The organism is Chryseobacterium turcicum (assembly GCF_021010565.1).
Taxonomy (GTDB): Bacteria; Bacteroidota; Bacteroidia; order Flavobacteriales; family Weeksellaceae; genus Chryseobacterium; species Chryseobacterium turcicum.
Genome location: NZ_JAJNAY010000003.1, coordinates 1 through 57,671, shown reverse-complemented (window position 1 = coordinate 57,671; position 57,671 = coordinate 1). Strand labels below are relative to the sequence as shown.

Here is a 57,671-nt window from a genome sequence, read left to right as displayed (position 1 = left end):
GAAAGGCTCTGCCAATTCCAGTTTCTGTCTTTTAGCTCCAGTAATTCATAGGATATTTCGGCCTGCTCATTCGCAGATAATATTTGCCAATCCCAGTTTTTATCTTTGTTTGAAAGTATTAAAGCACTATCTAGTTTTATATCTTTCCGATTTGAAAGAATTTCAAACTTGATTTTTGGAAATTGTTTTATTACATCATCTAAATATTTTGGAATTCCTCTATCTTTTTTCTGCGCAGTAAGAAAACCGCCAAACTCGGTTAAGTACTGCCAGTCCCAATTTGCACCCTTATACTTTTTTAACAGAGATCGATTGTGGTTTATATTTTTATTTTGAGATAATGCCTGCCAATCCCAATATTCAATAAACCGTTGTAAATAGCGGTCAACATTCTTATACCATTCTGTGTTGTTTTCCCAACTGTCGGGATTAAATTTTTTCTGAATAGCATTGCTTTGAGTAAAAATAGACCAATCAATTTTATTACTGAATTTGTTAATTGTCTTTATGTCCGTGGGAAAATGGCTATGGTTAGAAATGAATTCCCAATCCCACTCAAAAACATCATAGTGAACCGTATCTAAAACAGTAGGTAATACTATATCAAATGGAAATTTTGATGTTAAGTCTCTCCAAACCTCACCGCGATTATCATCTTCTAAAACAGTTAGGCAAGTTGCAATTCTAGGAAGTTGCTTATCCATTGAAAGTTCCTGTTCAATCGTAAATACATCATTAATCAAATATTTCCAATCTATGTATAACGCCAGATCTTCTAAATTGTCTAAAATTATGTCTTTGCTGAGTTTCCGGGTTGCAATTGACCAATCCCATTTTTCAATAAGCTCTTCATCTTCAACGCTTTCAAGAATTATTTCTTCAGAAGTGTTTTGTGTAGTGTAACTCCAATCCCAAGGGAAATGCGCGTTAGAAAAAATGTAATCCTGATTTTGCTTTTTTGTTAGCAAATTCCAAAATAAATTGTGTCTTTCTCCGTCAGTACCGTTATGAAAAGCATCTAGATTTTTGTTCCAAAAAGAAACATCCAAATTAGAGTGCGATAAGATTTCATGCCACTCCAGATTATTGGAAAAAGGAAATTTCCCAGTAAAAGCATTCTGAACAAATATGGAATTACTAAAAAGATTTTTGTTTTGCGATATGCCATGCCAATTCCAGGGGAAAGCAGGAAAATCAGTTAACAGATTATGATCCGTAATTTGTCTACTGACATTTAAAAAACCACTTTCAGTGTTGATACGACTGTGGAAGTTTTGGAAGGTGGTTCTGTCCCATTCTACATGTTCATTTGTGTCAAATCCGTCAATATAGGTGTGACTTTCCCATTGGATTAAATTATGTTCATCAAAAAAAGCAATGAGGGCTGGTGACCAGTAGTATTTTTGATGCGCAACAATAAAGTTTTCAGGTATATACTTTATTAAGATTGATCTGAAGGACTCGCTTTTTAGACATTTGACGGAAATTTCATCATCGTTTAAGAACCTATTTAGTGCAATTTCCCAATCAACTCTTTCCGCTAAGGATGATATTTGATTGTATAGAAATTGTACATTAAATTCTTCAGAAATAAAATTCCAATTCCATGATTTGCTTAGTAGAACATTCGCATATTCAGAATTATTCTTACCTCCTTTTGAAAGCAGATTTCGTAAAATATTACTTTTAACCTCCGTGATTAAATAAAAGTCCCAATGAAAATCATCAATATGTTTTTCAATAAATCTGTCGGGCAGATTTTTAGACAAATAATTCCAGTCCCAATCGCCATTTTTCAAATTTGGATTTTGTAGTAAGGCGGTAAGAAGTTCATTATTCCTGTATGAAAGCTCTTCAAAATCCCAATTGAAATTTTCAATATGTTCTTTTAAAAAATCATCATCCACTCTCCGCGTTAGGATCGTCCAATCCCAATATTCCGCATATACCTGAAGAACAGGCTTTATACTTTCAACAGGGGCTTTTGCAGAAATAGAAGACCAAACACCTCCGTTGCCATTTTCTTTAAATAATTTAAAAATGCTTTTGTCACTCCAGTCGAGTTTTGGATTTTCCGCAAGTTCTTTCCAATTCCATAAATCAATGTACATTTTAATATCCTGAACATTAATGAACTCATTGTGTGAAAGAATATGATGATACATACCCAGTCTAAGCAATTGCGTCTTCAGTATTTCGTTTTCGGGTAAATTTATTAATTCTTGAATATCGGTTTGAATTACATCTGAATTATAAATGGAAAGTTGAGTTGAATTGTCAAGTTCAAAAGTTTCGCACTGTAAAGAAATCATTCTGTAGCTGATGTTTGGATTACTTTCGTGCAGATCAATAATTTCCCCTTTGTAGATATCGTTTCCGAAAAGCTGAAATTGAAGTTTTTGTTTTAGTTCAGGGTTTTCAAATGTTTCTGCTGTATGCTCTCTTGAGTGAATTCTTCTATTTTCTAAATTAAAGATTTTTTCAAATGAAAAATCAAGACTTTCACCTAAGGCTGTCTGATTTTCGAACACTTCTGTTGAGGCATTGAAATATTTGTATTTGAGTTTCGATTGTAACGCTTCCGTTCCAAATTCGGTTATTTGAATTCTTTCACCATTTATTTTAATTAAGTTGTATTCACCAATGCCTTTCAGATACGTGTGTAAAATATCTTTTTCGGCCAAATCCACCAAGTTGAACCCTAAAAGATGACCCAGTTCAGCCAATTGAATTTCGTTTCCTTTTGCTTTAATGATAGAACAAAATATCTCATCGATTTCATTAATATCAAAAGCCTGTCTATATCGAATGTCGCAAGATGTAGATTTAACCGTCCATTCAAACGGAAATGATGAGTATATGATCTTAGTGCTGTTCATTCTGTTCTACTGCTTTTTGTAATTTTTGTGCACTGATTATTTTTCCGTTTTGTTGAATAGTATTAAATACATTCTTGTAAATGTCTTTTCTGCAAAAATGCTGACTGTCTCCAACAATGATAAGCAATCGTCTCGCTCTTGACAAGGCCACATTTAATCGGTTAGGTGATTCTGCAAATCCTAGACTTTCCTGGGATGGATAACCCAGAACCGGGTGCAACTCAAAATCTGGCTGTTGTCCTGGAAAAGATGCTATCTTATTACTACGCACCATTGAAACAATCATAATGTTCCTTTCCATGCCTTGAAATCTATCAACAGTGCTCAGCCGAATTGGGAGTTCCTCATGTTTTTCCTTAAGCATTTTATTGATGGAGTGAATTTGTTTTCCGTAAAAACTAATAAGGCCGATTTGTTTCTCCTCCAGAGTTTGGTTTGAAAGCCATTCATCCAACTCCTTTTTTCCGTCAGAATTTTTAAGTGCTGTCAATATGTTATCAATTGCCTCAATTTCACCGAAATTAACTCGTGATGTTCCTTCTTTAATTTCCGGCGATGAGACGTCCACCCAAATGGTATGCGTATCGGGTGCTATTATATCTTTAAATTTTAAACCGTGATACCTTGAATCCCAATTATCAAAAGAACTGTGGTTTACTTCCTGTAATGGTAAGCCACAGTTTAAACCGCCGTCTTCTTTGTAAAATTGTGCGATAGCATCATTAATTGCCGGGTGCATTCGGTATTGTTCATTAAAGGTTCCTTTAATGCTTTCATCAATATTGGTAAACAACCTTTCAAATTGAGATGTTTCAAATTCTTTTTGGGAAAGCGTTTGGGCCAGTTCTTTTTCGCCTAATGAAACGAGTAAATCCTTGATCTCTTCACCGTCGATCATTGGTGACAACTGTCTGTGGTCACCTACGATAATAGATTTTTTACCGTACAACACAGGCAAAGCAAGTTCGGGAGGGGTTGCTTTACTGGCTTCGTCTATAATAATGGTATCAAAATCTATTTCTGTACTATTACAGTCTCTAAAATCGTTTCTTTCGTACTTTTCTTTATTAAATACATTGAGATATGACCGAAAGAATGACGTCCATTTGTTTTCTGAGTTTAGTTTTCCGATAGAACTACCTGTTGCACCAATGAGATTTACATATTCCAAGTATTTATCTGCAAATAATTTTTTAGTTTCACTGTCTAGATTCTGTAAATGTGTTTTCCATTTATTCAATGCGGAATTAATTTCTTCATCCTCGTGATTTTTAACTCTGTTCTCAATGTTGTTTACCCAATGAGAGACCGTATTGTTTTGCGCCCCATCAGTTTTCTCCCAATTTTTAATTGCTTCAAGCGAATAAAAATACCCCTCCGATTCTAAATTTTCAGTATTTCCGAAGCGAATTGGTTTCACCATATTGTTTTGGGTGTTTTTTAATCTGTCAATGGCATTATCAACTGCAAGGTTGGTTTCCGAGGTCAATAGGATTTTTGTTTTCTTTTTCTCGTTTTGAGCTATTCTGATGTGCTGCCAAATTATTTCAGCAATCGCAGTTGATTTTCCTGTTCCCGGAGGTCCCTGAATTAAGGCCAATTCTTCTGCATAAAGTGATTTGTAAATGGCCTGTCTTTGTGATTCATTTAATGATTTAGAAAAAAGATTGGTTTCGAAATCCTGCCATTCCGCACTTGTTTTATTTAGTAAATATTCAATGTTGTCAATGCTTTTTGCCTTGGATGAATCATACAGAAAAATTTTTGCGTTGTCGTTGGGTAATTTTGATTTTTCATCGTCAAGTTTTGAAACGGTATCTTCCAATCGCTTAATTTTATCCTTCTCACCTTTTAGGTCGGGAAAAATTGCCTTAATAGGCTCTTCCCGGATGTTTTCCACTACCTCTTGAAGCCTGTCTTCATCTATTATAAAATGCAAGTCTGGATAATCTACTTTTTGTAGTTTACCTAAATAGAATTTCTCTTTTGGTGTTCCGAAATAGAAATCCTGCCTTAAAAGTTTTGAAAGTTTATCTTCTTCCTGTTCAACTTTTAATTCAAAATTTTCTTCGCAAAGATATTTTTCCTGAAACGTACTATTTATTGTGTAACTGAAGTATTCCGAATCAACACAATCGTCCAGTTGATTCTGTAAACGGGCAAGAATCTCCGTTTTGTTTCCAGTAGTATAAAATTGGTGGAATATGAGTTTCTCTCCATTAGCAATAAGTTTTGTGTTCAGACGGGGAAATTGATTTTTCAAATCTGATTGTAATTTATGCAAGCCCGTTTCGAATCTGATGTTGAATTTGAATCTGTGATTTTCGCCTCTGTCGTAAATCTCAAAGAAAGAAAAGGACTTTATAAATGTCAACTTTTCGCGCAATTCATCTTCTGTAACAAAGTCAAATGAAATAGTACCATGTGCGAGACTGATCTGAAAATCATTTCCATGGATTTCAGTAAATAATCTGTTCCAAAAAACGTCTTCATTTCGGTCGAGTTCACCGATTCCGCGATCCAGTTGCCGCAGATCAAATGAATAATCCGTTACATATGAAAATTCGCAAGGATTATCGGGAAAATAGTTTCTGAAGAAACGTTTTAGACGGGCGACTTCAAAATTTAAGTCCGATTTCTCGGATTCAAAAAAGTGATTTTTATTAATAAAAAGGCTGTTATCCTTCGGTTGAGGAAGTGTTATTCCTTTTTTTTCTAATTCTGCTATTCTCCGTTTTAGTTTTTCGGCATTTTCAAATTTAAATTCCAAGGTCTTTCCCCGTTTCTGTAACCCAAAGTGCTTTTCAAATATGCCGAAAATGTCTTCATGCAGTTCGCCTTTTACCGTAAGCTTATTTCTTTCTTCGGATATTTCTAAATTTCCGTAATACGATGAAATGAGGAAAGAAATAGATGGTTTTATAGGATAAACAGCCCCAATTTTTTGAGCAAACTGAAGTCCGTTAATTCCTTTTGTTTTCTTCCATTCGTCTAAGGTTAACTTTATGAGACCGGAATTTTTAAACTCATAAGTTGTAGGTAAGTTTCCAACAATTTTTTTCAATTCCTCTTTGGCTACGCTATCTTTTGATAAAACATCTCCTTCTACAACAGGATTTTCGTTAAAGTCAATATAACATATTTCAGCAAGTTCTTTAAGCTTTACGAGGCTTTCTGTGGTGATATTTGAAGTGTTTTCAATGCTGGTTTTGATATATCCACTTTCAAAATCAAAGTCTTTAATTTTAAATATTTCTTCTACATTTTTTTTGAATACCTGCTTGAATATTTCCTGGTCGATAGACATGCGCAACTTCAACCCTTCCAGTTTAACAGATGTCGTAGTATCGATTCCAATTGGTTTAGATTTGTGCTCTAAAATTTTAGATTGTGCGGTGATGTATTTTTTCCAGACGTCCTTTTGGCTCATAAATATTAATTTTTCCGGGGTGCTGTAAATGACTGAAACTGTTTAAGTTTTCTTTGGAATGAAGCAGCATTGCAATTGTGTTCATTAGTGTTTTTATAATAGTTCTATGTCCAAAATCTAAATTTCAAGTCTTAACAGTTCCCAAAAAAGAAACATCAACCTAAAAAATTGAGGTTATAAATGGTTTTACAGAATTCACTAATATACAAACTGCAATCGGAAGAAAAAAAACGTAAAGGAGAAAGATGAAAATTAAGGTTTGGGATAATAAGACTTTGAATACTATTTCAGCTTGGGAGTGAGGCTCAGGACGTCAGGCAGTGGTTTTATAAAGTGGCTGATTGACTATAATTGCAAGTATGTTATTTGCTGTGACAGAACGGTGGTTACAGTAGATGCGGATATCACATAGAGGAAAATTTCTATTCGGGATTGCAGTTAAATACGCTATATTTAGAGTTGCAAATTAATGATGAATCGAAATCAATTACACCATACATGAGAAAAGAAAAAGGGGAAATCATATTTTCTGCATCTGATCTGGCCAATCATATCCACTGCAAGCATTTAACAAATCTTAATCATCACGCTGTAACAGGTGTACTGGAAAAATCATTTACCAGCAACAGGTCCTTAATTCTATTAAGGGAACGTGGTGAGGAATTTGAACAGGCGATTCTTTCAGAATATGAAAATGGTGGAAAAACTGTCTTCAAAGTAGATAAAGATCTTGCCGTTGCCTATAAACAAACGGTAGCCGCGATGAAATCTGGCTATGATTTTATTTACCAAGCGAGGCTGAGTACACAAAAATGGCAGGGATGGGCAGATTTTCTAAGAAAAGTTGAGGCTCCGAGTAATCTAGGTGATTGGTCTTACGAAGTTATTGACACTAAACTTTCAAGTAATACCAGAGCAGGAACTATTTTGCAGATTGCATTGTATTCAGAAATTATTGGGGAGATTCAGGGCAGACTGCCTGAGTATATGTATGTTAAGAATCCCGATGAAGAACTTGAATACAGAGTTAATGATTATATCTCCTATTTGAGATTAATAAAAAAGAGATTAAATGCCGCGACTCAGGTCCCACTTGAAACGTACCCTGAACCTTGCTCTCATTGTGATATTTGCGACTGGTGGGAACATTGCAACAAAATAAGAAGAAATGATGACCATCTGAGCTTCATTGCGGGGATGGGCAGTTCACAAATAAAAGAGGTGAAATCACAAGGTATTCATACCCTGGATGAAATGGCAGAAATGACACTTCCGATCCCTTTTAAACCAAAAAAGGGATTCAAGGAGACTTTCACCAAGCTTCGAGAACAGGCAAGGATTCAGAAGGAAAGCAGAATCATTCAACAACCTGTATATGAAATTTTAGAAAAAAAGCCTAATACTGGATTTTTTACTCTTCCAAAACCGAGCAAAGGAGATATTTATTTAGATTTTGAAGGAGATCCACTTGTGGAACCAACAGGATTAGAATATTTGTTCGGTTGGGTATTTCAAGATCAATATTTCCACATTTGGGTACATAATATGGAAGAAGAAAAGGATGCGTTGATACAATTTATTGATTTCGTTTTTGATAAAAAAGAACAATATCCTGATCTCCATATCTACCATTTCGCACCTTACGAAAGTGCTGCATTAAAAAGAATGATGGGGAAATATGCCGTTAAGGAAAATGAAATTGATATTCTCCTACGAACTCAAAAATTTGTCGATTTACACCGTATTTTAAAACAGAGCATTAGAGCAGGAATAGAAAGATATTCTTTGAAAGATCTTGAAGCATATCATGGTTTTGTGAGAGAAATAGATTTAAGAGTTGTTTCAGGAATTAAAGCTGATTTGGAGTTTCTACTTGAATCAAACAAAATAGAAGAAATTACTGCGGATATGACCAATACTGTCCGACAATACAACGAAGATGATTGCTTTTCTACAAAAAATTTGCATAATTGGTTGGAAGAAGAAAGACAAAAATTAGTCGAGATCGGTGAAGAAATTGAAAGACCAATTCCAAGTGAAGTAGAGGAACCTGAACATATTACTGCACACTTAGAAAGAATTAAACCTATTTATGATGCTCTTCTAGAAAATGTCCCAGTAGATTACACTGAACGAACAAAGGAACAGCAGGCAAGATATATTTTAGCTCATTTTCTTGATTGGTACCGTCGTGAAAAAAACTCCTTTTGGTGGGAATATTACCGACTGAAAGATTTAGAACTTGATGAACTACTTGATGAAAAGGCTGCTATTGGGGGTTTAACCTATACTGGAGAAAGAGTTCCGATCGACAGAAGTATTGGAGATACCTATATTTTTCCCCCACAAGAAATGGATTTAAAAGAAGGCGAGAAACTAAAAGATCCAGTAGCTGATAAATTGATTGAGGTTTATGAACTTGATGTAAAAAATAGCAGACTAAAACTCAAAAAAGGTAAGACACTTCAGGAAATACATCCTGAAAGATTAATCAAATATGAAAATTTTATTACAAAAGACAAAGAAGACAATATTATCACTTTTGCAGAATGGATTTTTGAAAATGGGTTCGACAGTCCATTAGATGACTATAGAGTTTCGAGAGACATCTTGTTAAATACTGATTCGAGGCTTATTGAAGATGTTATTGATACGGATGATTTAGTGGAAAAAAGCAAAAACTGGGCGTCTCAATTAAATCGTAGTTACTTACCTATACAAGGTCCACCCGGTGCCGGAAAAAGTTTTACAGCCAGTCACATGATTGTAAATCTCTTAAAAGAAGGGAAAAAGATAGGCATTACTGCATTGAGCCATAAGGTAATTATTAACCTTATGAATAAAGTAAAGGAAGTGGCTGATGAAGAACGTTTCCCAATTAAAGTTCTTTATAAAGGTTCTTCCAAAGATGAAACTATTTCTTTTTGGGACACACCAAAAAGTACAGGTGATGTTGTTGGAGCCCTCCCAAATTATCAAATCATTGCTGGAACTAGTTTTATGTGGTGCAAAGATGATTTTAAAGACACCCTTGATTACCTATTTATTGATGAAGCTGGGCAATATTCTCTTCTCGAAACTATTGTTGTTTCACATGCTGCTAAAAATGTAATTTTCCTTGGCGATCATCAGCAGCTGAAACAACCCATAAAAGGTGTTCATCCAGATGGAACCGATGTATCTGCATTAGAACATCTGCTTGAAGGGAAAAAGACCATCGCAGCAACCCGTGGTATCTTTTTGGAGACGACCTGGAGAATGCATCCTTCCATTTGTGCGTTTGATTCGGAAATGTTTTATGAGTCCAGATTAACGGCAAAAGATGGGTTGGAATATCAACAAATAGCTGGTAACACTATTTATAGTGGATCAGGTCTCATATACACATCAGTGGAGCACGAAGGCAACAGTAATAGTTCAGAGGAAGAAATAGACTGCATTGAGAAAATTGTTGAAGATTTAACTAAAGGCGATGTTTTCTATATCGATGCAAAAAAACAAAAACACCAAGTAGTGGCAAAAGATATAAAGATTATCACCCCATATAATAACAATGTTTTTGAGCTCCAGAATAGGTTGCCCAATTATGAAATAGGAACCGTAGACAAATTCCAAGGTCAGGAGTCGCCCATCATCATTTACAGTATGGCCAGTTCTACGCCAGAGGACGCGCCAAGGGGCATGGATTTTTTATATAGCCCAAACCGATTTAATGTCGCTGTTTCAAGAGCACGAGCACTGTTTGTTTTAGTAGGCAGCCCACGGCTTTTTGAACCCGAATGTCATTCGCCCAACCAGATGAAACTTGCAAATCCCTTTTGCAGATACCTGGAAGTAGCGACACAAATAAATTAAAAAAAAGGATTTATAATTTACAATATTACAGAACGGATTAAGAAGTTACGTTGAGCCATTTTGGTAATTATACATGTTATTATAACTTGGCACTCAAATTATTACTGCTACTAGTAAGCCTAAAGCAATTAAAACAGCCGCAATGATGATTTGTTCAATACTTATTTCGTTGTTTTCTTCAACAGGTATAAGTGGAAGAGGTACTTGCTTGGGCTTTACAGGCCTTGGCCTTCTTTTCGCAATAGTTTTGTTGGTTTGCCTTTTACTTATAACTGTGTCGAAACCCTGAAAAGATTCCCTGTTCTGTAACCAGGAAATCTTGCTTGGGATAATATTTTTGACGCCTGGTGTGCTATTTATAATTTTCAGACTAGCGGACTTAGGGTTTGCGATATTTTTCATTGGTATGATCCACATTCCTGAGCATTCAAAACATCTGTCGAGGGTAACCACTATTAGATAATCGGCAGTTTTGCCGACTAAATTATTTAATCTTCTGACTTCTGAAATCCGGCGATCACTTTCGTATACCCATCTTGTCTTGACCTCGAACGTCAATCCATTTGGATGTCGTGCATCTATGCCTTTTTCCGTTTGATTCTCACTAATTATTAAGTCTAATTTTTTACATGCATAAAATTCCCCTATATCACCAACGATTCTACGGCTTCGTATAATACCATTTTCCTGAAGGGCAGTGAACGACTTTGCAAAATCTGTAAGTGCTTTTTGGAATTTCAAAGGCATCTTAACTCTATCAATAGACTCAAATTTTGAAATATTTGATTTTGTAATTCTAAAAACAGATTCTGGGATTTCTGAAACAGGTATAACCAACATTTTCAGAAGATTATAGTGAATATCAAAATATACCAAAACAAGTTTGTCAAATAAATCAGGCTGTAAGTTTGAGATTGTATGACTAAAGCTGCTTGTGGAAACAACCTTTGATTTAATCTGATACCGTTCACCATTAGGTGCAATGCCATCTACTGCCTTATTTGATCGACCGGACTTGTGAAGTTTGAAATGTTGACAGGCTATGAATTCCCCGATTTCCCCGGTAAAACTATCCGTGGTAGTGATTCCCAGATCAAACAATGCATCATTCTTATCTGCAAAGTCTTTTAAGAGCTGAAATTGATTTTTAGTGTACAATTATTTTACCTTAAAATTTTATCACTTAAAATCTTCATCGGAGAGTCTGATCAAATCTAATTTGTTAGACGATTTATCGAATTTGTAAAGATACCACTCAAATGATTTCCTTTGCGTTTTTGTCATCCCATTGATGGCCAATGTGGTTTCATAATTTTGGATACCAGTTACTAATACTGTTCTAATTTTGGACTTTGAATTTTCAAGTTTAAGCAAGCCTGTATATCTTAAAACCTGTTCTACAGCAGATTTTCCCCCGCCAAAATTTTTTAATTCCAAAACTACCACTTCGCCTTCTTCTGTTATACCCCGAAAATCCAACCGGTCTTTTGAGCCATTCGGACTATATTGTCTCTCGACAGATTTAATATCGAGTTTTTTATAAAGTTTTTTAGTGTCAAAAAAATCTTCCAGTTGTTTTTCGGATGAGAATAAATCACCTAACTGCTTTACCGGATATGAAGAAATTCTCAGTATAGATTCAAATTTAAGATCCATTGAATACTCAGGTTGAGCAAATAAGCCACGTGATTTTAATTCGTCGTTTATCTTCATGATATTTTGGATACTTCTTTTACTATAACCAAAATTTTTGACAAGGGTTTTTACCTTGATCGACTTCGATCCGTTTTTGACAATCTCCTTATTTAGACTGTCGAAAAAGGATTCCAGTTTTTCCTGCTGTGTTTTTTTGATTGGCATGTTAAAATTTGTATCGACCGTCAGTTAAAAACTTATACTTAATCGAGTCTAGATTTTTATCCCTGTTCAATCTTGTTGCTTCATCAAGAATTTTTAAAACATTGCTGTATTCCAAATAATTGTAACCCATTTTACCTAGTTTTTTTCCTTTGGGTAGATATCCTTTTATTGAACAAATCTCATCTGTTATAGGCATAGGAGTGGAAAACAGTATAATATTTTCAGGTGTTGCCCTAATATTCCCGAAGTCGTAAACATTGTACTTTTCCTCGTCAGCACTCCTCACAAAACGACCGATGTCAGGAAAAGCATAGCATCCAACGATGAAATTTTTATTTTTATGATAATTGAAACTTTTTAAAAACACTATTCCAACATACTTGGATTCTTCTAAAGAAGGTAATGTATTAAACTGTGGAGTATATGCTATGTAAGTCCCGTTTTCCTCTAAAGGATACTTTCTATGTCCAAAGTTAAGATCCTCATGCATCCACCCATTTGCCTTCACATAATCAAAATTTGATTTTGCAATATCCGAGGGAGTTGCCTGGTCCTGCCAACTATTGCTATTCCAACTTATGGAAGCAAGAATACCTATGTTTTTTGCCATCTGTATAATTTTTTACATTTTAAATTAAGTAAAATGAAGATTATTAAATTAGAATTGCCCGTTATTACCCTTCCACAAACTGTAAATCAAAAGCCTGCTGAATCAGGAACATAATGTAGTCTAATTGATTCAGGTTATTAAAGCTCACTTCTACATCACCATTTCCCCAACGGCCAAGGTTTGCTACATCTTTACACCATCCCTCAGGATCAATGATTTCTGAAAACTCCATATTCAGAGATAATCGTAGTCGAGACTTTTGAGGTACTACATCAACAAAATTAGTTTGCGACTTAAAAGCAATATAGAGTTTCTTGTATTCTTCTTTAACAGAAGAGTCAATGTTTAGCACCCTTTTCTTCAGTGCTTCGTACAGAACCATCATATCTTCATTCAGATATTCGTACTGATCAATTGTATATGCCGCAATTTCTTTTACTTCCTTGGTCATATATTTTTCTAAGACTGTGTCTTCCAAATTAGGAGCAGACCACACTTCTTTTGCTTTTGTAGCTAATTCCCGTGCTCTTTTATTGATATTTTCTTCATTCCAAATATCGACGTTCTTCATGAAATTATTTAGACGCAACGGCGAGTCATCAAATCCGCCAACCATTTTTTTCTTGTCTCCAAAAGGTCTGTCACTCAATTCAGAATTATAACCAGTTAAAGTAAGATTTCCAATGGTATGCAAATAATTTGCTTGTATCTCTTTCCAATCGTCTCCTAACATATTCTGCCAGCTTATCGATAATTTTTCGTTCTGGGGCATAATATGTTCTATTGTATATTCGTCGGTATTTACGAATTCCTTTCTGTTATAGTTCTCGAGTTTGTTTAGTAAATAATTTCTTGACCTAAAACTGTACACGTCCTTATTCACAAATTCCTTCTCGAATTCGTTGTTAGTAGGAAATCTTTTATATCCCTCCATCAATTGAAAGGCAGCTTTGATGCTTTCCAAATAGTTCTCCACTTTAATTTCACGGTATAAAATAGCAAAGGTTTTATTCAGGCTGTTTGTGGGAATGCCACATATCGCCCTTCTGAACACATAGTTTTCAACTAATTTTAAAATCTCTGCAAAATCATCTCGACTAATAATACCCGAACTATAGTCATTGTAAACAGCCATAATAAATGGATAAGAAACATCTACTTTTAAACGCGATATATTAGAAAAAAGCTGGTTAAGTAATTTTTCCGGTTCCTTTCGTAGCACTATATTGACATAAAATTTAGAATATTTCGCAATATCTGCAACAACTTCTGTAATGGTAGCCGGTGATTTTGAACTTTGAACATAAGTTTTAAACTCTTCGTACACTTTCCCAATTTTTGGAATAGTACCCATCTTAAGAGATAAATAATCTCTTATAAACCAGTCGAAGCGAGATGCATAGTCGTTGCCATAACTCTGCTCCATTGGGTACCAGTATTTCTCGTACAATTCGGTTTGCAGATTTATTTCCTGGCCCATTAAGACATAGTTTCTTATGAGATCTGCCTGGGATAAATCTAAACCGGTAGAGTTCATGCTTTCGAAAATAAGCTGAGGATTATCTTTATCTTTCTCCAGTGCTACATCAACAATGAAAAGCCGCAACACACCATTGTAGACCTCCAGCACATTATGTTCATTTATTTTCGATCTGAAAAATTCGTAGTTTTCAAAAATTCTTTGAGACTTATTTTCTCCCAGTTCGATTCCTTTTACCAGGTTAATAAAGGTTTCCTTATCGCGTCTTGTTAGCAATAGTTTATAGCGAAGCTCATTTTCTTCTTCGGCATTTACCATATAATAATTCAGCAGCTTTGTTGCATTGGTGTCAATATCAACCGGATTTTCCTTAATGAATTTCGCCAATGCCAGAATAAGCAAAGACACCGTTGTTAATCTTTGCTGACCATCAATTACCAATAATTTAGGAACATCGGAAACGGTGTGTATGCTCTCCTGAAAATATACAACCGAACCTAAAAAATGGCCGTGCACATCATCTTCCTTGCTAATGCGCAAAATATCGTTAAATAACTGATTGCATTGGGACAGTTGCCAACTATAAGTTCTTTGGTAAATTGGAATTATAAACTGTTTAGGACCTTTGATGACGGACAGTAAATTTGCGGAAGTAGCTTTCATAAAATGTGTTTGATTTAGGGCGCTTGGTTATAAAAGTAAAATGTCTGGCATGTGTATACGTCTTATGCCATCGGTTTTATCATGCTTTCTATAAATGAAATTTCCTCTTCTGAAAGGTTATATTTTTTGTAAAGCTGCTGATCTATTTCTTCAATAATAGATTTGTTCCAATCTATATCCGATTTATTGCTAAAGTCTTGAACAGGAACATATTTCCAAACCTCCTTATTATTATCTTGTGTTGCCTTAAGAATACCTAGTAATGCGCGGACAAATTTTGTTTTAATATATTTTAAACAAGATTCGGCTTCATTACGTTCTAAAAAAGCACCTACACCTATGAACGATTGGGTATAGCCAACGTTAGGTTCAGCAAGAACGGGAGTTGACAAAGTCTCTCCAAATTTTCCTGTACCATTACTTTTAGGGATCAGAACTTTAAATCTCAACAGATTAATATGATCTTCAATGTATTTTGAATCAATATACTTATAATAGCGGTTGTTCTTTATTAAGCCCAGCACCTTAATATCATTCTGTGCGGTAATTTTATTTGTAAATATTTCTAGACTAGAAAATATCGAACTAGTTAATCTTTTCTCTTTGCCCGCGCTTCCAATTGTTTGTTTTAAAGCCGGTAAATTTTCAAATAATGTTTTTAAATCAAATTTATTCTGAGTATAGATAATCTCACTTAATGATTGTTCAAATGAGATTTCTTGAACTTTCAATAAAATATTATTTAATGTTTCATGTGAGGTGAACGTTCCAATTGGCTCAAATTCTCTCGTTGCATCTCTAAAAGTGACTGCAACACCACCTTTAATGTCCACATTTGGAAAGACGTCAGTACTTTTACTTTTATACCAAATCAACCTAAAATGCTTATCATTTAATATCTTCTCATTCCATTCTTTGGGTGTCTTACCAGCATTAAAAAGAAATCTGGCTGGTGTTATAAAAGACACTTTATCTGACATTTTAAATGCAATATCCATAAATAGATGATAAATCGGATTATCACTGGTGCCTTCTTTTGTTAATTGGTAGGGGGGATTTCCTACTATAGCGTCGAATTTCATACTGTCGTTATTATTAGATTTCCAGTAGGTTTTGCCCTGTTTTATCTGTTTGATAAATTTTTGAGGCTTGCTTTTTATTTGATTAATAAGGTCTTCAAAGTATCTGGTGTTTACTTTCGAGGTTCTAAAACCTACTAAAGTACGCTTCGTGATGCTTTTAGCCATTGGCGTTTTGCAAAGCACAAATATATTTTCAGCCACTACCTGATCCCAAATTTCCTGCTGTTGTTCGATTTCCGTGGTATCTTCTAATCCTAAGTCAAGTATTCTTGCCCTATACGTACTGTAAGCCATATACAAAGGATAAAGACCAGATTTTGAATTGATTTCGAGAATTTGTGTTTGTGAATTGAAGATGTTTGCTGTTACATCAGCATGAAGAACCGCCCTGGGAACATCAATCGTGTTTTCAAATTTCTCGTCGTAGAAGGTGTAACCACCCACGCAATCGCTCAAATGCATATTTACTACGCGCCAAGGGGTAAGTACCGTTTCTTTGTCAGGATTGCGGAACGTGTTAAATATTGCAGCGATACGACCGATACGCTCTTCGACTGTAAGGCCATCTGCGGCACGTGCCATTGCCCGAATTCTTTTACCTGCAGCGCGAAAGACATCGGGTTCATAGTACTTTTTGAATTTCTGAAATACTTTCTTAGAAACATCCTTAGGCATAAACTCAGCCCATGATTTATCGTCGATTAAATCAGAAAAATTATCAATATCAATCTGAGTATCTTCATTTGTAACGTCGGCACCATAGATAAGCAGCGGCATGCGGATGGAAATTCCTCTTAAAATTGAAACCGCACTGTCCCGGTTTTTCTTTTTCTCCAGTCTTTGCTGCAATAGTTGTTTTTCCTCTTCGGAGAGTTCTTTTTTCTGCTTCTGTTTCTTTTTTGCATCCTCGGACTGCTCGAATTGTTCGTCTGTAAATCCCTGATCATTGATATTGATATCCGCTGTTTTGGGCATTGCTTTGGTACTGCCAATTATCCCTTTCAGATCTTCAAAATCTTGCAGTTCTACATCGTCCATCTTCATCAGCTGATCATTGTTATACAGATAGCCGTCTTCAAAACCATTTCGCACAACACGCTCAACATACACTTTTTTAAGCTGTTCGAGCATCTTTTCAACGTTGTAGGTTTCCATCCTAGAGCCATCTACAGATATAATTGGACAGAAATTCAGGAACTCGCCCATTGCAGCACGATCCTCCGTAGATGTTTTTCCAGCTTTGGCGGAAATTTTAGCAGCTTCAGCAATTACTTTCAATGTGCGATCAGGAGCAAAATCGAAAACAAAACATTCTTCTTTTATTTTACCGTCTATTTTTGCAGGAGTCTGAACTCTGAATATTGTCTGCATATAATTAGCGGCAGAAGTATTGAACGACCCGGAAAGCATAAAGACAGCCGACCATGCGGGTACTGAAACCCCTGTTGTTAATCTGCCACAGGACAGGGTAATTGAGTATGTTTCGTGTGGTTTGTCTGTAATGGCTTTCTGTACTTTTTTAAGCGCATCGTTTTCCTTTTCTTCTTCGTCACCATCACCAGCAACATTTACAATTGCAAAATGACTGAAAACCGGGTGACTTTGCAACAATACACTTAAAGCTCTTGCCTCTTTCACACCAGGAACCATCCACAGCGAATGTCTGAAATTATCTCTGTACTCCTTCGTTGAGTATGGATAATTTGTGTCTTTATCGGCTTTACAAATAATATCCAGGAAAGATTTAACATCCTTTTCGTGTACAAAATCACTGTGTTCGTCAACTCTGAAAAATTCCCGGAAGTTAAATGCAACTTCCTCGTCAGCATATTTACTCAGGAGCTTCCCAAGGTGGAAGGTGAAAATATTCAATTTTGGTAGTGATGCATACGGGTTGGGATCACCGAAGTGGACTTCATCCCATTCTTTCTTGGCTTTCTGCTCCATCACGTAATCCCAGGTGTAGATCTCTTCCTCCTTATAATGATCTAAAAGATTGAAAGGGGTACCTGAAAGGTGAAGCACTTTCGTTTTTTCTTTTGCCAATTCGGTGAGAACATTTTGGCCGAGCTCGGTCTGTGTCCCTTCGTGAGCTTCATCGACAATAATAAAATCCCAATCTGTACCGAAAAGCTCATTATTTTTGTCGAAGCCCCCGCCGACCAAACTTGAACCTCTTAAATCCTGCATTGAAGCAAAATAGATATAATGCGCCTTGTCTTTTTTAAATTCTTTTTCGAGGGCAGCAAAACTTTTTCCTTTATTTTTTGAGCCGTAATTAAAATCGACTCTATCGTAGAAAATTTTACCAAAGTCTTCAAACCAGCCTGCATCAACAACCGGCCTGTGCGTTAAGATTAATGATTTTTCGAAATTAAAATCTTTCACAACCTGAAGTGCAGTTAAAGTTTTACCGAATCGCATTTTGGCAAACCATAACATTTCTTTGCCTTTCTTTAGCTGCTTTTTTGTCTTATCTATAGCTTGCTGCTGTTCAGGCCTAAAAACAATAGGGGTCTGGTCTTTAGAGATCTGACTTGTATGGAGTGCTTCTTTGCCATCTCGTACTGCTTTAATAGCATGAATAGTTGTTGATAGGTCTGTAATGTACCACTCATTAGCCTTGTTTTCAATATCGAATATCTTTTTCTTTATACCAGAATTTGTCAGAACGGTATGAACTTCGGTATCTGAAAAAGATTTTATAGTACCTTTTTCACTATAAACTGCCAGCTCCGTGTGAAGCAGTTCATATTTAACACCAGCAGTTTGAGTATAAGAATTAATTCTTTTTCGGGCTGCATCATTTAGTCCCTTACTATTAGGAGCAAGACCTATAATATTAAAATCGTCGGAAGTTGCTTCACCTATTTTTAAACAACCGGAATGTGCTTCGTCATTAATACGGAATACATAAATTAACTTTAGCTTAAGAGAGGAAACATATTTCATTAATTAGTTTTTTTGAATAAGTGAAGCAAATTTTATCTTACGGCCTTTTTTACCTGTTGATTTGTCCTTTACATACCAGTCCATAATCAAACTGTATATGCCATTATGGAGATTAATATTACCTGTTTTGCAGCCTGTGCAATGTTGTAAAGGAATATCATCATTTTTAAAAAGATTCCCGGTTCCCTCCTGAACTGCCATGCATGAGTTTGGGATTACGCCTTTAATACCATCCATTTGCCATGTATTCCAAGAGATTATATATGCGATAGACTTTATAGATTTTGTTAAAGGTTCTTTACCGAACTTTAAGGCATAGTTTTCAATAAAAGTCATCAGCATTGCTTCTCTAGCCAACAGTAAGCTGTCGCCCTGCCATTCATAAGCATAGGTTTTTTTGTAGGCATCCTGTGCAGCTTCCAGCCACTTACCGGATTCCTCAACGTTTTCACTTACGACCCGTAGCTTTCGATCTAATATCCCAATCCGCTTTTCGACAGGAATGTATTGCCCATTGGTCGTATCATATCTACTGGTAATGTAGGGAGCTTCGCCACAAGCTATTTCAAGCCTAGTGTCAAGAATATATTTGCGCCAATTTTTATTTTCGGGAAATGTGATTTTGTTTTTGTTCACCTGCCATGTGCGAGAACCGTCTTTCTTTACAATCTCTTTATTGAACACGTTCTTTTTACCGAACCAAGCAGCATCAATTAAGTTATTTTGCGCATTGCAAATCCATGAAGGTGTAAAGACTTCTGCCATACTTCTTGAACGTACCTGCTGGAGTTCTTTATCCTTTTTCACACGGGGCATAATTACAGAGCCGTTAACGCCAGAGATTAGGTCCTTTGTGATTTGTGCATGATAAGAATATTCAGCACCTAAATGTTCATAATTATCCGTCGCCCAATAAATATTTTGTTCGGTGGTATGATCACGAAGCAATTGCTCCAAAACGCCTTCGTACTTTTGGATTAATTCGTTTTCGAAAATGTCGATGTCGGGGAAATAAGTCAAACTTAACTTTTCTTGGTATTTATATTATTGCAATTTACAAAAAGTTTAATCTTTCAAAAGTACGAATTGCATTTGGAGGAAAAAAGAGGAAATCCATAAGGGAGTAAGGACGTAAGCAAACTTTTGCAAAAGAAAATATTTATTTTTTGGAGCTAAAATTTATCTATTAATCTTGTATAGTAGAACGCATCATAATGAAATGCCTGTTTTAGTTTGCATTTAAAAATGTCTTATTCATATATTTTTTTTCAAAAAAAAATAAAAAAAAGTTTTTTGACAAAAAGTGGTTACACCCCTTACACCCATAAAATAAAGAAAAACGGTGCATTTAGCACCGCTTTTAATTTTCAAATCTGTAAGGAATTTTTGCTAATTCTGAATTGTCTTTTAGTGACCTTTCTTTTTCTTTTGCTCTTCTATCTACTTCATCGATATCGAGGATGTTTAATGCATAAACATAACTTTTGTTTTTTGCCATTCGAATAAATCCATGCTTTTTTAAAGCTTTACCTAATTTATTGACTGTACCATCGGTGACATTTATGTTGGCAACAGTTGAAAGTCTTACTGCTATTTGCGAAGCATTTAAGAATGCATTGGCAGATTCTTTAGTAGCCGGCTCAAACCATGTTAATAACAATTCTTCTTCCGGACTCATTAGCTGGTACTGTTCGTTGTTCTCGTTGATTTGTTTGATTTCCTCCTGGTTGAACCAATGGCGGAAGCCGGATTGATAGAGCTTAAAAGCTTGGGCGTAGCATAAATTTATATCAATTTCATGTTGGTAATCGATGTGTTCCAATTCGAAGCAAAGAAAACGGAGTGAGCCTGTTGTATCGTTAAGGAATTGAGCTGTGTTAACTGATCCGGCAAAGCTGGCGCGTCGGGGCATATTTTCGTTGTTGTGACCATAAGCTTTTCTCATTCTGATATGGGTTTTTGTAATGAGTTCTTTTAGGGAACCAATTTCTGTTCTGTTAAGATTTTCTAATTCGTCCAGATTGATTAACATACATTCTGCTAAGTGAATAAGCGTGTCTTTGTTATTTGGATTTACGGTGCCGGAAAATATGTATTGTTTGAGTTCGGCAGGCATTAGCTTTTCAATCCAAGTGGTTTTTCCCAAACCTTGTTTTCCGGAAAATACAATAACAGTCTGATTGATTTGCTTTTCGTTGAGTACACAAGCCACCATCGCAACAAACCATTTTTTGAAACATTCTTTCCAAAGGTCCGGTTTTGTGGTAGTAATTGTCATTGCCAATTCTTCGATATAATCTCTTTCGCCTGTATATTCCACCAAATTTTCGAAATAGTCTTTGAAAGGATCGTAGGTTTCGCAGAAATCTGAGTGAAGCAAATTTCGGAGGGAATTAATGCTGCATCTTACTTTTGCTTTTTGAATTTCCCGAAGAATTGAGTTTTCTTTAAAGTCGGTGATGTATTTCCAAACTTTACCATTCACTCTGCGATATTCTAATTTTCCAAGTACTTCGTTGTATCGGAATTTGTATCTGTTGTTGAGGAAGTTTTCGAGTTTGTCGATTTGTGCGGGTTCTTCTTCATCGTCTAAAGTCATTGTTCCGGCTAGTGTTGCATTCACGGATGATTCGTCTGAATTTTTCTTTGCGCTCGCAGATTGCGCGTATTTTGCAGATTTTTTTTGTGGGGTGAAATTGTCGGTGGCGTACTCAGCGGTGTTGGAATAGGCGCTTTTTACTGCTGTCATTACTTCTTGACTATTGTAATCATAGTCTGCTAAAATATACCCTAATGCAAGGGTTTCAGGGATGCCTTTTCGGTTGAGATTGTTGGCCAATTGGAAAACGAAGTTATTCCGATTGCCTTCCACGAATGATTCCTTTTTTTCAGTAAAAGAAACGCAGTGTGCGTACAAAACATTGTAATCCGCTGGCGGATTACTAGGAGGTTTTGAGATTCCTTGGCGGCTTATTCCTACGTCGAGGGAGATTGCTTCGCTGTGCTCACCTGCTTTGCAGGAGATTCCTTCGCGTTGCTCGGAATGACAATGGCCGGCAGGTTCTGTGCTCGAAAAGACGGTGCTGGTTTCATTCACGAAAATTTCAGGATCGAAGGAAAAGAAACAAAGCTGGGTAATGTCTTTGCCTGATTTATCAATTTCAAGATTTAAAAGCTCTTCGAAATATTCTTGAAGTTTTAGAAAAGATTCTTTGTGTTGAGTTTTATCCGCATCAACTTTAACAAAGATTTTTAGGCCATTGCCCGAAGGGCTTGTAAATGCCGCAAAAACAAAAGGATTTTGTTTTAAAGTCTCTTTGGATTCAGCAAGTTTTTCCTTAGAAATTTTGTCTATATCCAGTACGACTAAAGCATTGTAGTTGGTAAGGAATTCCATTTTTCTGCCCCCTTTAAAAGTAGCAGAAGGAGTAAAAGCCGGAAGGGCTTTTTTTACTTTTTCAGCTGCTTCTTTTTTATCTTCAGCAAGGGATTTTCGTAAATAGGTTATCGCATTTCGATAAGTGCCATTTTTGATATCATCAAAAATTTTTACTATGTCTTTTTGTTCAACGACTTCGTTGAAGTTTTTGAATATGGTGGATTTCATTTTTTGAGATTTTAGAAGTTAGAGGTTAGAGGTTAGAAGGAGATTCTTCGCTTCGCTTAGAATGACAGATTCAAGGTTTAAATTTTCTGTTTATTCTTTTGTCTTGAAACAAAAGAATCAAAAGTTCAAGACTGGATTTCTTTGCTAAAATTTTAGAAGGGTTTCCTAAAATTTCCAGAACTCGCGCGATTGCAGCTGGTTTCTTCGGCTGAAGATTTTAGCGCGCTCAAACAGTGGAAATTTTTTAACGGAAACCCTTCAAAATTTTTTAACGCAAATAACTCCTAGGTCATTTTTTCAGTTCCGCTTTAACATTATCTCTTTGCGAAAGCTGCGTTTCGGTAATCCTGAATGAATTTTTCTACATCGGAAAGTTTGTAGTAAATTTTGTTTCGCACTTGGGAAAAAGAAATTTTCCCTTCGTCGCGCCAGGTTTGTGCGGTGCGCAAAGAAACATCCAACATTTCCAGAAACTGTTTGTTGTTTAAGTAGGTTTCCGTTCTTCGTGGGTTGGAGTTCATAAGACGATCTTGAATGTCGTCGATTTTAGCGATTAACTGATTGAACTGTTCTTTGGATAAGATAATTGCTTCCATAATAATACTGGGTTTAAGATTATGAAGCAAAGTTGTAATAAAGAAAAAAGTCCGATGAGTCCAATTTAGTCCGATTGGACTAAATTGTTTGTAACTTACTGAAATTCATAATTTTAAGTAATTAAACAAATGTTTAAAAATTGGACTAAAAGTTTACCTGCATATCAGCATTTGGATCTTTATCATTTCTGCCCGGGGAAAGGTATGTTTGCAGAGTATCTTTAGATAAAGCATTACCGTTCTCGTCCACAAAATTATCTGCAATAAATGCAACCATATCTTTGATTTTACCTTGAATGTATGGTTTTCCGGTAGGTTTTACGGAAGTCATCATCTGCTTAAATGCATTTGTCAGAATATTAATTGGACCATTTAGAACAATTTTTTCATTCTGTGAATTTGAATTATTTGGAGGTAGTTTTGATTCTTCGATTTCTTGCCGGAGTTTTGCCAATGTTTGAATTTTTCCGATGAGCTTTTCACATTCAATATCAAAGTCAGGAAGCTTTTGATTTTTCATGACGATATCCGCTGTTCTGTACTCGTAGATTTCGGATGTGAGAAAGTATATCTTTTCTTTAATATCCGGCAAATTATCAATCTCTAAACGTGTTTCTTTAAATGAAAAATATCGATCTTCACTTTCGGCATTGATGTATTTTTTTGTAGGTTTAACTTTTTCTGTTTTTGCAGCTTCATCAGAGAGTTTGTTCCGTTTGATTTCAATACAGGTATAAAATTTAACCAAACTGCTTTGGTTCCGGGTACCGGAAAACAATTCTTCATTGAGGGTTAAAAGCTTTTCAAATTTGTTGAGCCATTTGTTAGGATCATTGACCAAATTGCAATGATGAGCTATAAAAGCAGGTATTTGAGAATGCGTTATGGAAAAAGAACGAAAAAGCAGTTGCTGACAGTACTCTTCAACAGTTTGCCTGGGTGTTTTTTCAATATCGAATAGTGGGTTGAATTCATCCGTAACTTTTACTGACGAAAATTGCACGAAAGGTGCTGATTCTTTCATGAGATATCGTTCCATAACGAAAATAGATTTGATTTGAAAAGGTAATTACTAAAAAACGATCAGAGAAGCTGATATTTTAGATGATAAGCAAAAATAATTCTCCTACATTTCGGAATTACAGCGTTTTTATTGCTTTTTCATCATATGACGAAAATAATGAATAACAACGCAAAAGTCAATAAGAAGTTATTAACAATAATCTTTTTATTTTGCAAAATTTATAAATCTAATATTGCGACTACCGGAAAAGAAAATCACTTCAGAAAAAATCTGAAGTGATTGAGAATTTAAAAATGATATTTAGATTACATAAGCATCGACTGCTTTGTTCAGTTCATCGTTTACAATTTTAGCATAAATCTGAGTGGTTGAAATATTTCTGTGGTCAAGCAATTTGCTTACATATTCAATTCTCATCCCTTTATTCAAAGCCATTGTAGCAAAAGTATGACGGCTTAAGTGAAAGGTAAGGGAGAAAGGGAATTTTAGTTTTTTTCCTAATTCTCTCAGGTGCTGTCCACAAATTGTATTGCAGCTTCCCACGAGTGAGTTTCTTTTCTCTTCAGATAATAAATGAAAATCTGCATTTTTAATAGCCGGGAAGATGAAGTTTCCTTTTGATTTTCCTAGAGTTCTGTATTTTTCTATTATTTCTAGTGCAGTCTTACCAATTTTAAAAGCATGAATTCTGCCTGTTTTTTCAATTTCTTTTCTAATGATTTGCTCTTGCTCATTAAAATTATCCCAAGTTAGGGTTACTACATCAGAAAAACGAAGCCCACCAGCTGAAACCGAAAACATAAAAAGATCGCGGTATAATTCAGCTTTTGATTTCGTTGTAAATTTTGCTTCTCGAAGCTGATTAAATTGTGCCTCTGTTAGAAATTGTCTTTTGCTAGGTTCTACCTGAAGTTCTAAATTTTTGAAAGGGTATAAGGTTTCTTCAATGAGTCCTTCTTTCTGGGCATTCTTAAACATCATCGAAAGAACGATCATGCTTAGTTTTTGGGTGGTTTTATTATTGCCGAATTTTTGATTACGATAAAGCATATAATCTTGCAGTAAACCGACGGTGATGTCGTCAAACATAAGATTATCATCATTTACATATTCTTTAAATTTCTTCAGCTGACTGCGGTAGACATCATAGGTGTTAACAGAGTAATTGGATTTAAGTTTTTCTAGTTTTTCATCTGAATATTTAAAGAAGGGAAGACAATCTTTTCCTTTTACTGCTTCTTTTAGTCTCCTTGCACTTACTGTTTTATGCTTTCTTTCGGTATCTGCAATTGTACCAGCTGCATCAGCAATTTTCTTTGCAAGCATCGCATTAACACGAGTGCTATTTTTGAAGTTCTTTTTTAATTTGTGATTTTTTTCATCCCACTGACTAGGCAATGCTTTTACACCTGTTGAAATAAATTTCGACTGTCGATTTTGAATCAATCGGATATAAAGAGGGCAAAGGCCGTCTTTATCTTTCTGCTGTGTTCTAAAAACAAATTTAACTGATGGCATGATAAAAAAAGATTAAAGTTGTGAAACTAAAAAAGTATATTTGTGCAATACAATGCAAACAGCTGATATATAAGATATTCAAACGGGTGCAAAGTAAAACAAAGGTACAACATTTGGTTCAACAAATACGTTTTTTCTATGCTTTTTTTTACTTTTTGTTACATAGTTAAAAAACAGAAATCCTTATTTAATAGGCATTTAAGAGCAAAACGAGTGATAAGATTTTATAATTGGGATAGCACTCAAATATACGCATTGCACCAATATAAAATATATGCAGTTGCGCCAATCCTTTTTTAATTATTTATATAGTATTGATATTGAGTTTTTTAAATTTTAATAAAAAAGATTATACGCAATTAACGAATGGTTTTTATGTCTCTTTCTTTTGAAAAACCTATAACACATCTCAATTTCAAAACCGCTATTGCTCTAGTAGGTTTTCTCTGATTTTCTGTAGCAAATGTATGGCGTCAAGCTCTTCATAAAAAATGTATTTGGGAATCCGGAAAGCGGAGCTTCCCAAACCCACCACAAATAAATTTCGGGCTTTATCAATATTCATTTCTAACTGATTTCAAGGAATTGATTTCAGTTTTTTTCGTGCTTTTCCTCCATGGTTACATCTGCATAGAAAAGTCAGAAACCTCCCAAGATGCAAAGCAGTTCATTGAAATTTTACACTTCGTTCAGTCTTCTATTCTTCAAAAGAAAGAGGATTTAGAAAAAGTCAAAATTTCCTTCAATCTGCAAATCACAGGTTTTAATTAATGTTTAAGTACGGGAAAAACGAGCCTCCGCCGTACTCGGAGCAAACAGATGAATTACAATGTAGTAAACGAAATCAAATTAAGCTACTCAAGAAAAGGAAATGCAGAGAAAACGGTCGTCAATTCTTATGAAGTATCTGAAGTATTCAGAGCCCATTTTGACAGTGACCAAATGGATTATAAAGAACATTTCTATGCGCTGTATTTAGACCAAAAAAACAAAGTTTTAGGCATCAAAAAAATATCCGAATGCGGAATTTCTTCTACTATGGTAGATGTTAGAATTATTATGCAGGGTGCTTTATTGTGCAACGCCAGTGCTATTGTCGTTTGTCATAATCATCCATCAGGAAGTTTGGCGCCCTCGTCTGCAGATATTAAAATGACCCAAAAGATGGTGGAAGCCGCCAAGGTTTTAGATTTTAATTTACTCGATCATATTATACTGACCTCAGATTCATTTTTATCATTTCTTGATGAGGGGCTTTTATAAAACAGCCCTTTCAAAAAAATCAAAATCAATTTCAATTTAAAATCAAAAATATCATGCATTCAGTTAAAGAAAATACAACAGTTTCAACTCCTAAAACTCAAAAAAAATCTGATACTTTTATAGAAAGAATTTTAGAAAACCTTGACCAGGTTAATGCACATGATTGGGAAATGTACAGCGACTTAAGCGCTGTATATCCATCAAATTTATTTTCCGGGAACCGGTATCAGGGTTATAATATTTTAGCCTTGTATTTAGATACAATGATTAAGAAATTTTCATCAGCAAAATACGCAACTTTTAATAGCATTGTAAAAGCAGGTGGAAGATTAAAGAAAGGTTCAAAAGGTTGTTTAATTGAATTTTTCACCTACCTTTTTAAAGATAAGGAAACCGGTAAACCGTTAAAAAATGAAACGGTGGAAAAGATGAACGAGGAAGAAAAAAAGAAAATTGTCAAAGTTCCATGCGTACGAAATTACACGGTTTTTAATTCTGAACAGATTGAAAATTTAGATGAAATCAAAATCAATTTCCAGGAGAAGGAAGAACCAAACGCAGAAATTATGGAATTAGAAAATTCTGAAATTTTTATTTATAATATTATCAAAAACGGAAATTTAGTTTTACGCTATTCCGTGAATGAAATTGCTTATTATACTCCTGCATCTGATTTTGTAATGCTTCCGAAAAAGCAATATTTTATTTCAGGGTCCAAATATTACAGTACACTTTTTCATGAGATGCTGCACTGGACCGGTGGCTCGACCAGACTTGACAGAAATCTCAAAGGACATGATGACAAAGAAAGTTATTCTTTTGAAGAACTGATTGCTGAAATGGGTTCAATGTTGCTTTGTTTACAGTTCGGAATTTCGGATGAATTTATTAATAGTGTAAGGTATTTAAAAAGTTGGGCAGGCTCAAACAAGGAAGATAGAGCAAGTAAAATAAGAGGCGCATTTGTAGAATCAAAAAGAGGTAAGAAGTATCTTGAAAATTTACAGTAGCTTAAGAAATATTTAGCAGCTTAACTAGCCCTGATTTATAAAAATCGGGGTTTCTTTTTCGGCAAATTTTAGCTAAAATCCACCGAAAAAGAAACAAAAAAGCGGAATAATTTTATGAATTATTATCCCCTTATTAATAAATTTATGCCTAAATTTAAACGTATAGAAAGGAAAGCAAGAGGGAACGAGGCTTTTAGTGCCATCGTACTGAATATCAATTATATAAATTTAATTATTATTTATTTAATGTCAAAAAAAGTGTCATTAAAAAATATAAATAATTATAAATCAGATAAATAAAAATATTTTAATGGAAAAAAATGAGGGCAAAACAAAGAAAATAGTTGTTGGAGAGCTTACCCACATTAATCTGACAAATCTCAAGAAGATATATAAAATAACCTCGATGGACAGGCTCATTAATGAGCTTATCAATTACAAAAATAACGACAGTAAAAAATTTGGTTTCGATAATGATTCTCTGAAAAAAGACATGGTTGAATTTCGGGGAAAATTAGATTCGAGAATTGATGGAGTTTATAAAAGACTGGGAAAGTACAATGATTTGTATTTCGGAAAAATAATAGACTTAAATGACAAGATGGATGATCTTTTTTCTTTGCTAAAGAAAGCAAATGTTGGACAAGAAATTGAAGTAAAACAAAAAGATGAAGCTCCCGAAATTTCATCGAATCCGGCAGATGAAAAATTAAAAAATGATTTTGCAAGTTTATCAAAATCTCATACGATTTTAGAAAAGGAAAATGAAAAATTACAGCAAACCATCAACTTATTGCAGTCAAAATTTCAGGCTAATAAAAATCCTTTTTCGAGTAAGTTTGAGGCGAGTTTAAGCAAAGATGAATTTGATAATATTTTTGGCTAATGCATATTTCATTCACAAAACATGATCCGAGGATTTCTACGAGTTCAAAAGGTATTTTGGAATATCTTGATAAGGAAAATATTGGGAGAGAATCTGAGCTTGAAGATTTCCAGGAAAATGAAAATTTAGAAATTTCGTTCGATGACGAGCAATTCGGAAATCAAAATTTATTTTTCACGAATGCTGAAAATGGAGAGGAGAAATTTTTCACGAAAGATGTAGCTTCCGATAAAATTGACGGCAACTTAAGTAACCGCTCAAAAGAGAATGAAAGCAAATTTTTTATGCTTAATATTTCGCCTGGAAAAGACGAGATTGAACACCTGAATGAGGTCGTCAATCTTGAATTAAAATCAAAAGGAATTGGAGAAACAGAGACGGAGATTTTGAACCAAACTGAAGAGGGTAAAAAATATTTAGAACTCATTAAAAATGATTTAATGCACCAATCTCTTCGCGAATATACGAGAGATGTGATGAAAAATTATGCAGAAAATTTTGACAGAAATGTTTACACCAATCCGGAGAAATTACCCACTCAAAAAGAGGAAAAAGAAATCAATCAATTTGCAAAAAATGAATTAAAAAATCAGGGAATTTCTCCTGAAGATTCCAGATATGCCGAAAAGTACCAAGAGCTTCGGGAGGAGAAAGCGACAGAATTAGGTAAAGATTTATCAGTAAGAAAAATGAATGAGAATGATCTCGTGTGGTTTGCCAAAGTTGAAGAAAAGCGTACTTATAAAGGGAATGACAATTGGGTCATTGCCAATCGTAAAATTCAGAAACGGATTAGTGAGCTTGGTTATTCCACCCGAGAAGATGCAAAAAAAGAAATTGAAGATTTAAAGAAAAGTCTGTTTAAGGATCGGGTAACAGGAAAAGTTATCCGAGAAGGGATGCAGAAAGGAGGACAGCAGTACCATGTACACGTTATTGTTTCACGTTATGACAATTGTCCAAACAAACGGCATAGAAAATCTATTTCTCCGTTATCCAATCACCGAAGCGGTACTGTCGCCAATAAAAATATTGCAGTTGGCTTTAACCGCGATGAATTTTTCAAAAAATCAGAGCAGAGTTTTGACCAGAAATTTCAATTTCAGCGAACCCGTTCTTATGAAAAATTCAATCAGCAGAAGAAGGAGAGGAGGGCATCTTTAAGTATAAATGCGAAAAAAACAAAAGCAAAGTTGAAGTCAGTCGGAAAATCTGTCGCCGGTAATATGGCAGCACCTGTTAAACAGGAAGTCCTTAAAAATTCCGGAATACAGGAATTAAGCAAATTAAATCTGATGAATGGAGTGAGTAGAGAACTGGGTTTTAGAATTCCTTTGAGTATCCCAAAATCTCCGATGCAGATGGTGTATAAAATTACGAGATCTGCAGTAGGGAAGATTTTGGATGTAGGGAAGGGGTATTGAAAAGCGGTCTCAGTTATTTATTACATTTACCTGCAGTCTCTATTTTTTCATCTTACCACCAAATTTCCCCATTGCTGTCAAAACAGTCAGAACGAAACCGCCAACAGCGACAATAACTTCTCCTGTTTTAACCAAATTATCTCCCCAATTACGTTTAGTTTCATTTGTTTTTTTATCTCTTTCATCCCTAAAATTTTTCTTCTTTTTTAGTTCACCAGTAATATATACATCAGCATCAGTTTCATTTAAATTTTCTTCCTTAGCCACTTTTCTTAATAGTTCCCATTCTTCTGATGTTAATATTCCATCTTCCACACATTTTTTTACGGCATCTTTAAATCTTTCTGTCATTTTTTTAAATTAAATATTTTATAAGTAAGCGTATGCACCATCTTCTTTTACAAATGCTAATGCGACTTTGTCAGCATTAATTGAATATCCGTTTTTCATGAGTTCATTGTAAGTTGCTTTTACAAGGGAGTAAGTTCCTTGAGTTCCAGCATAAGTATTCCCAGAATCAGTTTTAATATTATTTCTATTTAGATGATTAGCTAGTTCAGGGCCTGACATAACTGTTCATGTATTCGCCAGATGATTTGCTAAATCTTTGATAAAAGTTTTTTTCGGACTCATATTTTAAAGTATTTCCAGATTTCACTTCGCTTTGAAGCTAAGGACGAAACGGAAGAGTTGGTTTTTAGTTAATTTTACGCCCTGTTATACTAAATTCGTGCAAGTTCTTTTATTAATTGAATTTCTATGCGATTTCAAATAACAACCAAATATACGCAATTACCTTAAAGCTGTTAATTTTATTTTAGGAAACTAAAAGTGATGGTCATATTTTGTCTGACTAAACTAAGAACTTTGTTATCAAGAAATAAACAATGAATGTTCTAAGTAGTAATAAATTCAAAATTCAATCAGCTTTTGTTAAGTCTTTATTTATTGATGATGAAAATAAATCGAGCTCTAGATTGAAGATTAATAAAAAACTATTTTTTGAAAAGCTCAATAGTTTTTTGCCATGCTTTGATTTGGAGCAAGACATATCTAATCTTAAAAAACCAGAAAGCCTTTCACTCTATCATAAGTCTCATCAATCTCCGTCAGAGCCGGATATTTTAATTGAAATTTCATTGTATGAAGAAACAATGAATGATGATAAAAAATATTTTTTAAAAATAAAATCTTACTAATGGTGAATTTATATTTGGACGATGTAAGAACATGTCCTGAAAATTATATTTTAGTTACCTCTTATGATGAATTTGTTGACTTTATTAAAAATAAGGAATTCCCGAATTTTATTTCTTTTGACCATGATCTGGGATTAGGAAAAACAGGTTATGACTGTGCTAAATTTTTGGTTGAGTATTGTTTGGAAAAGCAACTCAATCTTCCAGGATTTTTTGTTCATAGCCAAAATCCAGTTGGCAAATTGAATATAGAATCACTTCTTAAAAATTTTCAAAAATTTCAAGACCCAGAAAAATAATTTTAGGTGGTCATTTTTTGACTAACTTAAAAATTATCTTTGATTTAAAATTAAACTATGGCCAAGAGACAGGAGACGCTTTTAAGACTGACATATATTGTTAATTTTTTAAAATCAAAAAAAGATGGAGCAGATTATTTTGAAATAGCTAAACATTTGGAGGAACGAGCCTACAGAGAAGGTGAAGGGCAACTTCCATTTAGTGAAAAGACTTTTCAGCGTGACAGAAAAGTAATCGAAGAATTTTACAATGTTATTATTCAGTTTAAAAACTCAAATAAAAAATATCATATTGTTGATACTGATTCGGATGAAACTAATTCTACATTGTTAGATAGCATTATTCTTATCAACGCTTACAAGCAAATTGGCAATCGTCAAGATGTAATTATCTTTGAAAAAAGACAAGCTTCCGGACTCTATAATTTCGATGGATTTGTCCATGCCATTCATAATTTAAAAAAAATTTCTTTTGAATATGTTCGACATTGGGAAAAAACGGGAAACAGGAAAGTGGTTGAGCCATATGCTTTGAAAGAATTTAGAAATCGGTGGTATTTACTGGCTGTTGATACACAAAAATCTAATTTTGAATTAAGAATTTTTGGATTGGACCGAATCACTAATTTAGAAATACACCATTCTCAATTTCGCAAACAAGAATTCGATATTGAAAAGATGTTTGTGAATTCTTTTGGAATTGTTTCTACATTAGATTTTGAGGCAACGATTATTGAACTGTCTTTTGTAGCTGCTCAAAAAAAGTTTGTGAAATCACTTCCTATTCATCATTCTCAAAAAATATTGGTTGACGATGGAAGCGATTTTAAGATTCAGTTACAGTTAGCTCCTACCTATGATTTTTACCAGGAATTAGCTACGCACGCAGAAAGATTGATAAAAATTGAACCCCAAAAAGTAAGGGACGAATACGTCAGTTTTTTAAAGAAAGGAATAGAAAATTTATCATAAATAATAATCATGGAAAAAGGAATTAAAGAAGATGTTGAGAGAAAATCAAGTCTGAAAGATTTCAACTTTTTGAAACAATTACAGCAACTTATCGATTTTGATAAAGAAAAGAGCATTTTATCCGGAGAGAATTTCAATATTTTTTCCATCATGAGCATGGAATCCGACGAAGTTTTCACGCATTCTGCATTAATAACTGAACTCTTAGATCCGAAGGGAAGTCATGGAATGGGCAGTGATTTTTTAATAGCATTTTACAGGATTGTGCTTCAGAAAGAGTTTACATTAAAAATAGAGGAAGTAGTTTGCGTTAAAGAAGAGCATATTGGTTTTAGAAATGAGGATCAAACTTCTGGTGGTAGATTAGATATTGTCTTAAAAGATTTCCAACAGAATGGTTTTGTCATTGAAAATAAAATCTACGCTGGAGAGCAGGTAAATCAGCTTTTAAGGTATAAAAACAAATATCCAAATGCAAAGTTATTATATCTTACTTTATACGGAGAAAGCAGTAAGCAGGTGAGTTCAGATGGTGTAGAATATACTTCAATTTCGTATGAAAATGATATTAAATATTGGATTGAAGAGTGTACAAAATTGTCTTTCAACAAACCAATTATCAGGGAAACTTTGCAGCAATATTCAAACTTGATTAAAAAATTAACTCATCAAACATCAAATAAAGAAATGAAAGAAAAAGTAATTGAAATTATAAACGAAAATTTTGAAGCTTCACAAGAAATTTATAATAACTTTTTAGCAGCGTTAAGGCTTAAACAGTTAGAACTTTTAAATTTTACGTCTGAAAAATTTAATGAAGAAATGATTAAAAATTTGTGGGGTGATATTTCTTCGAACGTCAATAAAAAGAAGGATTTGGATGTGCTTGAGATTAATTTTAAAAATGAAGTTCATATTCAATTTCGAATAAAGAATTTAAAAGATCCTTTGTTTTTAATAGGTTTAACGAACAAAGAACTTGATAGTAAATATTCCAATGCTTTAAACACACAATTTGGTTTCAAAAATGTAGACTGGAGGACAGATGAGTGGGTATTATTTAAACATGATTGCCAAAATTTTGGACAAACCAACTTTAAGGATGATAGACAGGTTTTAGAATATGTTATAAAAATCATTCAGTGTTTCAATAGTTTGGAAAATAAATAATTATCAAATTAGCTCAAAAATGGATCTGAGAAAATATGCTCAATTATTTCTAATTGAGCATATTTTATTTTAATAGTTGATTATAAACAGTGTTTTTTCTAGTTTTTTAGCCTTCGTAATAGAATCCAAAGTTCCTCTAGATTTGCCATTCCAAAAAGCAAAGACAATATCAGAGTTTTCGATAATTTCTGTATTTCTGTGAAGAGCAGCAAGTCTACCGTTCTTCTTATAATCAGGTCGGTAAATGATTATTTCTACATCCAATTCTTGAGCATATTTTTCAGCTAAAGAATCCGCGCCTTTTGCTCCACCCGATACAATAGCATTAAGGAATGATTTGTTTTCGATGTAGTTGTTAAGAGTGTTTTTTAAAAGATTATAGTCGCTAAAATCACGACCGCCAACGATTGCAATGTTCATAATGTAAATTTTTCTGCAATCTAGGTCAGAGGTTGGTCAAAGGATGACCACTTAAATTACAGATAAAATTTTTTTAAAATAAATTTTCAGTAAAAATACATCAAAGATTAGAAACAGGTAAAACGATTGTAAATAAGGGCTTTACAATCGTTTTTTGATTTTTTGGTAACGAGGTAAAAAGCAGGAAAAAGAGACGAAAGGCAAAAGTAAGGTTACTAAAACGTTACTTTCAAGCATTAAACAATTACTATAAAATGCTGTATTTCAGCTTTCTGCATAGTTTCTCATATTGCTCCGTGGCTCACATAAGTTTGATTTTATCATTAAGAATTGTGAGTATGGAAACGACAAAAAAATCAACATTTAAGGTTCTTTTCTACCTTAAAAAGAATGCCCTCAAAAAAAAACGGAAAAGTTGCGGTTATGTGCAAGATTACCGTAAACGGTAAACAGTCTGCCTTAAGTACCAAGCTGGATATTTCCGCAGCAAATTGGGATTTGAAGTACGGCAGGGTTTTAGGTAAAATCCGCGAAGCCCAAACCCTGAATGCTAAACTTGACAAAATTTGTTTGGGTATTGAGGTCATATTTCTATTTGTTTGCTGTAATTAAAAATTAGAAAAATCTTTTTTATCTATATTTGAATAAAAGCTTATGAACCGACAATTTTTACGGATGTCTCTTTTGTTAAGAGTTATTTTAGAGCATGATGGTAAACTAAAAATTGAGGAAATTAAAGAAGAGGTATTGAAGAAATTTAAGCCTTACTCTGATGTACCCTCGTTAATGATAGATAAATATCCCACCAAAACGTTTAGTAATGATATTAAAGCTTTAAAGGATGCATGGAAAATAGAATTTAGTATAGATAACCATTATCGATATTCCGTAAAAACAGATTTTGATGGTATTTTTCAAAATGACCTGATCAATTCAGCTATTTTTCTTTCTTCTTTGAATTCAGATATGATGCTTCCGGGATATGTAATTCCAGAAACTAGAAAAAATACGGGTATTGAGCATTTCCATACAATTTCTGAAGCTGTTCAGAGTCAAAATAAGATTAAAATATCCTATTTTGATTACATTACGGAACAGGAAAAAGTAAGGGAAATCTGTCCCTATAAAATTAAACAGAAAGATTTTAAATGGTACGTTTTGGCAACTGATGATTCAGATGTTCCTTTCAAAAGTTATGCGTTGGAAAGAATTAAAAATATTGGAGTTTCTGGCGAATTCAGACTACAAGAAATAGATTTTGAAGAGCCTTATAAAGATGCCATAGGAATGTTTACCGATAGCGAAGCCGAAGAAATAATTGTAGAATATGACCATCGTGATGGGCATTATCTTAAAGTAAATCCCATTCATCATTCTCAATCAGTTGTATCTGAAACCGCTGACAGAATTCAGTTCCATTTTTTTGTAAAACCCAATAATGACTTGCTGATGGAGCTGCTGAAAAGAAGCTGGTCTTTGAAGGTGATAAAGCCGGAGATTTTAAAGGAGAGAATGATGGGGTTTTGGAGAGAAGCAATGGAGAGGAATAAATAAAAAGCCACAATTAGTGGCTTGTAACATTGTTGAGTTTTATTCTTTAATATTGTATTTTTGATGAACAATTTCTAATTTTTGATGTTTTGCTAAAAAAACTAATTCATTCCAAATATCCTCTCTTGATATTTTATTTTCGATAATTTGCTTTTTTGCATTCTCATTTAAGGCTTTATTTATTTTTTTTGCACTTGCTTTGTTAGGGTTTATTAAATTGCTTAAATAAAAAATATTTTTTAAACCTTCAGAATTTTTTTCAAAAAATGATTTGAATGTTGGATTATGATCTATTGTTGCAACACGAAATGCTTCTTTGGATAACACTAAATTTTCATAATTTATAATTTTCTCGCACTTATCTTTTATTGGTGTTAAAACTGTATATTTTTTCTTGTTAATTACAATTTTCAGTTCTTTCGTTTTATTATCTAATAAGAAACTATCAATATTTTGAAATACCTCTTTATCATTTTTATTATCATTTTTAAAATGAAAATTTATATTCATAATCTGATGATGTAATATTTCATTTGAGTAATTTCTTTCATAATTTTTAAATAAGTTCCAATATAGAGTTGGTAAAAAGTATATATTTTTATTTTTTAATTTTATTACTCTATCATGCGTTTTAAGCCTTGAGTGTAGCACAGAGTAAATTTCATACTTATAAATTTCTTTAAAATTTTTAACTTCCATTATTTTTAACTTTTCCCAAATCTACAAACTCTTCTGCAAATCCATCACATTTCCGTGAATCGTTCTTACGAAATATTCTCGTCTAAATAAACAGTCAAAAGGTGTCGGAATAACCTCGATTTCCAAAAACTTACAGTCTATATAATTTCTTTTAAAAATTATGAGATACTCTTCCATCTCAGGAAATTCAGTAATAGTTCTATTCCAAATTTTTTCGCAAAGTAAATTGATTTTAGAATCTGAATGATACGTCTCAAACTTTTCATCCTGACCAAAAATGATGCGCCCACCACCGGAATTAGCAAAGGCACAAATGCTTTCAAACAGATTTTCTATCGTTTGATCCAAACTGTAAGTAATAAAATCTATGTCTATAAAAGATTTTGATTTCAGTTTTTCAATCTCATTTTTTTCTTTTTCAAATTTTTCATAATCAATAATGAACTGATCTTCTTCAACAGAATTTTGCTTTAGAATTTTGTAGTAACTTTTTTCAGCTGATCTTCCTGCTTTTATTTTTTGTCTGTAATCATCGTTAATCGTATGGAAAGCTGCTATTAAGTACATTGTGGCTTTTTTGTCTGAAACACTAGATTGATTAAAATTTTCATTAATTCTCATAAAAATTTGAATTCCGGAATCAAAAGCTTTTTTATTTTTAATATAAACGCCCGACGGATTTTGATATCGCTTTCTATTAAGAAAGATTTCATTTTTGTGCATAAACTCTTTGGCAGCTTCTACATATTCAAACGCCTTTTTTCGGGCTGTAGAGAAATTTTCGTCGCTGAAATTTTGTTGGTGCAAAGTGGTAAGACCGGCAGAATTTGTTTTGTATTTACAGGTCACAATATAAGAGATAACAGGCATTTTTGTTTTCATAATAAAATATTTAAAGTATTTGGAGTAAATGTGTGATAAAATGGTCTTTGCAGTTTTCATTGCAGACAATCTCTTCAAAAGTGGTCTGTTCATTGGCTTTTTTCATCCCCGAAGAACTTCTGAAATATATATTTCCTGCTTTTGAATAAGTTATTTTTAATTCAGTATTAAAATCAAAGAAATAAACCCAATAAAGCTTGTTTTGAATCATCACTTTAGGAGTGTATTCGTATTTTAATTTACGGTAAACCGACTGAATGTGGAGCATAGCCTTTCTAGCTAATTTGCTATGTTCTTCCTCAATAAAAAGACTTACCATACATCTTCGGTTATAAATCGAAAGAAGTTTTCTCTCAAAGTCAAAAAATAAATTATTGGAAATTATTTCCTTTTCTCTAAAATTGTTTTCCGTAAGGAAAATTTCTCTAAACTGATGATGCTTTTCTTTTATGTTAAATTGAAAACTTGAATAAAGCTTTGGAAAAGTTAATCCTTTAAAATTGGAAATCAATCTGCTTATAATCGTCTCTTCTACAAATCTGTTAACAGGAATATCAGAATTTTTTAATTCAAAAATAGTTACCAAGTTATTTTTCTCATCAGCAATTTCAATTTTTATAATACCCAAAAGAAGAAAAGTCTGTTTTAAACTCATCTTTTTTTCAGTTTGTAATTCATTGGCTTTTCTGAATTCTTTTTCTGTGTAGTTATATTGGATTTTACATTCAGAAAGGTGTGCAAAATCAAGAACTTCATCATTTTCTGGAGTTTTTTGTAATTCTGAAACTTCAATCAGTTCAGATGATTCTTCATATTTAAAGTCTGAAACTGTGATTATTTTTTCTGAAACTAAGATTGAAATAATTTCAGTTAAATATTTTAGAGCAATATTTCTTGCGCTTAAAAAATCATCATCTTCAAACTCTTGGGTTGAACGATTTATTTTGGCTTCAATAAACTCGGGAATAAAAACCCGATACTTAAACTTTGTCATTTTTTTTGTTTTGAATTTTGTGTGATGCAAAGAAAAGAGTTGGCTACGCCGTAACTAAGCGGAGCTTAATTTTTATGAAAAAAAATTGAAAGTTTCTGTTTTTTTTGTTTTCAAAAAACGTTCTTTAAGGATTGATGTACGCTTTTCTTTATTTCTATTAAGGATTGATATACGTAGGGAATTAATCATTTTAAGTATTGATGTACGTAGAAAAACCTGTAAACCCTTTATTCATGGTGTATAACAAAGCCGATAAAGCATTTGACTAATAAAACAATTGTTTATATAAAACAATTGTTATAGTCGGCTAAAGCCTTACAAAGGTGTGAGCCTAAAGGCTCACGAGTTTTATTTTGACCTATCGGTCAAATATTTTTTATAGTCGGAAAAAACAACTTAATAAATTCCTTGAAAACAGAAAGAAAAAAGTTGCGCTAAAAAAGAAAAATATTTAATTCGTTATATCTAGTCAGGTCTGGTGCAGCTTTCCTTGTTACTGAATGATTTTAACGAACTATAAATAATAGTATTTTACTGTTTACCATAATATTCTATTTTTATTTCTTCTTAATTTTATATTATGAAAACATTTGATTCAATAAAATTAAAATTAGACAGTTTAGAAAATAATGCAGAGCGAATAAAATTTCTTAAATCAATACAGGAAAACCCCAATATTGGAAGACATGATTTAAGAAGAATTGTTTGTAATACGATGGAAGAAACAAATTTTATAGAATCTTACTATAAAGTTGAATTTGAGGATAATTTAAAAATCATAACTAAAAAAATAGCTTCATTTTTTAGAAAATTTTCATTTAAACCTTTTATTTTTTCCTAATTTCTCAATTATGAAATTCATAAATCATTTAAAAGATTGATTATCAGCTATAAATAAAAAATATAATGAGTGTATAATCGACATTATGTAAATCATTAATTTTTAGTTTTAAAAAACGGTGGTATTTTGAGATTTTACAATTTGGTATTTTAAAATCATATTTTTTTCAGTTAACTTTCTCAAAATCTCGTATCATTAAACAAAGTTTCATAAATTTACGAAGTATGAGTTTTATGTACAAAATTATGAAAATAGGATATGCCCGAGTTTCAACCAAAGATCAAAATTTAGATTTGCAAATTGAAGCTTTAGAAAAAGCCGGTTGTCAGAAAATTTATCAGGAGAAAATTTCGGGTGCAACAAAGAATCGCCCTGAGCTTGACAAGATGATTGAACAATTCCGGGAAGATGATGAATTGTATGTTTGGAGATTAGACCGGTTAGGGAGAAGTTTGAAAAATATTATTGATCTTGTCTTAAGTTTGAGTGATAAAGGAATTATCATAAAAGGTCTTGTAGATGGTGTAGATACTTCGACTATTAATGGCAGGCTATTTTTAAATTTAATGGCTTCTCTTGCTGAGTACGAAAGGGAGTTGATAAGAGAAAGAACCAATGCAGGATTGCAATCTGCAAGAGCAAGAGGAAGAACAGGAGGAAGGCCAAAAGGTTATACTGCGGAAACAATTTCTAAACTTTTACTTCTGCGCAATATATACAAAGATGTCACGAAACGTCCCGAAGATATTTATAAGCCTTTTGGATTGACTAGGGCTACCTTTTATCGGTATGCTAAAATTCTGGACAATTATAGTGATGAAGAAATTAAAAAAATGGGTATTAAAAAGTAAAAGTTCGCTAATCCTAAGATAGATTTGACCGAAACAAAACTGTATGAAACTAATAATGATATATGCTGAATGTATGGTGTGTTATAAATTTTTTAGAAAATAAAAATCAAAAAAAGATGTTGCCTCAAAAAAAATATAGTGTTTACTGGTGATAAAGTTGTGAGTATAAAATCAATCAAACGACCTATCAATCTCAAAAAAGAAGGTTCGCTCAGTCTAAAGTATACACCCGCATAATCATTACAAAATAACTTTTTTTTGGTTTAATTGTTGCTAACTAACGATATGAGAAAGATTTTTTTGGTCGAAGACGATCAGGCCATTCGAGAAATACTTGAGATAGTTCTATCTTCGGAAAATTACGAAGTTCAGTCTTTTTCGACTGCCCGAACTTTTAAACAAAGAAATTTATTAATAAATCCTGATCTCTATTTATTTGATGTAATGCTTCCTGACGGTTCAGGAATTGATCTCTGCAAGCAAATCAAAAATGATAAATACAATGACGGCGTTCCGGTAATTATAATGAGTGCTCATGCTCACTTACAAAATTTCAAAGAAATTTGTCAACCTGACGATTTTATTTCCAAACCTTTCGATATTGATCATTTACTTTTGAAGATTAGAGAAAGTATAATGAAGAACTAAGTTTCGATTTAATTTCCTTAAAAAAAATAAAATTTTCTTAATCACTTTATCCTTCCCATATTCAATGATTTTTGATCAAATTAATTCTTAAATTTGTAAAAATAATCTTTCAATGAGTGGTATCCTTAAAAGGAATAATGTTACAATTAATGGAAGTGGTAAAGACGTTATTTTCTTTGCTCACGGCTTTGGTTGTGACCAAAATATGTGGTGTTACGTTTCACCTGCATTTGAAGAAAAGTATACTACTGTACTTTTCGATCATGTAGGTGCCGGCAATTCAGATCTTAACTCATATTCTTTTAAAAAATATAGCCAACTTGAAGGTTATGCTGAAGATATTGTAGAAATTGCCAGAGAATTAAACATATCAAATGCAGTTTTTGTTGGGCATTCAGTTAGTGCGATAATGGGAATTATTGCAGCAAAAATGGCTCCTGATCTATTCGCAAAATTAGTATTGGTGGCACCATCACCATCTTATATTAATGATGAAAATTATGTTGGAGGTTTTAGCAGACCTGAAATTGATGAATTACTTGATTCCTTAAATGATAATCATTTAGGATGGTCGGCAACAATGGCTCCTGTAATTATGGGCAATTCTGACCGACAAGAACTTGGAAAAGAATTAACTAACAGTTTTTGTAAAACTGATCCTGATATCGCAAAACATTTTGCACGTACCACTTTTTTAACAGATAAGCGTGATATTTTAACAGATTCTGACCTTCCTGTTCTTATTCTCCAATGTAGGAATGATATTATTGCTCCGGTTGAAGTAGGGCATTTTATGCACACACAAATGAAAGGAAGTCAATTGGTTATAATGAACGCAACAGGACATTGTCCTAATCTAAGTGCACCCGAAGAAACCATTGAAATGATAAGAGTTTTTTTAAATGACTAATGACCCATTGAATAACCTATCAGAAGATTTTGATGACTTTTTCGAATCTTCATTATGTGGATTTGTAATATCTGATGGAAACGGAAATATTACTAGAGTCAATAAGTGTGCAGCCAACTGGCTCAACAGCAGCCCGAATCAGCTTAGAGGGAAACGTATTTCTGACTTACTTTCGGTAGGTGGGAAAATATATTTTGAAACGCATCTTTGGCCATTACTTCGCATTCAAGGTCACTTTGACGAAGTTTCAATTGAACTGACTGATACAGGAAATGGTAAGGTTCCTGTTTATATTAATGGATATGAAAGAAAAGACGAAAACAACAAGCCCCTTTTTTTACGGTTTACTATATTTCAGGCAACTCATAGACGGTTGTACGAGGAAAACCTTCAGATTTCTAAGAAATTAGCCGAAAAAAGACTAAATATTGAACAGAAGCAGGCCGTTCTTCGTGAGCAGTTCATTGCAGTACTTGGTCACGACCTTCGAAATCCTCTTGGAGGGATAATGAGCGCAGCTCAATTGCTGACAAGATCTGAATTGAGTGAAAGAGATAAAAAGTTGATGAATATAGTGCATTCCAGTTCGAAAAGAATGTATGAAATGATTAACAATATTATGGATTTAGCTCGTGGCAGGCTTGGCGGTGGTATTTCTATAACTCCGGTTACTGTTGATTTACAACAGCTGCTCATTGAGGTAAGCAATGAATTAAAAGTTTCCTGGCCTGAACGGGTTATTGAATCAAATTTTACTATAAATAATACGGTTAAATGTGATCCCGGTCGTATTTCGCAATTGATTTCTAATCTTTTGGCCAATGCAATAACCCATGGGTCATCTGATACTCCCATCATACTTAATGCCGAAACTAATCATAAGTTCTGGGAGATTTCTGTTATCAACAGAGGTCGGAAAATACCTGATGAAGCAATTGAAAATCTTTTTGATCCTTTCCAGCGTGAAGGCACTGAATCTAATGAAAATGGCTTAGGATTGGGACTATATATTTCTTCTGAAATAGCAAAAGCTCATAATGGTGATTTATCTGTAAGTTCGGATGAGAATAAAACTTGTTTTACATTTACTGTTAAAATCTAGGATGTATTTTATATGTTGAGAAAAAGTAATCTTCGCATAATTATCTAAGTTTAATATTAAAAAGAAGAAGAAGAAGGACTACTTGAATTTACTGGAATTTCCATAACGATAATGCTAACAATATTTTATTAATAATTATTACACGAAGTATAATTTAATCATTCGATAAAGACCATTTGAATATGACTTAAAACATAAATATGTGAAACTGATTTCATATGTTTTTTTCTTAATAGGAGCATTTTTTTTATCGAATATATTTAGCCTTGTATTTCCACAAGCTGATTAATAAACAAACATCTACGATAACGGCAAAGCCATTAGAAATAATAATCGGCCACTCATTTTTAAGGATTCCATACCAAACCCAAAATGAGAGACCTATAATCAAGATTATTAGCATTAAAGCAGATAAATCTTCGACATTATTTTCCTTCAGAACTTTGATCAATTGAGGCAGCATCGAAATTGATGTTAATATTCCTGCGATGGTTCCTAAAATATTTTCAGTCATTTTGATTCATTTTTTGACCCAGACAGATACTGTCCGGACACATGGATAGCCTTATGTAGATAGAAGAATAATTGAATAAGCAATCGGCTTGAACCAATTTTTACCTGATGATTCCAACACCTGAAATGGTTGCATGTCACGATTTATCAACAGGAGAAACTTAAAAGATCGGTTATCTGTCAAAGAAGCTATCCTTAAAAACGTTTTTGAGATCATAATCTTACTTCTTCTGAGGCTCTTAAGAAATTATAATGCAGAGGCACTTCAAAACAGGAGATTAAATCATTTCTCTGCATCATCTTTCCAAAACTCTCCCAGTATATAATACTCTGAATTAATTTCTGTTTTAGTAACTGATATATCTTATTAATGGCTATGACTTAGGTCAGATAAATATTTAGCTTTAATTTTAATTGCTGATCAAAACTAGAGCGATTGTTTAGAAATAAAAAAAACAACCATGTGGTTGCTTTTTTTGTATTTATTTATTTTCTGTGATCTTCTATTTTTCTTCGTCAGCAGCATCAAGGTTAATTTCAGAAATTGCCAGACCTGTTAATAACGAATCACAAGATTTTTCTTCATCCAATGTTTGTTGAAGAATTTTCATTGCCTCCTCTTCTTCCAAAAGTTGGCAGTAAGCAACTAAAGTTCCATATGAAGCAATCTCATAATGTTCAACTTTTTGTGCAGCTGCAATAATAGCTGCATCACGAACAGCACCAGCCTCAGTTTCCTCCATAATGCCTTCTCCTTCTTTGATTAAGCCTTCCATGGCATCACATTTTTCTGCTTTGGCTTTTTCATCCAAGATTCCAAAAACTTCTTCAAGACGGGTAATTTGTACATCAGTCTCAGATTTGTGATTATTGATTGCATCCTTTAATTTTGGAGAGGTAGCGTTTTTCTCCATCTTGACCAGTGCTTTAGATAAATGCTTTTCTGCCCAATAAAGATCTTTAAGACCATCTACTAAAAATTCTCTTAAATTTTCAGCGGCGTCACTTTTCGCTTTAATTTTTCCGTCTGTTGTACTTTTCTTTGTAGCTGTCCCTGATTTTACAGGAGTACGTGTAGTTGTTTTCGGTTCTGCGGACTTTGCCATAATAATATTAATTTGGTTTCAATTTTCATATCTAAAACTAAGCCAATTTGGATTAATAATTAATTCTTCTGTTTGGATAGCCTCTAGAAAAAATAATGAAGGTCTTAATATCAGTTTGGCAAAATGGCGGGTTTAGTGCTAATTTCAAGTTTAATTCTTCGTTTCAAATTTTATGCAAAATGGAAGTTTTGTTCTTTGATTTCTGCTACTTAGCCAAGCTGAAAACCGTTATAATTTATAATAATCTCAAAAAGCAATAGTGATAAATTAAATCAGGATCTTACGGTTTCTAATACAAAGTATATTTTGTCGTTCCATTTTTTTTATGGTTCTGATAGTTGTTTCAAGACATAATCCTGTAAGTGATGCCAGTTGCTGTCTGGTTACAGGAACCTCAAATGTGAAAGGCTTCACGTTATTATGATGCTGTTCTTTTTTCATTAGCTCGATAACTTCTTTTAATCTTTCTGCTGCATTGGGACTCGATATTTTCTGCATCAAAAGAAACTTATGATTAAGTCGTTCTGCAAGCGATTTACAAATATTTAGATAAATTTCAGGGTTTTTTGTCAAGTAATTGAGTATTATAGTCTTAGGAACTTTAATGGTGGTACAACGAGTCAAAGCAATCGCATTTATTGGATATGCCTTTTCTGTAAAAAGCATCGATTCACCCAAAGCGTCTTTACAGGTCAGGATATTTTGAATAAATTCTTTTCCATCACTATTGTAATTGCTCAGTTTTACCTCGCCAGTTATTATCTGATAATAAAACTGCGGGATGGAGTTTTCACGGAAAATATAATCGCCAGGATTATAATCTTCTTCTGTTGCTCCCATAGTGTGTAGAAGTTCTATTTGAATAGACATTTAATATTTTTATAGTTGGTGTAAGTGATATTATAAATTTCCTGATAGACACTACTGCAACACTTAACTACTACTGTGTAGTATGTTGCCGGATATTTAAGTTGATGACAACATCTTGGAGAAAAAATAAAGCCAGTAATAAAGATCATGTGTACAGTCCTCTTTCATTATATGTACTAGACAACTTCATAAGTAATGTTGCCATTGCTCTAAGTTAGATAGGAGACGATATGTGAAATCGATAACAATAAATATTCCATAATCTTACAAAACTGATTAAATTTATGTTTTGAATTATAGTTTAATTATTTGAGTATTTAACAATTTTAATAGTTTTGTGTTTATCTAGAGCCGTAATAATTTCAAGTATATAATCGACATTATGTTAAATTAGCACAGAGTAAGTCTCACAAAACGATGGCTTCTCTGGCTGAATATGAACGAGAGCTAATAAGAGAGAGAACTAACGCAGGATTGCAATCTGCAAGAGCAAGTGGTAGATTGGGAGGCAGGCCTAAGGGCTATAAAAAAGAAACAATTTCCAAATTGTTAGTTATGAGGTCTGTTTATAAAAATCCGACTTTGGCTCCGGAAGAAATTTATAAACCACTAGGCTTGACCAGAGCAACATTTTACAGATATGCTAAAATTCTTAACAATCATACGGATGAAGAAATAAAAGAAATGGGAATTAAAAAATAACTAATTTAAAATAGCTCCTTATATATGATGCATACTTACCGAGAAAGCAGATGTTAATAAAAATAATAAAAATAAATAAAAACGCATATCTTTGATCTAAATCACAGCTAGCTGCAGCTAGCTATAAAATTTATAAATATGCCAAATGCTATTAATGTAACTCCTAAAAAATGGAGTAATATAAAAATTTTATTTGATGATGGAATATATTCTGTCATCTTTGGAAAATTTGAAAATACCCCTGATAAAATGGGTAAAAGATGGAATGACAACTACCCTCGACAAGGTTCGAGTGCAACATGGTACGTAGAATATGACAAATTTGTACCATCTACGATTCAAGCATTAATTCAATATTATGAAGCTAATCAGAGCAGAACTTCATCGGAAGATCAATATTTGAACGACTGCAGACAAATAATGAGTAAGCTATGAAAAATAAGCAGTATTTTAATGCTGCTTATTTTTTTGGTAAACTCGGTATTTTATTATCAGGGTAATCTTTGGCTACAAAAATATTTAAGCCATCATACCCAGTATGTTACTTTTAAGTTTGGTGCATATCCAATTTCACGCATAAAAATTGCGTGAACTTCTTCATGTACTTTTTCAATATCAGATTCCCGGGCAACTATGCAGTCGTGAAGCGTAAATAAAGGTATTTTCCTTTTATGTTTGACATTTATTTCACGAGCTATAATCTTTAACATAAAATAAGACTCTATTTGAAATAAGAGATAAGATAATCTTTTATGTACATGTGTGGTCTTTACTCCTTTTACCTTCATACTTTTAAATGCTTTTACAAATTTGTGTATAGTTGGAAATTCTTCAGAAAATATTGCTTGTTCTTGTTGATACTGAGAATTTTTTGCAAAAAGCATTGAAAGAAGCTTTCCCTTACTGTATTTTCTTAAGTCTATAATATCTCCATCAAAAGCTTTCTCATTTCTATTTTCATAGTCGGTTGCAAAGCCAGGCATATTTAAAAACTTAAACATAAAGTGATCATATACTTTATCATTTAATACAAGCTCCTTGAAATCCGCAACCTCTTTGCTAGAAAGGGATACAGAAGATTTTACTAACATATAAAGGGATTGTATGGCTGGGTTATTGATCTGGGATTGTACTGGTTTAGTTGTAGAAAGAGATAAAGAAGCCGAATTTACCGTTAAATCGAGCAAATATGATAGAAAAAAAGGGATTGAAGCCGATAAATCTACTTCTGCTAAACTTTCGTTGTCATATTTTAAGTGCTTTCTACATATCTTAGGAAAAGTAGTTATAGCGGTATGTAATCTGCCGTCTGTATTAGGTTTATGATAAAATGGGAAATATCCGTTTTTAAAGTCTACTACTTTTAATACGTTTGAAAGATATTTTTTATAGTTTCCAGTACTCTTGTAATCAACATAGATGTCTATTAAAGCAGATTGATGGTCAAGCTCAAACAATTTCAAATCAAAATAACCCCGTAGAAAATCAATTTTTTTCCTAACCTGATTATGTATAGTAACTTTTGTATTTTTCTGTATTTTTTTTACAAGCGCCTTCTCCCTAATGCTTATTATTTTCATCTGACCATCTCCCCAGTAATATTTTGGCAATCGATAAGAATAGGACCGGCCGGCTTCATAATTCATTCGATGTAACATTGGTCCTTCACCGTGAAAGCTCTCGTATAGATAATCTAAATGCTGTTTTGATCTCCTGTACAATCTCTGCATCAAAGTAGAAGCCCTTGGAATAAAATAATTAATTATTGCATTAATATCAGTGTTTTCATTTGTATTTTTTTTGAAGGATTCTCTGATTAACTCTGCTAAAAAGTAGTAGCAATAATCTTTACTGAATGCAAAATCTGGAGAGAATTTGGATAGTCTCTGCTCTAGATTTAGTGATGTTGGTATTGCTATGTAGTATTCTTCCATAATTTTTTTATGAAAAATACTAATTTCTGAAAACTAAAAAAAAAGATTTTATTATTTTTAATATTACCAAATTGGTAATATTTTTGTATATTTGTTTATGAGAATTATAGCTGTCAAAACGTTAAAATCATATATCGAAAAATTTTCAAAGTCGGAACAGCCTTTGTTAGCTTGGTACGATGAATGTTTAGCAGCCGAATGGAACAATCCAAATGAATTGAAAGTTCAGTATGGTAATGCATCTATAATTAACAGTAAGAGAGTGGTTTTTAATATCCATGGTAACACTTATCGACTTATTGTAGATATTGAGTATCGACTAAAAGTAGTATTTATCGTTTGGTTTGGTACTCATACAGAATATGATAAAATTGACGCTGAAAAAATTGAATATGTTAAAACTGATTAAAACTGAAGAACAATACGAAAGCTATTTAGAGAGAATTTATACCTTAATGCAAACAGATTTACAAGTTGACTCTAAAGAATCTGATGAACTGGAAATTCTTTCAATTTTAGTTAAAGGCTATGAAGAAGTAAATTATCCAATTGATAAACCGAATCCAATAGAAGCTATTAAATTTCGTTTAGATCAAATGGGTAAGGGAGAAGCATTTTTAAGTAAGATTCTAGGTGCTTCAAGAAAATCTGAGATATTATCTGGCAAGAGAAAATTAAACCTACCGCAAATAAGGAAATTAAGTCATGAATTACATATTTCAGCAGATGTACTAGTACAAGAATATTAGATAACCATCAACTCTACTGTAATTAGTAGAGTTTTTTAATAATTATAAATAGTCTGTTGGCTCTGATGAAATACATAAAACAAGCTATATTAAAATGAATTTAGCAGAATATATATTCTACTACAGCAAATAGATGAGCCTTTGATCCATATGAGATCTAAACCACTGTAAAACATATATTTAATTTTAAAAAAATCGTTTTGGATACACCTAAATATTTTAATTTTCCGATAACTCTTCTTAAGGGATTTCTAACAGATAGTAAAGCTTGTCTAGACAATGTTTCCTACTATTCACTATATCAGCATTCTATTAGCTTAGACCTTGGTGGAGAACTCGATAAATTCAAGTCTAGTGCATCATTTTATGAGATAAATTTACTTGACACGGAACTGGCATTTAGAGAAGGGCGTCGTTTATATGAAAATTCCCATAACGCCCCAAAGTGCGGCTTGAACCTAGATGTTTTTTTGGAATACCGAGATAATGAAAAATCAGAGTTTGAAAAAGTGACTTTGTTAGGCTTTTTAGCGATTAAAAGCATTTTAGGCAAAAAGACATATAGTAAAGTTGATAATAAATATTGGCTATCTAGAATGAGCGGAGAGTCTAAATCCAAGGAAATATCAGACTTAGACCCTAAGATCCAAAAATATAGCAACGAATATCAAACAAAAAAAATTAAAACTGAACTAAAACATAACTGGAGTTTAAAGACTTATAGTAGATATACACGAGGCTTCTACGTAAGTTTTAAGCTAGATTTAGAAGCTCTAATTTTTGAAGCTGAGAAAAAGCGTAAGACAGTGAAAGAAAAGCAAAGCAAGTTGGAGGAGAAGGCAATATTAGAAAAAGTGTTATCCAGATTAAATAAAATGATTTAGTTTATATTTTTAATTGATTATTTTATTATAACGACCTATATAAATATATTTTAATTAGATATTATAGAAATATATTGAAATAAAATATTTTATTATGTAGATTGGAAAAATTGTCGTATCTTTGTATAACAAAGAAAAAAATTATGAATAAAAAACAATCATCAGACGGCTTGTCTAAAATTGCCTCAGAAACTTTAAAAAATGCTAATGCATCTGATATTTCAAAAAGTTTAGCGGGATCGGTATTATCACAGTCGCATACTAACAACCAGACGAGTGGAAATATGGAAAGTGTTGCGTCAAAAGTTTTACAAAGTAATAAGTACAGCGAATTAACAAAGTCATTAGCTGCTTCTGTTTTGTCTCAGTCTAATGGTAAAAAATAATTAAAATATTAAAATTTCAACTTGAAATACGAATACTTTGAGTTGATAAAAGACAGAAGTCCTAACCTCTGACCGATAGGACTTCTGTAAACACTAGATGTAAAGTGGTTTTGTTAGAATGCAAACCACTTTTTGTGATACAAAAGTACTATAATATTTCTTTTTCACAAATTCGATTTCATTCTCGGGAATAATAGCTCCGCAAGCTGTTAAAATTAAACTTCATGCAGATGGAGCAATACTGCTATATATGACATAGGAGGTGCCTCAGAATGTATAATCAAATTTATAAAATCAATGTTAGTAGAAATTCAGAAAACTCAGTTTGAAGATTTGTTGAATAAATTATCAACAAATTTAAGTATTACCAGAACTCAGCATGAAGCAGCAGTGCAAAGTTACAAAGCTGTAGGTAAGTATTTGTCGTCGGAATCTTCACCTCTTGCAGATTATGAACCTTATGTAAAACCACAAGGTTCTTTTATTATTGGAACAACAATTCAATCTATTGAAGAAGACGGAGACATTGACTTAGATGTTGTTTGTGAGTTCAAAAGGAAAAAGATTAATTGGACACAATATCACTTGAAAAAGGCTGTGGGAGATCATTTGAAGGCTCATGGAACCTATGCGAATTTGTTGGATAAAGAGGGAAGAAGGTGCTGGACCCTGAAATATCGTGAAGAGGGTTTGGCCAATCAAAGGTATCATATGGATATTCTGCCAGCAGTAGTTGCTAATGGATATTCATTACTTCTTGAAAGCGCCTTCAATAATTTGACAAATGAAAATTACCAAGAGCTTCAGATTAGTATTACCGACAAAGAAAAAAGCAATTATTTTGTATCAACATTTCCTGAAGAGTGGTTGCAAAGTAATCCGTATGGCTACGCAAAATGGTTTATGAAAAGGGCTCTGTTAGTCGGTAATCAGTTCAAAAATTTATATTCCTTAAATGAGTCGGTAAAACCAACTCCGGATTACCAAGAAGAAAGGTTGCCGTTACAGAGGGTTGTACAACTTCTCAAAAGGCACAGAGATGTTTATTTTTCTAAGGAGCAAAATGATGATATTAGAAAACAAAAACCGATCTCTTGTATTATCACAACCTTAGCGGCAAGAGCATATAGAGGTGAATCTAATTTACTCGATGCCATGTGGGGTATAATCAATGGTATGAGTGATGAAATAGAATTCAAATACATACCTGAGTACGGAAAAGAAGTAGAATGGATATCTAATCCTGTAAATATTGCGGAAAATTTTGCAGATAGATGGAATGATGATAATTCTTACCGTCGAGACAATTTTTATCGTTGGTTAGAGCAGTTAAAAATAGATCTCCGCGATGCTGAGAATAAAACAGGTTTACAGAATATTTCAGAATAACTATCTTCTTCATTTGGGAAAAGACCGGTGCAAGATGCGTTTAATCAACTTGGAAATGAAATGAGAATATTGACCGAAGAAAATAAAAATACTATCAGCAGATCACTTGGTATAATTGGAATGGCTACAAAAGAGGTTAATGATATTACTAAAGTTAAACCTCATGATTTTTATGGATTGGATTAAACCGAGAAAACTGTCAGTTATAGAACAATTTGTTTCTTTAAAAAGATTATATCATGCAGAAGACTCAAAACTAGGAGCAAAAAGTTTTATATGGATAGGTTATTTGAAATCATCACCATTAGGAAATTCTTATAAAATAAAAATTATATTCGACAAAGATAATGGGCCTGATGTATTTGTAATTGATCCTGTCAAATTGCCTCTTGCTGAAGGAAAAACAAAATTAGAGCATGTTTATGATCAGCAGAAGCAAAGGCTTTGTCTTTACTATTTTGATGATAGAGGATGGAATAAAACGAAGTTGTTATCAAACACTATAATTCCATGGACCATAGAATGGTTATATCATTATGAAATTTGGTTAATAACAGGTGAGTGGCTTGGTGGGGGGAAACATCCAATCAAGAAAAAGTAAAGTTTAATTTGCAGAAGAAAAAGGTTAATTCAAATAATTATTTATAAAATATGAGTACAACATCTATCAATGCTAAAAATAAATATATGCTTTGGGCAATCTCTGGTGGGCGGTGCCAATATAGAGGATGTAATGAAATATTGCATACGGACATTTTAACAAAAAGAAACTTTAATAAATCTTATATAGCCCATATAGTAGCCGATGTGCCAGGAGGTCCAAGAGGTTGTGCTACAAGATCACCACTATTAGCAGATGATATCAAAAATTTAATGTTGTTATGCGATGCGCACCATAGGTTAATTGATAAGGATGATGTCAATGGTAATCCAGAAAGTTTACTTTTAGAAATGAAAGCAGAACATGAAAATCGTATTGCAAATGCCTGCAATATATCACCGGATAAGCAAAGCCATATTGTTACATTAAATTCAAATATTGGAACTCATACGCCCAATATCCATTATAGCATCATTAGTCAATCCCTATTGCCAGATTATTATCCAGCAGTTGCTTCTAATATAGATCTGGGTACCGTAAATACATTAAATAAAGATTGCGATACCAACTTTTGGAATATTGAGGAAGCAAATCTTCAGCAGAGATTTGATCGATTATTATTTCCCTTATTAAATAGCGGTGAAATAAAACACATATCTTTATTTGGTTTTGGTCCGATACCTATATTAATAAAATTAGGCACCCTATTAAATGATATTACTTCTGTAGACGTTCGTCAGAAACGAAGAAGTCCGGATACATGGAATTTTGATGATGATATAGAAACAATTTACAATTTTCCACCGACATCCAATGTAAAAAGGCAGGTTGCACTAAAAATAGAGCTTAGTGATAATATTGCTGATGAAAGAATTACCAGTATATTAAGTGATGATGTTTCAATATATAGTTTAAACATAGACCACCCAAACAATGATTTTGTAAAATCTAGAAAACAAATTATTGACTTTGGTAACAAGATGAAAGAAGCTTTTAGAGAAATAAAAAGAACTCATGGGCAAGATACCGTTTTAAATATATTTCCAGCTATGCCAATTTCATTAGCTGTGCAATTAGGAAGAGTTTGGATGCCTAAAGCAGATTTATCGATGAAAATATTTGATCAAAATTTAGCATTAGGAGGCTTTGTTGAAGCTCTTGAAATCAAACATTGTTAAAATATAACGACATTTTATATTAAAACTTAAATAATAATTATGACAACAACATATCATACAAATGGTAGAGTAAAATGGTCTTTAGGCACAGCTTATCATGACAATGGAAGAACAGCATTTTCATTGGGTACAGCTTATCATGATAATGGAAGAACAGCATTTTCATTAGGCACAGCTTATCATGACAATGGAAGAACAGCATTTTCATTAGGTACTGCTTATCACGATAATGGAAGAACAGCATTTTCATTAGGTACTGCTTATCACGATAATGGAAGAACAGCATTTTCATTAGGAACTTTCTACGATGAATATGGAAGGGTAGTAAATAATAAAAGCTTTAGCATTGCATTAGGAAAAGGTATTCAAATGCAAATTATTCCAACTATAAAAATTACAGTTTATGGGAGAAAAATTAATTAAAATAAAGTAGAAATGTTATATATGATGTATTTTCTTAGAGTGATAATAAGTCTCAAAAAACGATGGTCTACCTCAAAATAAAAAGTATCTAAACTTAGTTTTATATCGTATTTGCCTCGTATAAATAGTTTATCATCTATAAAAGTGTTATTGGTACGATAGTATTTATAGAATTCAAGATTATTATCAAAAAACTTTTTGAGCCTATTTAATTCTTCATTAAGAAATTTCTTAATTTGTTTTGCTCCATAAGGTTTTTTGGTTTCTATTTTATAAATGGTGTTATAAAAAATGAGCTTTGAAACAATCGCAGGTTTCTGATGTTTGAAAAAATGAATTTCTTCGGCTATATTCTTAAATCCTTTTTTTAGGACATACTCTTTTAAATCAGACAGATTTTGAACGATTAGTTTTATAATGGTTTCTATCTTTTGTATAGAGCAATCGGCATCACTCTCTAATTCCAGGATTGTTGTTTCCAATTTGTGGATCGATTTATTGAAATAATTTTCCATTCAGTTTCTGTTAAATTTTGATGAGAGATACACATACAAAAAGAGTATTTAATTTAACAATGCTAAAGCGTTTATTTCGAAGCCTATCCAAATAGCAACTTTATTCCGATGATTTGTTCGTCCCTCTTTAGCCTGTTTAGGTTCGTTTCATAAATTTGTTTGAATTTCAAAATAATTTATATTGCCCTTTCAGATTTTACGACAAAGCACATTTAAAAACGGTATCCGACTGGATTAACTGAATTTTAACCTAGGAAGAAAAATTTACTTTCCTTCCTAGGTGTGGTAATCATATGAGAAGTATGAGGGAACTCAATTTTTCAATGTTACTTTTATATAACAGGTATTAATTGAGTTTTCAGTCCGCAGTTTTCTGTTAATTCATAGAACAAGAAAATAATTTATCTTCCGTTATTCATTTGAGTACCCTGATTGGATTCTTCCTGTTTCTGATCATCATTTTTAATACCTCTTTCTTTGCGGGTCTTATTTTTGGAATCTGTCTTACCAAAATTGTAACTAAAGGTTAGCCCAAAAGAACGGAACGGGAGCTTCATATTGCTTTTTTGTGTATAGTCTGGTGTTAACACTTCCGTTTTAAAATGTTTGTTTTCAGTAAAAGGATCCGTTATATTCAATCCTATACTGGCTTTTTTATCCATAATTTCTTTTTTCAGGCCAATGGTCCACATACTGAACGAAGGTGAGGTTCCTTGGAAAGTACGCCTTGGGGAATTTACCATTAGAAACGTTTCTGCAGTAAATCCATCTCCTATTTTATAACTACCATTTATAAACGCTCGGTACATAAAATGGATTTTATCGGTTTCGGTGCTGATTCCGGTGTTAAACGGATTGCCTTTTGCTTCATAAGTAAACAAGCTGATATTACTTCTCAATGTTAAGTTTTTTATAGGTGAAAAAGAGAAAAACAGATTAGTTCCGAACGATTCACTCGTTCCGATATTGTCAAATGTGGTTAACGAAATATTTTGCCCTGGAGTTGTTGTATTGTCTATTTCGTTTACGCTTTCAATAACATCATTTGTTTTGCGGTAAAAAACAGCTACGTTGATCATCGAACGTTTTATAAAAGTAGAATAGCCTAGCTCAATATTATGTGAGAGTTCGGGTTTTAACTCCGGATTTCCCTGTTGCTGAACAATAGGATCGGCTGTATTTCTAAAAGGGTTTAAAAAAGACAAGCTTGGTCTTTGAATGCGTTGGTTGTAACTTAATTTTAAACTTGATGATTTGCCTAATTTTCTCGACACAACAGCACTTGGTAATACATTAGTATAATTATTACTAAAGGCATTGATGTCACCTACCGATTCTCCATCTAACTGGGTATGTTCTATCCGTATTCCGGCTTTCACTTGATAATGTTTGGCAAAATCAAAACCATAGGTCATATAACCTGCTACCACATCCTGGCTATAATCAAACTCATAAGAGCGATTATCAACCAGTTGGTATTCTCCATTGAAATCCTCTTTTAATAAAGACTTGCTGGTAATATCCCTCAAAATGCTTTTTGCACCTAACTCGAGAGTCGTTTTGCCAATTGGCTGTACATAATCTACCTGAAAAGTTAACTCGTCATTTTTACTCCTATTTTCTCCCTTTTCATTCAGGCGTGTACCTTGTTCAAAAAGAGTCAGATAATCTGTATTGTTATTATTTCTCGAATATTGACCTGAAAGCGTTAATTCTTGTTTAGGTTTTGCAAATTTCCGAGTATAATCTGCTGACCAATCAAAACCATTAAACGCAGATTCTTGATCGCGGTTTGATAGTAAAGTAGAAACTGTATTGTTTGGTGAGAAATATTGTGAAGTAGTATTTCCATCCATATTCATTCCAAATGTATTAGCAGAAATAGTTGTTGTAAACAGGTCTTTGTCTGTTAGATCATAATCTATTCCCAAAGATCCACGTAGTCCGGTACGAGTGGTTCTGTTTTCTCCCAGCTGTTTCAAAGTCGGTTCTCCAGAAGCTGTGTATTGTTCAAACTCATTGGTAATTGTTTGAGGCCACATTAAATTTCCTCCTAAATTAGCGACTATGCCAATTTTCCCTTTTTTCACGTTTAAGCTTGCATTCCCATTATTATGTCTGGTGCCGATTCCTCCCGAAACAGAGCCGTTTACACCAGGGATATCTTTCTTTTTAGTGATGATATTGATAATGCCAGAGGTGCCTTCGGCGTCATATTTTGCAGAGGGGCTCGTAATGACCTCTACACTTTTTATCTGATCTGCCGGAATCATTCTTAGTGCATCACCCATATTATTAGCCATCATACCAGATGGCTTTCCGTTGATCAAGATTCTGACATTTTGATCTCCACGCATCGAAACATTACCATCTATATCCACTGAAAGCATGGGGACTTTACGTAAAACATCTGTCGCATTGCCACCTGCAGAAGTTACGTCACGCTCAGCATTGAAAACCAATCGGTCAATTTTGTTTTCGATTATAGGTCGTTCGCCAGTAATTACAATCTCATCAAGCACGTTTGTGTTGATGCTCATCAATATTGTTCCCAAATTGTTGTCACCAGGCTTTAATGTGTAGTTTGAAAACACTTTTGGAATGTACCCTATAAAACCAATTGTAATATTGTATGTCCCCGGTTCTAAGTTTTCCAAAGAAAATTTTCCTTTCTCATCAGCAATAGTACCGGTTAATTTTTTAGCATCAGTAATCGGATGTACGGAAATGGTGGAATAATAAATTCCTTCTTTACTTATTGAATCTACCACGGTTCCTTTTATTATAGCTTTAGGGCTTTGAGCCCATACACTATGAGTAAGAGTTGTAAATAAAATTAGTGTAATAAATTGTTTTAATTTCATATAGATCTATATTTCGTTTTGCAAACTAAGCCTTTAGGGCATATTGTTTTTTTATGCCACAAACTTCCGAAAGCCTGTGTTCGCTCACAAAAATTATAGACGAAGGAGCCACTTTTGATCGTGAACTAGTATTATACTGCCTTATATAATTTGAGTAGATGAAAAAAAGAGAGGTATCATCCAAAAAAAGGATAATCTGTAAGAACAAAACATTGAAAACTACATTTTTTTCTAACAATTCTGAGTGAAAAATAAATTATTGAGGTAAGTCTGAAACCGACAAATACCTGGCAGTAAATTGATTAATTTCTTTGATTTTTATCTTTAATATAGACTTTGGTTACTTAATCCATAGATCCACAAATTGGTCATATTTATCTTTATAGGTAGCACCTACTGGGATTATTTTATCCCCGATTTTAACGCTGTTTTTTAAAAGTGCATCCACACGGGCAAAAGAAATAATATAGGAACGATGAATTCGGAGAAATCCACTTTTGGTGAGTTTCTCTTCCAACTTTTTTAAGCTCATCAACGAAAGCATAGGTTTAGCACCATTGACCAGATGAATTCTGATATAATCCTTGAGTCCCTCAATATATAAAATACTATTGATTTCCAATCGAATAACCTGTGAATCAACCTTTATAAATATAAATTGTTGGTTATCATATGATACAATATCAGCAGACTCGTTTCCTTGTTCGATTCGTTTTCTTACTTTTGAAATTGAAGTTATAAAATCTTCATAATCAAACGGTTTAAGTACGTAGTCAATAGCATCCACGCGATATCCTTCTAATGCAAATTCACTATAAGCTGTCGTAAAGATGATAAACGGTTTATGCTTACTGGCATCTGCTGCCAAAACCCTTGCAAG

Annotated in this window: 50 protein-coding genes and 2 pseudogenes (1 of these 52 running past the window's edge); 27 read left to right on the top strand and 25 right to left on the bottom strand. The window is 33.2% G+C overall.

The genetic code is table 11. From position 1 onward, the window contains the following. Positions 1-2,879, bottom strand: partial view of a DarT ssDNA thymidine ADP-ribosyltransferase family protein gene (locus LO744_RS20030; RefSeq protein WP_230672614.1) — the 5' portion only. 1,561 nt of this gene lie to the left of the window's left edge; 2,879 of the gene's 4,440 nt are visible here — the first part of the coding sequence; it begins with the start codon at positions 2,877-2,879; the stop codon falls past the left edge of the window. After that, entirely contained in the window at positions 2,866-6,309 is a 3,444-nt protein-coding gene (locus tag LO744_RS20025) for a DEAD/DEAH box helicase (protein ID WP_230672611.1), read from the bottom strand. The genes LO744_RS20030 and LO744_RS20025 overlap by 14 nt, the downstream gene beginning before the upstream one ends. 498 nt (positions 6,310-6,807) lie before the next feature. Here LO744_RS20025 and LO744_RS20020 point away from each other — a divergent pair, with 498 nt between their 5' ends. Further along, the gene (locus LO744_RS20020) at positions 6,808-10,164 is read left to right on the top strand and encodes a TM0106 family RecB-like putative nuclease (protein WP_230672609.1); all 3,357 of its coding nucleotides are present in this window, start codon (positions 6,808-6,810) and stop codon (positions 10,162-10,164) included. 93 nt (positions 10,165-10,257) lie between these two features. Here LO744_RS20020 and LO744_RS20015 read toward each other — a convergent pair whose 3' ends face one another. From LO744_RS20015 to LO744_RS19970, 10 genes are all read right to left on the bottom strand, one after another. Beyond that, positions 10,258-11,322, bottom strand: a complete 1,065-nt coding sequence (locus LO744_RS20015) for a DUF6998 domain-containing protein (protein WP_230672608.1) — start codon at positions 11,320-11,322, stop codon at positions 10,258-10,260. A 21-nt stretch (positions 11,323-11,343) separates the two neighbouring features. Continuing rightward, positions 11,344-12,024: an endonuclease NucS domain-containing protein gene (locus LO744_RS20010; protein ID WP_230672606.1), complete on the bottom strand. Its 681-nt coding sequence runs from the start codon at positions 12,022-12,024 to the stop codon at positions 11,344-11,346. Position 12,025: 1 nt separating this feature from the next. Continuing rightward, on the bottom strand, positions 12,026-12,634 hold the full coding sequence (locus LO744_RS20005) for a hypothetical protein (protein WP_230672604.1): 609 nt from the start codon (positions 12,632-12,634) through the stop codon (positions 12,026-12,028). A 64-nt stretch (positions 12,635-12,698) separates the two neighbouring features. Beyond that, positions 12,699-14,777, bottom strand: a complete 2,079-nt coding sequence (locus LO744_RS20000; RefSeq protein WP_230672602.1) for a GmrSD restriction endonuclease domain-containing protein — start codon at positions 14,775-14,777, stop codon at positions 12,699-12,701. Positions 14,778-14,839: 62 nt separating this feature from the next. Beyond that, complete coding sequence (locus tag LO744_RS19995; protein ID WP_230672600.1) at positions 14,840-18,811, bottom strand: Eco57I restriction-modification methylase domain-containing protein; 3,972 nt, start codon at positions 18,809-18,811, stop codon at positions 14,840-14,842. Between the two features lie 3 nt (positions 18,812-18,814). Then, positions 18,815-19,831, bottom strand: coding sequence for a restriction endonuclease subunit M (locus LO744_RS19990; protein ID WP_230672599.1), 1,017 nt, complete (start codon positions 19,829-19,831; stop codon positions 18,815-18,817). A gap of 340 nt (positions 19,832-20,171) precedes the next feature. Continuing rightward, positions 20,172-22,418: a VapE domain-containing protein gene (locus LO744_RS19985; RefSeq protein WP_230672597.1), complete on the bottom strand. Its 2,247-nt coding sequence runs from the start codon at positions 22,416-22,418 to the stop codon at positions 20,172-20,174. A 314-nt stretch (positions 22,419-22,732) separates the two neighbouring features. Beyond that, the gene (locus LO744_RS19980) at positions 22,733-23,014 is read right to left on the bottom strand and encodes a helix-turn-helix domain-containing protein (protein WP_230672595.1); all 282 of its coding nucleotides are present in this window, start codon (positions 23,012-23,014) and stop codon (positions 22,733-22,735) included. Positions 23,015-23,159: 145 nt separating this feature from the next. Further along, positions 23,160-24,053: a hypothetical protein gene (locus LO744_RS19975; RefSeq protein WP_230672593.1), complete on the bottom strand. Its 894-nt coding sequence runs from the start codon at positions 24,051-24,053 to the stop codon at positions 23,160-23,162. A 285-nt stretch (positions 24,054-24,338) separates the two neighbouring features. Continuing rightward, positions 24,339-25,556, bottom strand: a complete 1,218-nt coding sequence (locus LO744_RS19970; protein WP_230672592.1) for a site-specific integrase — start codon at positions 25,554-25,556, stop codon at positions 24,339-24,341. 819 nt (positions 25,557-26,375) lie between these two features. On the opposite strand from LO744_RS19970, the gene LO744_RS19965 reads away from it, so the two are divergent. From LO744_RS19965 to LO744_RS19950, 4 genes are all read left to right on the top strand, one after another. Beyond that, positions 26,376-26,819 (top strand): JAB domain-containing protein, encoded by a 444-nt coding sequence (locus tag LO744_RS19965; RefSeq protein WP_230672591.1) that lies wholly within the window; start codon positions 26,376-26,378, stop codon positions 26,817-26,819. A 53-nt stretch (positions 26,820-26,872) separates the two neighbouring features. Continuing rightward, on the top strand, positions 26,873-27,829 hold the full coding sequence (locus tag LO744_RS19960) for a zincin-like metallopeptidase domain-containing protein (RefSeq protein WP_230672589.1): 957 nt from the start codon (positions 26,873-26,875) through the stop codon (positions 27,827-27,829). Between the two features lie 310 nt (positions 27,830-28,139). Continuing rightward, a complete protein-coding gene (locus tag LO744_RS19955) occupies positions 28,140-28,715 on the top strand; it encodes a hypothetical protein (protein WP_230672587.1) in 576 nt (191 codons plus the stop codon). Beyond that, on the top strand, positions 28,715-30,139 hold the full coding sequence (locus tag LO744_RS19950; protein ID WP_230672585.1) for a DUF5712 family protein: 1,425 nt from the start codon (positions 28,715-28,717) through the stop codon (positions 30,137-30,139). Before LO744_RS19955 ends, LO744_RS19950 begins: the two co-directional genes overlap by 1 nt. Before the next feature lie 39 nt (positions 30,140-30,178). On the opposite strand, the gene LO744_RS19945 is transcribed toward LO744_RS19950, so the two are convergent. Next, entirely contained in the window at positions 30,179-30,490 is a 312-nt protein-coding gene (locus tag LO744_RS19945) for a hypothetical protein (protein ID WP_230672583.1), read from the bottom strand. Positions 30,491-30,508: 18 nt separating this feature from the next. Beyond that, positions 30,509-30,709, bottom strand: a complete 201-nt coding sequence (locus LO744_RS19940; RefSeq protein WP_230672582.1) for a hypothetical protein — start codon at positions 30,707-30,709, stop codon at positions 30,509-30,511. Between the two features lie 317 nt (positions 30,710-31,026). On the opposite strand from LO744_RS19940, the gene LO744_RS19935 reads away from it, so the two are divergent. From LO744_RS19935 to LO744_RS19920, 4 genes are read left to right on the top strand one after another with little or no spacing between them, the layout of a single operon-like run. Beyond that, positions 31,027-31,338: a hypothetical protein gene (locus tag LO744_RS19935; protein ID WP_230672580.1), complete on the top strand. Its 312-nt coding sequence runs from the start codon at positions 31,027-31,029 to the stop codon at positions 31,336-31,338. Beyond that, positions 31,338-31,637, top strand: coding sequence for a cyclic-phosphate processing receiver domain-containing protein (locus LO744_RS19930; protein ID WP_230672578.1), 300 nt, complete (start codon positions 31,338-31,340; stop codon positions 31,635-31,637). The genes LO744_RS19935 and LO744_RS19930 overlap by 1 nt, the downstream gene beginning before the upstream one ends. A gap of 57 nt (positions 31,638-31,694) precedes the next feature. Beyond that, positions 31,695-32,609 (top strand): WYL domain-containing protein, encoded by a 915-nt coding sequence (locus LO744_RS19925; RefSeq protein ID WP_230672576.1) that lies wholly within the window; start codon positions 31,695-31,697, stop codon positions 32,607-32,609. A gap of 9 nt (positions 32,610-32,618) precedes the next feature. After that, the gene (locus LO744_RS19920; RefSeq protein WP_230672574.1) at positions 32,619-33,779 is read left to right on the top strand and encodes a PDDEXK-like family protein; all 1,161 of its coding nucleotides are present in this window, start codon (positions 32,619-32,621) and stop codon (positions 33,777-33,779) included. Between the two features lie 69 nt (positions 33,780-33,848). On the opposite strand, the gene LO744_RS19915 is transcribed toward LO744_RS19920, so the two are convergent. Then, the gene (locus tag LO744_RS19915) at positions 33,849-34,199 is read right to left on the bottom strand and encodes a DUF2493 domain-containing protein (protein WP_230672572.1); all 351 of its coding nucleotides are present in this window, start codon (positions 34,197-34,199) and stop codon (positions 33,849-33,851) included. A 338-nt stretch (positions 34,200-34,537) separates the two neighbouring features. Between LO744_RS19915 and LO744_RS19910 the strand changes: the two are divergent. Then, positions 34,538-34,766 (top strand): annotated as a pseudogene (locus LO744_RS19910) (Arm DNA-binding domain-containing protein); the annotation flags it as partial. A 108-nt stretch (positions 34,767-34,874) separates the two neighbouring features. Further along, positions 34,875-35,753 carry a helix-turn-helix transcriptional regulator gene (locus LO744_RS19905; protein WP_230672570.1) on the top strand — a complete coding sequence of 293 codons (879 nt, stop codon included), beginning with the start codon at positions 34,875-34,877 and terminating at the stop codon, positions 35,751-35,753. Between the two features lie 36 nt (positions 35,754-35,789). Here the strand turns inward: LO744_RS19905 and LO744_RS19900 are convergent, their stop codons facing one another. The 3 genes from LO744_RS19900 to LO744_RS19890 are packed head-to-tail and all read right to left on the bottom strand — an operon-like array spanning position 35,790 to position 38,325. Continuing rightward, entirely contained in the window at positions 35,790-36,449 is a 660-nt protein-coding gene (locus LO744_RS19900; protein WP_230672568.1) for a hypothetical protein, read from the bottom strand. 21 nt (positions 36,450-36,470) lie between these two features. Continuing rightward, positions 36,471-37,331, bottom strand: coding sequence for an ATP-binding protein (locus LO744_RS19895; protein ID WP_230672566.1), 861 nt, complete (start codon positions 37,329-37,331; stop codon positions 36,471-36,473). Between the two features lie 10 nt (positions 37,332-37,341). Continuing rightward, the gene (locus tag LO744_RS19890; RefSeq protein WP_230672565.1) at positions 37,342-38,325 is read right to left on the bottom strand and encodes a hypothetical protein; all 984 of its coding nucleotides are present in this window, start codon (positions 38,323-38,325) and stop codon (positions 37,342-37,344) included. Between the two features lie 580 nt (positions 38,326-38,905). Here LO744_RS19890 and LO744_RS19885 point away from each other — a divergent pair. From LO744_RS19885 to LO744_RS19865, 5 genes are all read left to right on the top strand, one after another. Continuing rightward, the gene (locus LO744_RS19885; RefSeq protein ID WP_230672564.1) at positions 38,906-39,166 is read left to right on the top strand and encodes a hypothetical protein; all 261 of its coding nucleotides are present in this window, start codon (positions 38,906-38,908) and stop codon (positions 39,164-39,166) included. Positions 39,167-39,390: 224 nt separating this feature from the next. Beyond that, positions 39,391-40,017, top strand: a complete 627-nt coding sequence (locus LO744_RS19880; RefSeq protein ID WP_230672562.1) for a recombinase family protein — start codon at positions 39,391-39,393, stop codon at positions 40,015-40,017. Positions 40,018-40,302: 285 nt separating this feature from the next. Beyond that, positions 40,303-40,665 carry a response regulator transcription factor gene (locus LO744_RS19875; RefSeq protein ID WP_073336510.1) on the top strand — a complete coding sequence of 121 codons (363 nt, stop codon included), beginning with the start codon at positions 40,303-40,305 and terminating at the stop codon, positions 40,663-40,665. Between the two features lie 112 nt (positions 40,666-40,777). Next, positions 40,778-41,575 carry an alpha/beta fold hydrolase gene (locus LO744_RS19870; protein ID WP_139423202.1) on the top strand — a complete coding sequence of 266 codons (798 nt, stop codon included), beginning with the start codon at positions 40,778-40,780 and terminating at the stop codon, positions 41,573-41,575. 7 nt (positions 41,576-41,582) lie between these two features. After that, positions 41,583-42,677, top strand: coding sequence for a PAS domain-containing sensor histidine kinase (locus LO744_RS19865; protein ID WP_228448844.1), 1,095 nt, complete (start codon positions 41,583-41,585; stop codon positions 42,675-42,677). A gap of 247 nt (positions 42,678-42,924) precedes the next feature. On the opposite strand, the gene LO744_RS19860 is transcribed toward LO744_RS19865, so the two are convergent. From LO744_RS19860 to LO744_RS19850, 3 genes are all read right to left on the bottom strand, one after another. Further along, positions 42,925-43,191: a SemiSWEET transporter gene (locus tag LO744_RS19860; protein WP_139423204.1), complete on the bottom strand. Its 267-nt coding sequence runs from the start codon at positions 43,189-43,191 to the stop codon at positions 42,925-42,927. A gap of 502 nt (positions 43,192-43,693) precedes the next feature. Further along, positions 43,694-44,296, bottom strand: a complete 603-nt coding sequence (locus tag LO744_RS19855) for a YciE/YciF ferroxidase family protein (protein WP_139423205.1) — start codon at positions 44,294-44,296, stop codon at positions 43,694-43,696. A 267-nt stretch (positions 44,297-44,563) separates the two neighbouring features. After that, positions 44,564-45,166 carry a Crp/Fnr family transcriptional regulator gene (locus LO744_RS19850; protein WP_230672561.1) on the bottom strand — a complete coding sequence of 201 codons (603 nt, stop codon included), beginning with the start codon at positions 45,164-45,166 and terminating at the stop codon, positions 44,564-44,566. Between the two features lie 417 nt (positions 45,167-45,583). Between LO744_RS19850 and LO744_RS20510 the strand changes: the two are divergent. From LO744_RS20510 to LO744_RS19835, 3 genes and pseudogenes are all read left to right on the top strand, one after another. Continuing rightward, positions 45,584-45,655 (top strand): annotated as a pseudogene (locus LO744_RS20510) (recombinase family protein); the annotation flags it as partial. 66 nt (positions 45,656-45,721) lie between these two features. Beyond that, positions 45,722-45,868: a hypothetical protein gene (locus LO744_RS19840; RefSeq protein ID WP_230672703.1), complete on the top strand. Its 147-nt coding sequence runs from the start codon at positions 45,722-45,724 to the stop codon at positions 45,866-45,868. Positions 45,869-46,006: 138 nt separating this feature from the next. Next, positions 46,007-46,303, top strand: a complete 297-nt coding sequence (locus LO744_RS19835; RefSeq protein WP_034751562.1) for a hypothetical protein — start codon at positions 46,007-46,009, stop codon at positions 46,301-46,303. Between the two features lie 92 nt (positions 46,304-46,395). Here the strand turns inward: LO744_RS19835 and LO744_RS19830 are convergent, their stop codons facing one another. Further along, positions 46,396-47,802, bottom strand: coding sequence for a hypothetical protein (locus LO744_RS19830; RefSeq protein ID WP_034751560.1), 1,407 nt, complete (start codon positions 47,800-47,802; stop codon positions 46,396-46,398). 163 nt (positions 47,803-47,965) lie between these two features. On the opposite strand from LO744_RS19830, the gene LO744_RS19825 reads away from it, so the two are divergent. The 8 genes from LO744_RS19825 to LO744_RS19790 all read left to right on the top strand — a co-directional run bounded on the left by LO744_RS19825 (position 47,966) and on the right by LO744_RS19790 (position 53,412). Then, a complete protein-coding gene (locus tag LO744_RS19825; RefSeq protein ID WP_230672558.1) occupies positions 47,966-48,211 on the top strand; it encodes a type II toxin-antitoxin system HigB family toxin in 246 nt (81 codons plus the stop codon). Next, the gene (locus LO744_RS19820) at positions 48,195-48,551 is read left to right on the top strand and encodes a helix-turn-helix domain-containing protein (RefSeq protein WP_034751556.1); all 357 of its coding nucleotides are present in this window, start codon (positions 48,195-48,197) and stop codon (positions 48,549-48,551) included. Before LO744_RS19825 ends, LO744_RS19820 begins: the two co-directional genes overlap by 17 nt. Positions 48,552-48,751: 200 nt before the next feature. After that, positions 48,752-49,435 carry a hypothetical protein gene (locus tag LO744_RS19815; protein WP_034751554.1) on the top strand — a complete coding sequence of 228 codons (684 nt, stop codon included), beginning with the start codon at positions 48,752-48,754 and terminating at the stop codon, positions 49,433-49,435. A gap of 143 nt (positions 49,436-49,578) precedes the next feature. Then, positions 49,579-49,821: a hypothetical protein gene (locus LO744_RS19810; protein WP_034751552.1), complete on the top strand. Its 243-nt coding sequence runs from the start codon at positions 49,579-49,581 to the stop codon at positions 49,819-49,821. 297 nt (positions 49,822-50,118) lie between these two features. Then, positions 50,119-51,210 (top strand): nucleotidyltransferase domain-containing protein, encoded by a 1,092-nt coding sequence (locus tag LO744_RS19805; protein ID WP_230672556.1) that lies wholly within the window; start codon positions 50,119-50,121, stop codon positions 51,208-51,210. A gap of 172 nt (positions 51,211-51,382) precedes the next feature. After that, positions 51,383-51,811, top strand: a complete 429-nt coding sequence (locus tag LO744_RS19800; RefSeq protein ID WP_228377000.1) for a hypothetical protein — start codon at positions 51,383-51,385, stop codon at positions 51,809-51,811. A gap of 50 nt (positions 51,812-51,861) precedes the next feature. Beyond that, positions 51,862-52,989, top strand: a complete 1,128-nt coding sequence (locus LO744_RS19795; protein ID WP_034751547.1) for an SAVED domain-containing protein — start codon at positions 51,862-51,864, stop codon at positions 52,987-52,989. A 39-nt stretch (positions 52,990-53,028) separates the two neighbouring features. Then, complete coding sequence (locus tag LO744_RS19790) at positions 53,029-53,412, top strand: YadA-like family protein (protein ID WP_034751544.1); 384 nt, start codon at positions 53,029-53,031, stop codon at positions 53,410-53,412. Here LO744_RS19790 and LO744_RS19785 read toward each other — a convergent pair. From LO744_RS19785 to LO744_RS19775, 3 genes are all read right to left on the bottom strand, one after another. After that, positions 53,409-53,927 (bottom strand): RteC domain-containing protein, encoded by a 519-nt coding sequence (locus LO744_RS19785; RefSeq protein ID WP_084694621.1) that lies wholly within the window; start codon positions 53,925-53,927, stop codon positions 53,409-53,411. The two genes, LO744_RS19790 and LO744_RS19785, sit on opposite strands and share 4 nt — an antisense overlap. A gap of 401 nt (positions 53,928-54,328) precedes the next feature. Beyond that, a complete protein-coding gene (locus LO744_RS19780; protein WP_051890786.1) occupies positions 54,329-56,791 on the bottom strand; it encodes a TonB-dependent receptor domain-containing protein in 2,463 nt (820 codons plus the stop codon). A 340-nt stretch (positions 56,792-57,131) separates the two neighbouring features. Beyond that, on the bottom strand, positions 57,132-57,671 hold a 540-nt coding region (locus tag LO744_RS19775; protein ID WP_230672554.1), incomplete at its 5' end, for a LytR/AlgR family response regulator transcription factor.

Excerpts from the sequence above, each read along its gene's own strand:
- LO744_RS20025 (WP_230672611.1), bottom strand. The coding sequence starts at position 6,309 with ATGAGCCAAAAGGACGTCTGGAAAAAATACATCACCGCACAATCTAAA.
- LO744_RS20020 (WP_230672609.1), top strand. The coding sequence starts at position 6,808 with ATGAGAAAAGAAAAAGGGGAAATCATATTTTCTGCATCTGATCTGGCC.
- LO744_RS20010 (WP_230672606.1), bottom strand. The coding sequence starts at position 12,024 with ATGCCAATCAAAAAAACACAGCAGGAAAAACTGGAATCCTTTTTCGAC.
- LO744_RS20005 (WP_230672604.1), bottom strand. The coding sequence starts at position 12,634 with ATGGCAAAAAACATAGGTATTCTTGCTTCCATAAGTTGGAATAGCAAT.
- LO744_RS20000 (WP_230672602.1), bottom strand. The coding sequence starts at position 14,777 with ATGAAAGCTACTTCCGCAAATTTACTGTCCGTCATCAAAGGTCCTAAA.
- LO744_RS19995 (WP_230672600.1), bottom strand. The coding sequence starts at position 18,811 with ATGAAATATGTTTCCTCTCTTAAGCTAAAGTTAATTTATGTATTCCGT.
- LO744_RS19985 (WP_230672597.1), bottom strand. The coding sequence starts at position 22,418 with ATGAAATCCACCATATTCAAAAACTTCAACGAAGTCGTTGAACAAAAA.
- LO744_RS19980 (WP_230672595.1), bottom strand. The coding sequence starts at position 23,014 with ATGGAAGCAATTATCTTATCCAAAGAACAGTTCAATCAGTTAATCGCT.
- LO744_RS19975 (WP_230672593.1), bottom strand. The coding sequence starts at position 24,053 with ATGGAACGATATCTCATGAAAGAATCAGCACCTTTCGTGCAATTTTCG.
- LO744_RS19970 (WP_230672592.1), bottom strand. The coding sequence starts at position 25,556 with ATGCCATCAGTTAAATTTGTTTTTAGAACACAGCAGAAAGATAAAGAC.
- LO744_RS19965 (WP_230672591.1), top strand. The coding sequence starts at position 26,376 with ATGAATTACAATGTAGTAAACGAAATCAAATTAAGCTACTCAAGAAAA.
- LO744_RS19960 (WP_230672589.1), top strand. The coding sequence starts at position 26,873 with ATGCATTCAGTTAAAGAAAATACAACAGTTTCAACTCCTAAAACTCAA.
- LO744_RS19955 (WP_230672587.1), top strand. The coding sequence starts at position 28,140 with ATGGAAAAAAATGAGGGCAAAACAAAGAAAATAGTTGTTGGAGAGCTT.
- LO744_RS19950 (WP_230672585.1), top strand. The coding sequence starts at position 28,715 with ATGCATATTTCATTCACAAAACATGATCCGAGGATTTCTACGAGTTCA.
- LO744_RS19945 (WP_230672583.1), bottom strand. The coding sequence starts at position 30,490 with ATGACAGAAAGATTTAAAGATGCCGTAAAAAAATGTGTGGAAGATGGA.
- LO744_RS19940 (WP_230672582.1), bottom strand. The coding sequence starts at position 30,709 with ATGTCAGGCCCTGAACTAGCTAATCATCTAAATAGAAATAATATTAAA.
- LO744_RS19935 (WP_230672580.1), top strand. The coding sequence starts at position 31,027 with ATGAATGTTCTAAGTAGTAATAAATTCAAAATTCAATCAGCTTTTGTT.
- LO744_RS19930 (WP_230672578.1), top strand. The coding sequence starts at position 31,338 with ATGGTGAATTTATATTTGGACGATGTAAGAACATGTCCTGAAAATTAT.
- LO744_RS19925 (WP_230672576.1), top strand. The coding sequence starts at position 31,695 with ATGGCCAAGAGACAGGAGACGCTTTTAAGACTGACATATATTGTTAAT.
- LO744_RS19920 (WP_230672574.1), top strand. The coding sequence starts at position 32,619 with ATGGAAAAAGGAATTAAAGAAGATGTTGAGAGAAAATCAAGTCTGAAA.
- LO744_RS19915 (WP_230672572.1), bottom strand. The coding sequence starts at position 34,199 with ATGAACATTGCAATCGTTGGCGGTCGTGATTTTAGCGACTATAATCTT.
- LO744_RS19905 (WP_230672570.1), top strand. The coding sequence starts at position 34,875 with ATGTCTCTTTTGTTAAGAGTTATTTTAGAGCATGATGGTAAACTAAAA.
- LO744_RS19900 (WP_230672568.1), bottom strand. The coding sequence starts at position 36,449 with ATGGAAGTTAAAAATTTTAAAGAAATTTATAAGTATGAAATTTACTCT.
- LO744_RS19895 (WP_230672566.1), bottom strand. The coding sequence starts at position 37,331 with ATGAAAACAAAAATGCCTGTTATCTCTTATATTGTGACCTGTAAATAC.
- LO744_RS19890 (WP_230672565.1), bottom strand. The coding sequence starts at position 38,325 with ATGACAAAGTTTAAGTATCGGGTTTTTATTCCCGAGTTTATTGAAGCC.
- LO744_RS19885 (WP_230672564.1), top strand. The coding sequence starts at position 38,906 with ATGAAAACATTTGATTCAATAAAATTAAAATTAGACAGTTTAGAAAAT.
- LO744_RS19880 (WP_230672562.1), top strand. The coding sequence starts at position 39,391 with ATGAGTTTTATGTACAAAATTATGAAAATAGGATATGCCCGAGTTTCA.
- LO744_RS19875 (WP_073336510.1), top strand. The coding sequence starts at position 40,303 with ATGAGAAAGATTTTTTTGGTCGAAGACGATCAGGCCATTCGAGAAATA.
- LO744_RS19870 (WP_139423202.1), top strand. The coding sequence starts at position 40,778 with ATGAGTGGTATCCTTAAAAGGAATAATGTTACAATTAATGGAAGTGGT.
- LO744_RS19860 (WP_139423204.1), bottom strand. The coding sequence starts at position 43,191 with ATGACTGAAAATATTTTAGGAACCATCGCAGGAATATTAACATCAATT.
- LO744_RS19855 (WP_139423205.1), bottom strand. The coding sequence starts at position 44,296 with ATGGCAAAGTCCGCAGAACCGAAAACAACTACACGTACTCCTGTAAAA.
- LO744_RS19850 (WP_230672561.1), bottom strand. The coding sequence starts at position 45,166 with ATGTCTATTCAAATAGAACTTCTACACACTATGGGAGCAACAGAAGAA.
- LO744_RS19840 (WP_230672703.1), top strand. The coding sequence starts at position 45,722 with ATGAGGTCTGTTTATAAAAATCCGACTTTGGCTCCGGAAGAAATTTAT.
- LO744_RS19835 (WP_034751562.1), top strand. The coding sequence starts at position 46,007 with ATGCCAAATGCTATTAATGTAACTCCTAAAAAATGGAGTAATATAAAA.
- LO744_RS19830 (WP_034751560.1), bottom strand. The coding sequence starts at position 47,802 with ATGGAAGAATACTACATAGCAATACCAACATCACTAAATCTAGAGCAG.
- LO744_RS19820 (WP_034751556.1), top strand. The coding sequence starts at position 48,195 with ATGTTAAAACTGATTAAAACTGAAGAACAATACGAAAGCTATTTAGAG.
- LO744_RS19810 (WP_034751552.1), top strand. The coding sequence starts at position 49,579 with ATGAATAAAAAACAATCATCAGACGGCTTGTCTAAAATTGCCTCAGAA.
- LO744_RS19805 (WP_230672556.1), top strand. The coding sequence starts at position 50,119 with ATGTTAGTAGAAATTCAGAAAACTCAGTTTGAAGATTTGTTGAATAAA.
- LO744_RS19800 (WP_228377000.1), top strand. The coding sequence starts at position 51,383 with ATGGATTGGATTAAACCGAGAAAACTGTCAGTTATAGAACAATTTGTT.
- LO744_RS19795 (WP_034751547.1), top strand. The coding sequence starts at position 51,862 with ATGAGTACAACATCTATCAATGCTAAAAATAAATATATGCTTTGGGCA.
- LO744_RS19790 (WP_034751544.1), top strand. The coding sequence starts at position 53,029 with ATGACAACAACATATCATACAAATGGTAGAGTAAAATGGTCTTTAGGC.
- LO744_RS19785 (WP_084694621.1), bottom strand. The coding sequence starts at position 53,927 with ATGGAAAATTATTTCAATAAATCGATCCACAAATTGGAAACAACAATC.
- LO744_RS19780 (WP_051890786.1), bottom strand. The coding sequence starts at position 56,791 with ATGAAATTAAAACAATTTATTACACTAATTTTATTTACAACTCTTACT.